Source organism: Persicobacter psychrovividus (assembly GCF_036492425.1).
Classification (GTDB): Bacteria; Bacteroidota; Bacteroidia; order Cytophagales; family Cyclobacteriaceae; genus Persicobacter; species Persicobacter psychrovividus.
Genome location: NZ_AP025292.1, coordinates 461,371 through 517,712 on the forward strand (window position 1 = coordinate 461,371; position 56,342 = coordinate 517,712).

Consider the following 56,342-nt stretch of genomic DNA (forward strand, 5'->3'; position numbering starts at 1 on the left):
CCTTGGGGTCGGTACGCTCGGAGTTACCAATGGCCAACGCTTTTTCAGAAAGCACAATGACATCGCCACCTTCAATACATGGTGTTTCAGGGCTGCCATCATGCTCATAAGCATTGACATAGTTGTTCTTGAACTGTGGGTGGTGAGCAAAAATCATTTGCATGATATCGGACTCCCGCTGGCGGCCAGGGTATTTCATATGGCTTGAGATGACCCCCGACTGAATTACTGCTGCAGGGTCCCGCATAAAATAACTGTTAGGACTTGGGGTAATCAAAAAGTCCAGGTCGCCTAAATCAGCCAATGCATCTGGGCGCCACTTTCTTCTCAGGTGCTTCATGCGAATGCCTGAAGTAAGTGCTGTGGTTGCCTCGGCAAGCGACAGGTGCGCCAGAAGGTCTTCAGCAACATGTGCGTAGCCCTTTACTGCCAAGGCAGATTTGTAGGCATTCAGGCGAAGCTTTTCATCTTTCATTACATCCTGAAGGAGCCCTTCCAGACGGAAAACTTTAGCGTTGGTGTTGAGTCTTACCAAAGCGCGGAACTCATCGTGTTCGCGTTGAATTTGCTCCAGGTAGGGAACGTCTTCAAAGAGGAATTCTTTGATATTATCAGGAGTAAGCATCTCCAGCTCAAAGCCAGGGCGGTGCATAATTACACCATTAAGTACTCCGAATTCAGACTGCAATTTCAGCTCCATAAAATTTTATGTTTATAAGTAAGCGTCCTGTATGAGCATGCCATACAGTGCACGTTTCGATAGATCTAATAAAAATACACTCTCAGGTTAAATTGGTGAGCATATTAAAAGTTCAATTTGATTCGAATTTAAAGTTTATTGGCTAAAATAGCCATTAATTTCTCCAAATACAGTTGGTCTGTCGGGTCAAAATCATTCAGCTGATCACTGTCTACATCAAGGATCATGGCAACGTTTTGGCCTTTAAATACAGGAACGACGATTTCAGATTTACTGTCTGATGAACAGGCAATATGCCCAGGAAATTGTTCTACATCAGGTACCAGAAGGGTTTGTGCTTCTGCCCATGCGCTTCCACATACGCCGCGGCCTTTCGGTATGCGGGTACAGGCGATAGGTCCCTGATATGGCCCAAGCACCAGCTGATCTTCTTTCACGATGTAAAAACCTACCCAAAAGAAATCGAAGGCTTGTTTGAGTGCCCCAGCGATATTGCTCAGGTTGGCAATCAGGTCGTCTTCATAACTGATCAGTGCCTCAATCTGAGGAAGCAATTGTTCGTACTGATCCGCTTTTGTACTGTTACGGTCAATCAATAAGCTTTCGGCCATAATATATTTTTTGTTCGTATAGTTATTTTTTATTGTACCAAATCGACAGTCTGTCGTTGAGGATGTATTTTTCTTCGGCAAGTTGCCCTTTTATCTTGGGGGCAAGAATGCCACTGCCGAAGGTGGCTGTTGCTGTAAAAATTCGCGCTTCATCCCAAAGGTCAGCTTGCATTATCTGATTGAGCAAACCAGCACCACCTTCGATAAATACCGAATGGATTTTTTGCTGATATAGGTCGCTCATGAGCTGTTCAAGAAAATGCTCCTTTTTCAATGCAATGAAAGTTGTATTCCCAACGACGCCATTTTTTGTGAAATTATAGCAACGGGTAGGTTGTGTTCCCTGAAAAAGGTGAAGGGTATTGGGGAGCACAAGGTTACGATCAATAACCACCCTGATCGGGTCTTGCCCTTTCCACAAGCGGGCATTGAGCACGGGATTGTCGTAAAGTGCGGTATTTCTGCCCACCATAATGGCCTGCTCTTCAGTGCGCCATTTATGTACCAAAGTACGCGAATGAATATTGCTGATCCATTTGGAATCGTAATTTTCTCTTGCCACAAAACCGTCCTGCGTCTGTGCCCATTTCAAAACGACATAAGGGCGCTTTTTCTCCATGAAGGTGAAAAAACGGCGGTTCATCTCCCGTGCTTCCTGTTCCATGACTCCCGTGACCACCTCAATGCCCGATTCAATCATACGATGGAGCCCACTGCCAGCTACTTCAGGGTTGGAGTCTGTGGCAGCCACCACCACCCGCTTTAATTGGTGCTTGATTAACAGATCGGCACAGGGAGGGGTTTTCCCGTGGTGAGCGCAGGGTTCGAGGGTTACGTAGGCAGTGGCTTCAGGGAGCAACTGTTTGTTTTTTACATCGGCAATAGCCCGTACTTCGGCATGTCCTTCTCCTGCCCGCTGATGCCACCCTTCGCCAATAATTTTCCCCTGATGCACAATAACGCACCCCACAATAGGATTGGGGTAGGTTGTGCCAAGCCCGAGTTTTGCCAACTCAATAGCACGGTTCATAAACTTTTGGTCTTCAGTCATCTTTTTATAAATCAAGCGGGCACAGGACAAGCCCAGGTTAGAATTATACCAATGGGGGCCAAAATAAGTTTTTTTTCGCCATTAGAAGCTAAAATTTTAGAGATTTTCCTTTCTGTCAATTTACTTTGCAGTTCTAAATCTTGAGATGACTCAAAAGAGATAACCTACAACGATGGAGCATAAATATAAAAGGATTGAAGATTCACGCATAGAAATCAAGCAGCTGATGTTGCCTTCAAACGCGAATTTTAGTGGGAAAATTCACGGGGGGCATATATTGTCGTTGATGGATCAGGTGGCTTTTGCCTGCGCATCCAAGCATTCAGAAACCTATTGTGTGACTGCTGCGGTAGAGCGCGTCGAGTTTCTGCACCCCATAGAGGTGGGGGAGTTGGTATCGATGAAAGCACAAATCAATTATGTTGGCAGAACGTCGATGATTGTGGGGATTCGTGTGGAGTCTGAGGATATTAAGACGGGCACTGTAAAGCATTGTAATTCGTCGTATTTTACAATGGTGGCCAAGGATGAGCAGGGGAAAACAACCGCTGTACCAGGGCTGGTCATCAATTCTGAGAATGCTATTCGACGATTTTTGCGGGCGGCACATAAGGTAAGCTACCTGAAGACGAAAATTGAGAAGTTTAATAGCCGAAAGGTGGAGGAGTTTATGGACGAGGTTTACCTGAGTCAGCTGAAACTCTTTAATGTGAAAATTGAGCTGGATCAGAAAGATTAAAAAAAAGCGGTAAGGACAGATTTTCCTTACCGCTTTTTTGATCTACAGGGGTAGGTATTTCCTCCTGCTGAAGCCTGATATTTATTGTTTGCTGCTTATCAGGACTCTCTTTTACTTAATTCAGCACCACCGTTGACTTCCACATCCACGGTCAGGTGGTCGTGCCCGTCAGCTTTATAGAACAAGTGCGCTCCCCCGTCGGCTTCTCCTTTAATCAGGCTTGAAGCATTCACCCATGCATTGGCGGCGTCGATCAATTTTACCTCGTATTTTTCTGCTTCAACAGGCACATTCAAACTCGCGCCTTCAACAGGTTCGTGGCAAAATTTTGAAGCGCCTTTGGCTTCCACCGAGATGGTATTGAAACTATTACCCGACAGGTTACATACCGCACGGTCAGCGAGTTTAATTTCCGCTTCCTGACCAATAACAGTCGGCAGGTTGATGATCGCATTGTTCTTCACATCAGTGTTTGAGGTTTGTGTACAGTCGATGATCAGCTTAGGGACTGCCACATTTTCAGCCGCAAAAACTTTTGCCGAGTCTTTGGCAGTGATGGTCATGGGCTCGAAGCTGAAATAGGTTTTTGAAAAATCTACCTTCGCCTCGTTGGTTACGATCAGTTCATGGATCATTTTGGCACTCAGGGTAATTTGCAACTGATCGATCGCAGCACCCTCGGCAAGATAAATACTCAGGTGATTGTCATTAATTTTGAAATGCAGATTGGAGAGCTCCCCAAATCCGCTGACCTGCGCTTTGCTTTCAGAAGCATTTTGGATGTTCAGGTGCAGGTGCTGTCCAATTTCTACGGAAGTAAAATTCCCCAATGGGACCTCAAGGCTCGATGGGCTTGGAGCAGGGCTGTCGGAGCAGCTGCTGAAGATGGCCGATAAAACGATCAGGCAGAGGAATAGAGGGTTACTTATTTTTTTCATGGTGTAAAGATCAATATGAAATAGCCGACAACAAGGGTTAATGGGGCTGTCGGATTAATTTGTAGGGCAAAGATATAAAAATTCAGGTATTTGAAGTATCCCGAATGATGATGATTAAAGCCAAAAAAAGCAATGCTAAAATAACATTGCTTTTGGGATTTTAAAGAAGGGTTCAGTCTACGCTAAAGCGAAAGGTCTTTGATGAATTTTTCAGCACCATTATGAAGTTCTACAGTGGGAGTATAGCCATGATTCACATAATAAATTTGCGCACCATTGTTGGCTGTTCCTTTGATGTCCTCTGTGGCATCCACCCAGAGTTTGGCACCAGTATCAATGTTCAGGTCGTAAAGGGGTGCTTTGAGTGGGGCCTTGCTGTCAGGAATGAAATCATCATTCGAGGTTTCATTGAACAGGGCACCGTTTCTTGCGCTGATGGTCACTGTGGAACTTGCATTCCCTTGAATATTGGTATGGGCTCCAGTATCCATGGTGAGTTGTGCGCTGTGGGTTTCAAGGTCAGCGATGAATAAACTTGCGCCATTTTTAGTGTTCAGCTTCAACTCGTCCTTGACCAGTAGTTGGTCTTCAAAATTAACAATACTGTGGGTATCGATGTCCAGGTTGGCTTGATCTTCTGTGGTAATTGCCCCTTTAAGCAGGACATCGGCTTGGTTATGGACATATAATCTTTTGAGATCATAACCGAGGTGGATGGTCGTTTTTCCTTCAATTTCTTCTCCTTGTCGGGGCTTGATCATCAGTACGCCATCTTTTACGGCATAGTCCAACTCATTAAAATCACCATTGCTGATATCCACCGAGTAGCTGCCGTCCTGAATAACCGTTACGGGGAAGTCTCGACCCGTGGCATCAATTTCCACACTGTGAAAAGGCGACATATGTTCTCCTGTGGGGTTGTCGTTGGTGGTACATGCTGAAAGGGCTACCACAGCGAGGGCAACAATCATCAGGCTTGAGAATATCTTTTTCATGTTCATTTTTTATGGTTAAGGGCATAAAAACAAACACTGTGCAAGTGTAAATTATTCCTTGAAAATAGGGGGAGAGTATGAATCAGAGGCATGATAATCAAAGCAATCGGCAAAAAAATAGCTGAAAGCAGTTTCATGAAAGCGTGGGCGCGGGAGTGTGCTACTTACGATAGGGGAAGTTTGATATTCTTTTTTCGGAGGGATACACTCTCCAATTATTCTTTTTCCTCTTCAGGCTTGCCACTCATGATATACCACAGAATAATCCCTCCTGCGGTGAAAGGAGTGATGAAGGCCAATGAAATGAGGAAAGCCAGCAGGCCGTCTTCGAGCATCATACTTAATAGGTTTCAGTTGGAAAAATAGGGCGTGCGCTTATGGGGCAATTCGCACTGCAGCCTTGTTCCAGCCAATAGTTTGTTGTTGGTAGTTTTGGCATGGTAATAATATGCAGGTGCGAGACCTTTTCCTCAATTTTCACTGCCTGGTCTGTAAGATAATTGTGTCTGGCAGTTGAAAATCCACTCACAAAAACACAGCGCATGCAAATATTGAGACTCTTAAACCCCTTTGCTAATGGGGTTAAATCACAAGGCGCACTATTCATTAATTTAGGGGAAATCTTCCGAAAGTCAAAGATTATTTTACAGCTTTGGTAACGCCGAAGCATGGGCTGAAGGGACGCTGCAATTTTGTTGATGGTGCTGTATTGGCAGCAGGCATGAAAGGTAATGGTGAAAATAGGATTTTTGTCTTCCGATAGGCATATGTCAAAATCGTTACCCTGAATTAAGTTGCTCATATTCAATTGTTTGTCAATTATCTTTATAGTTGGAACTTTATTTACGCTACTTGGGTTGGTTAAATGTACTTTTCAGTGGTTGGATTAATTTTGTACGATATTTGATGCAGGATAGGGGTAGTGCGAGCATCAATGCCTTATTTTGGGGTAAATCGCGTGCAGGATTGAGGGGATAATTTGTAAATTGCAGCATGGAAAAAGCATTCAATGGCGCGAAAGCGCTAAAAAATTATATAGCGGAGGCACTGACCCCCATTTTAGGGGATCGTGAAGCTGAAAGTGTTACCTTTGGATTACTCGAAGACCTTTTTGAAATTGATAAGATGAAGGTGATGACCAATGAGCGTTTGTCATTGCTTGAAGAGGAGTATGATGAATTGTGGGATGCTGTGGAGGAATTGAAGCAGGGGGTGCCCTTGCAGCATGTTACAGGAGTTGCGCCTTTTTATGGCCATAAGTTTATCGTCAATGAACATACCCTGGTGCCACGCCCCGAAACCGAAGAGTTGATCAAGTTGATCTTGGATGAGAATAAAGACAACGAGCTTTACAACATTCTTGATATTGGTACGGGTACAGGCTGTATTCCTATTTCCCTTGATTTGGAGATGCCACATTGCGATGCTTTTGCGGTGGATATTTCCGAGAAAGCCCTGTTTGTTGCCCGACGCAATGCAGTATATTTGGATGCAGCGGTGAGTTTTGAACAAATGGATGTACTGAAGGATGAGCTGCCTTTTGATCAGCAGTTTGAGATTATTGTCAGCAACCCACCTTATATCTGCGATAAGGAAAAAGCGGACATGGATGCCAATGTATTGGAATATGATCCACATTTGGCGCTGTTCGTTCCAGACAATGATCCGTTATTGTTTTATAAAAAAATTGCTGATTTGGCATTGACGAAATTGACTGCCAACGGGAAGTTATACTTTGAAATCAATGAGGCTTATGGTGCAGAAACCAAAACCATGTTGGAAGAGAAAGGCTATAAAAATGTGGAGGTGTTTAAAGACCTCAATGACAAAGACCGTATGGTTCGAGCTCAGCGTTAAAAAATGAATGGACGGGGAGTTTATTTGTCCGCAGATTATGCAGATTTCCACAGATTATTTTTGTGGGTAAGCATGGAAGGGCATATAAAGGATTAGCATGGTTTTTTGTATTTAGTTGGTCACAGGCAAGCGTCCGCAACCAATATGATTTAAAATCATGGTAATCCTTTTAATCAAGTTGCTTAAAATCCTCCAACATGATTAAGCGGTGTTTATTTCTTCCGCTGAATCAACTCCAACAAAATTTTAAACTCCAATCCAATCGTGCCCTTGTCCTCTACGGGAAGGGTACTGAAGGCAGGAGAAATCTCAAATCCTTTGATCAGGTATTGATAGAGTGGCAAATCAGGCAGGGCATTGATCATCTTTTGGGTAAGTTCTTTGTCCTGAATCATCGTCGGGTGGCTTTCCATATATTCGAGGAAGTCGAATTGCTCATCGCGCAGCTCTTGAAATTCCTTATAACCCAGTTTTGTGTTTTGGAAAAAAGGCTCGTCCCTGTAAAATAGGTAGATGGTGAAAACACCACGCATAATCACCCCTTGCAGGTAATTGTCATAGCCATCCATTTTATAGCCCAAAAAAAAGGAGATCAAAAGCGGCTGTTGCTCCTGAATTTCCTGATATAATTTTTTGTAGCCTTCAGGTCCAAGTTTATTGACCTGCTCTTCGATCTGCTCAATGCGCTCTATCATATTTTTATTTTGTGCTCGATGGCCAACGAATGAAGCGTATCTCCTTCAGTCATCAGCCACCGATCACCAGTCACTTTTTATAATTCAAATTGTGAAAGATCCACAAACTGTTGAATACGGGCATCCACTGTTGCCTGATCCAAATCCTGCAAACGCTCAGGGCCGAATTTCTCTACGGTGAAAGAAGCCATTGCCGAGCCATGAATGATCGCACGCTTCATATTATCGAAAGAGATATCGTCCGTTTTGGCCAGGTACCCCATCAATCCACCTGCGAAAGTGTCTCCAGCTCCTGTTGGATCGAAAACTTCCTCCAAAGGCAAGGCAGGCGCAAAGAAAGTACGGTTTTCACCGAACAACAAAGCACCGTGTTCCCCTTTCTTGATGATCAAATATTTTGGTCCCATCTCCTGAATTTTTTGAGCCGCACGTACCAGTGAGTAATCACCAGAAAGCTGACGGGCCTCTTCATCATTGATGATGAGCATGTCGATCATCGTCAAAGCCTTTTTCAAATCATCCATCGCAATGTCCATCCAAAGGTTCATCGTATCCATGGCGATGAATTTCGGGCGGTTTTTCATGCGCTCGATCGTCTGAATCTGAATGGCAGGGGTCAGGTTGCCCAACATCAGGTATTTCACATCCTGATAATTTTCAGGAATTACAGGATCGAAGTTTTCCAAAACGTTCAGTTCTGTGGCCAGCGTATCGCGGCTGTTCATGTCGTTGTGGTATTTGCCCGCCCAGAAGAAAGATTTTTCCCCTGCTTTGATCTGCAAACCTTCCGTATCGATACCGTGACGGTTCAAATCAGCAATGTTATCATCGCCAAAATCATCCCCAACAACGGCAACGATATTATTTTTCTCTTTCAAAAAATAAGAGGCCGCCAAGGCGATGTAAGTACATGAACCACCGACGATTTTGTCGGTTTTGCCAAAAGGCGTTTCGATTGCATCGAAGGCAACCGTACCAATAGATAATAAACTCATGGTATAATGTTTTAGCTTAATGTGGGTAACTGAGTAGCGGTGGACTTCCCCACAGATTACACAGATTTCCACAGATTATATTTTTTATTTTTTAATACGACTGATTTGTCAATAGCTGTATGCCCTGTTGATGGTTTTAAGAGCATGACTACCATGATTAAAAAGGATTTTAGGATGTTCTCCCGTTCAGAAACGATAAATCATGTAAACCCCTTTAATCAAGTAAATCATAGTCAAAAAAATATCGACATTATGCGTTTGACAAGACCCTACTCCGTTTTCTTCGGCTTTTTCTTAAAGCCTAATCGGGGGTGTTTTACCACCTCTTTGTTGCGGTCAAACATATAGCGGTAAGTGTGGTGGGTCTTTACAATGCGTGTCCCGAGGTTACGGGCGAGGTGCATCATGGCAGGGTTAAAGTCCCCAATCCAGTTCATCTCCAGCTCCGAATAATTGTGTACCTCAGGGTTAATCACATTCTTGCCCGCTTCAATGATCATGGCAGATTCAACGCCCTTGCCCTGATAAGCCGAAGCAACGCCAAAAACCATCCCCATCAGTCGGTTGGAAACACCTTTCATCTGAAAGTATTTGAAACGCAGCATTTGCCAAAGGTTCCATTTACCATTCATATACCTGAAAATTTTGTTCACTTCCGGTAAGTTGACATAAAAGCAGATGGGTTTATCGTGGTGGTAACCGAAAAAGATCAGTCGCTCATCCATGATCGGCTTCATCATTTGCATAATATCACGAGCCTGCTCGAGGCTCAGTTGTGCCACTCCCTCAAAGTCTTTCCAGGCATCATTATAAACCATCACGAAATCCTTGGTGTATTTCTCAAGCTGACTTTTCTTGATGGTTTCAAAGCGATATTCATCCGAGGTGAGGATCTTCTCTGCCCTTCGGTGGATAATATCCGGCAGGGGATCGAAAGTATCTCTGCCAAAAGTGTATTGCTTGAAGTAAACCTTGAAGCCGTAATTCTCAAACAGGGTCTGGTAATACTTCGGGTGGTAATTGTTTTCATAGTTGGCGGTGCGGTGATGCCCCTCAACCAACAATCCCCACCATTTATCGCGCTCACCAAAATTAATGGGGCCGTCCATCGCTTCAAGGCCTTTTCCTTTCAGCCATGTTTGTGCGGCATCAAAAAGGGTATTGGCAGCTTCCTGCTCATCAATACATTCAAAAAAGCCCAGTCCGCCTGTTGGCTGGTCATTGTCCTTGTTTTTGGTGGTGTTGCTGTAGAATGCCGCGACCCGACCAATAAACTTGCCTTGATCGTCTTTGAGCATCCATCGGATGGCTTCCCCATGGCTAAAAAAGGTGTTTTTCTGTGGGTTAAACACCACAGCGATGTCCTTGTCCAGCGGACGGATATATTCGGGGTAGTCTTTGTATAATGGATGTGGAAAGTCAATAAACGCTTTTTCCAGAGCAGGGCTATTTACTTCGATTAATTGCATAAATCTTTGATCCTATAATGGGGCTAAAGTGTTTTTGTTACACAATCGGTAAAGGTAAGGTTTTTACAAAGGTGAGAAAACGATCTGCCGAAATATCGATGGTATTTCATGGATAATTTATTGATTGACCACTTTTTATCAACATGAGTCCGCGGAACGCCGGTGGCAAAGTCATTGTCGAATATGATTTATATTATATAATTAATCATGACTTATCAGCAAATTGAGTAATGATATTGGTGAGCGTAAACCTTTGTTTATGCTTTCATGTCGGGTATCGATATCCTTGATGATGCATTGATCGAAGTGATTTGATAGGCAAAGCAAGCCTGCCTACCTTTGAACCATCGAAAAGAAATAATAAAAACATAAATACACAATAGCTATGAATTTCATTGGATTAGACGCACAGAAAGCAAATCAGTTAGCAGATCAGTTAAACGACCTGTTGGCCAACTTTCAAGTTTACTATCAAAATCTAAGAGGCTTTCATTGGAACATTAAGGGCCCTCAGTTTTTTGAGCTTCACGTAAAATTTGAAGAATTATACACTGAGGCACATACGCAGATTGATGAGGTGGCAGAACGTATCCTGACTTTGGATAAATCACCGCTGCATTCATTTGCAGACTATCTTCAGGCGGCAGAAATTACCCCTGCGGTAGATGTGAGCGATGCCGAAAATACGGTGGGAATCACCCTGTCGAACATTCAGGCACTGATCAAAAGAGAGCGTGAAATTCTTGAAATGGCAGGAGAGGCCAACGATGAAGGAACAGTCGCTTTGATGAGTGATTACATCGCCGGACAGGAAAAAACCGCCTGGATGCTGAAGTCCTATTTAGGATAAACTTCACCGCCCAATATTGTATCAACATAACTAATATTGTAATAAGCAAAAGCAATGTAAATTATAGAATGCTTTGTTGGTAAAACTGTAATAACCCTATACCTTTGAGCTATTAAGTTTGAAGAAAAATAAACCTTAAAATAATAATCAATATGTCATTAGTTGGAAAAAAAGCCCCATTGTTTGTTGCACCAGCAGTTGTTAACGGTTACGAGATCGTAGAAGACTTCTCTTTGGAGCAGTACATTGGTAAGCAAGAAGTAATTTTCTACTTCTATCCAAAAGATTTTACTTTTGTTTGTCCTACTGAAATCTTGGCTTTCCAGGAAAAATTGGCAGAATTTGAGAAGCGCAACGTTGCTGTTGTTGGTATTTCTTGTGATTCAGAAGAAACTCACTTGGCTTGGTTGACTACTCCTAAGAAACAAGGTGGTATCGAAGGCGTGAAATACCCATTGGTAGCTGACTTGTCGAAAACAATTGCAAACAACTACGGTGTATTGGCCGGTGACTGGGAGTACAATGACGAAGGAGAATTGGTATTCGCAGGTATTCCTGTAGCTTTCCGTGGTACTTTCTTGATTGACAAAAACGGTGTTGTACGCCACGAAACAATCAACGATTTGCCATTGGGTCGTAACATCGATGAGATGATCCGTTTGGTAGATGCTTTACACCACGTAGAAGAGCACGGCGAAGTTTGTCCTGCAAACTGGTCTGAAGGTGCTGACGCTATGAAAGCAACTAAAGAAGGTGTAGCAGAATACCTTTCAGCGCACTAATCAAGCGAGCAAATAAATATTGGCGATCCTAACAGATATGCCACTGAACCCTCTGATAATCTCAGAGGGTTTTTTTATTTTTGCGTAAAATTATAAACAACCACCACACAAGGAAGATTTATTTCTGAAGACCTTGTAGAGAGGTTGTCCTTTAACCACGCTCCAAAATAATCGCATGGGTCAATTTTTATACTCGTTTTTATTCCATCTGGCAGAATTACTGTTGCCGATTCCCGCACTTTTTAACAAGAAACTGCGCCTGTTTGTAAAAGGCCGAAAGCCAGTATTCAAACAACTGATGCACTTTCGGGCAACTTATAACGACCCTGTGGCTTGGTTTCACTGTGCATCTTTGGGAGAGTTTGAACAGGCACGACCAGTTTTGGAAGAATTTAAAAAGCGGTATCCTGATTATAAAATCGTCCTGACCTTCTTCTCCCCATCGGGTTATGAAGTGCGTAAAGATTACGATAAGGCAGATCTGATCACCTACCTGCCAATAGATACCTGGCAGAATGCCAAGAAATTTGTCGATTTGCTGAATCCTCAGGTGGTATTTTTTGTGAAGTATGAGTTTTGGTACAACTACCTCAAACGTGTGGCGCAGAAAAATATTCCCCTGTTTTCATTTTCAACCATTTTCAGAAAAGACCAAATCTACTTCAAGTGGTACGGCGCCTTCTTTTTCCGCACCCTGCATTGCTTCGATCATTTCTTTGTACAGAATCAGGAGTCTGTGGAGGTGCTTGAAGAGGCTAAAGTCTATAATTTCAGTAAAACGGGAGATACCCGATTCGATCGGGTAGAGGAAATCTGCCAGCAGGCCAAAAAACTTCCGCTTGTAGAGGCCTTCACGGAGGGGCACCGCACATTGGTGGTGGGCAGCAGTTGGCCGCAGGATATGGTGCATATTTTTCCGCTGATCAATGGTGGGAAAACAGACCTGAAATTTATTATTGCACCACATAACCTGAAAGCGTCAGAAATGAAGGAGATCGAAAACCAATGCGCAGGCAAGGTGATTCGCTACTCCAAAGCTTCAGAACAAAACGTTTCGGATGCACAAGTGTTGATCATAGACAACTTCGGCATGTTGTCGTCGGTCTATCGCTATGGCGACTTTGCCTATGTGGGAGGTGCTTTTGGTAGCGGCTTGCACAATATCCTGGAAGCGGCCACCTATGGTTTGCCGATCTTTTTTGGGCGTTCAGCTAAAAACAGAAAATTTCAGGAGGCTACGGATATGCTTGCACGGGAGGCGGCATTTGATTTTGAACGCAGTGAAGAGTTTGCAGAGAAATTTGCGGCCTTGTATAATGATGAGGATCAATACCAACAGGCCGCCGATCGGTCGAGAAGATATGTGGAAGAAAATTTGGGCGTTACGGCTCAAATTCTCGACTTTTGTGAAGCTTATATAAAATAATGAAAATCATTCGGAGGTGAAGAAAGAATGCTTTCAAAATTTACTTGTTAACAAGTGCTCGGAGATCAGTACCCAGTGATCGATAGGGTTTATATTTCCTGTCACAGGCACCTTTCTGAAATATAAAGGTGAGCTATTTCTGGAAAGCACTTGATAAGTTAAATCAGGGTAAAGTATTAGTTTAAACAGCCGACAAAAATAATATATGGAAGGATTAGTGATGCGCTCGACGGGCTCGTGGTATGAGGTGCGCGATTTGACCACCGATGAAGTTTACCAATGCCGTCTTCGGGGGAAATTCAAAATTAAAGGATTGAAGGTAACCAACCCTTTAGCGGTGGGGGATATCGTTACGTTTGAGCTTGAAGATACCGAAGAAGAAACAGGCGTGATCACGCATATTAAAAAGCGTGAGAATTATCTTATCCGTAAATCTACAAGGAAGGTGCGGCATGGGCACATCATTGGTGCCAACCTTGACCAGGCGATTTTGGTGTGTACTTTAGTGATGCCCCGCACGTCTCAGGGCTTTATTGACCGATTCCTCGTTTCCTGTGAATCCTATCATATTCCTGCCGTTTTGGTTTTCAACAAAGCGGATTTACTGGTGCCAGAGGCGCAGCAGATTCAGGAAGAACTCATGGAGCTTTATGAGTCGCTGGGTTATCAGTGTTTGTCACTTTCAGCGAAGAAAAAAGAAGGACTCGATGCTTTTATGGCGATGCTTGAAGGCAAGAAGTCAATCCTTTCGGGGCACTCAGGGGTGGGGAAATCTACCCTGATCAATGCCATTGCTCCAGATATTGACCAATGGACACAAGAGGTTTCCACTTATGCCAATAAGGGGGTTCATACCACCACCTTCGCAGAAATGTTTGAAATCGAAGAGGGAACATTTTTGATCGATACTCCAGGAATTAAAGAACTGGGTTTGATGGACATCAAAGAGGAAGAAATTGGAGGCTATTTCCCAGAGTTCAGGGCATTAATGAGCGAGTGTCGTTTTTATAACTGTTCGCATACCCATGAGCCTGGCTGTGTAGTTACCGAGGCCGTAAAGCGTGGCTACATTGATGAAGGTCGATATATGAGTTACCTCAGTATGATGGAAGGGGACGATAACCGCCGATAAAATTTGAATCGTTCAGCAGGTGTAGAAATATTACAACACCTGCTGAATTATAATACCAGTCTTCGGTTCAGAAACAGCAGAACAGCAAAATAGATCGCTGATTTTAACGCGTGGGCTTCCACGACTCCCAAAAGCCCATCTCTCGAACAAAAATAAAAAATGAATACGAGGTACAATACCGTCGCACCGAATTGCAGTGAAAGGTGAGCGATAGGTTTGGACTGTGCCGAAAGCATGAAAGCGAGCAGGTAAGCGATAATCAGGAAGAAATCGCCCGTTTGCTGATAAAGAAAAAACTTGCTGGCAGGCAGAAAATCTTCACTGTACAGCCCAACCAACAACCATTCTTTACCAAAAAAGATAAATAAGCTGCCTATCAGGGTGACAGGAACAACCAGTGCAATAACGCCACGGACATAAATTCTCAGTTCTTCAGGGAATAAAATCAGTTGATTAACCTTCGGAAAGAAAGCCAGGCCTACGGTGCCAGTGAAGAGTAAAAAGTAGTTTTCTGATATTTTAACCACCGATTGCCACTGCCCTGCCTGCTCAAGACCATAAGCATTGATCATCCATTCCCTGACGCCATATTCGAGCATCTTCCCAAACACAAAAGCACCGAAAGTTACCAGCATGAAATTCCATATCGCCTCCATGGAGCCTTTGCTCGTTTCAATTGGTTTTACCTTTCTCACCAACCGATGCCTAACGGAAAATACCAGCGCACAAACCAGTCCCAGGAGTTGCCCGAAAGTTACACTCAGTAATGCCAGTTGCTGATCGTTATACTGCACAAAATAAGCCACAAGGATCAATGAGCAAATCAGGCTGACCAAGCTGAAAGTGGTGTATATTTTGGCGTGCCCATGAGAGAGGATGACTGCCATCAGGAACAAATGCAAGAGCAGCAGGCTCATGATGGTGAAAAACAGCCCTTCAAAAGGCAGCTGCAGCAGGTCGTTCAGTTCAATAAATTCTTTCAGGAATATATGCTTCAAACCAAAGAACACCCCAAAGCCTAAAAACAGGACAATGAGGTTGTAAATAATCGCCGCATAGAATACCCGTCGGCGTGGGCCATCCTCCAGTGTTGGGTTGCCCCAAAAGTGAACCAATGCACGGTTGATCCCCTCATTGGGGATTTGGGTAATGAGCTCTACCAGGTTTTGAAAGTGCGCCACCAGTGCCACACCTGCAGGTCCAAAATACACGGCAAAGAGTTTCATGATGCCGATTTGAGTGAGAATCCTTAGCAGGAGCGTACTCAGGGTCAATTTCGATTTCCTGATCCAGCTTGAATTAAATATCTTTAGCGCTTCGATAATATTCGTCGGTTAATGTTAAGGGTTAAGCTTTACTTTAATGGGCATAAAGTCCTATTTATAGCAAAAAAATAGCCTTTTTGTTTGGGTATAATCGTTTAATTACTCATAATATACCAAATTATTAAATAGGTCTTGGCCTACATTTATTATAAATTGATGGCCCAAAGTAGACTAAGCGTTTAGAAAGATTATGCGGAGATTTTTGTTTTTAATGATGGCCATCGTGTTGCCATTGTACTCATATGCCATGCCCACCACCCAAATTCGAAATGATAAAAAAGCCATGCGCTTCATTGAAGAAGGACTGACGGCCACTTATAATTTTGAATTCAAAAAGGCTGAGGCCTATGCGGACTCCCTCGAAACTTATCTTCAACAAGACCCTACCATTTATTTGCTCAAGGCAAGGATTCTGTTCTGGCAACAAAAATTTGAGCATAAGAACGAGAAAATGGAGCAGGCCTACACGGCTAACCTTGATAAGGGCATTGCCCTGACTGCCGAACGGTTGAAAGCCGCACCAGATGATGCCGAACTGAAATTCGTGGCCCTGACCTTCAATGCCATGTATGCTGAATATTGGTTTGATGAAGGGAGCTCCATGAAAGCCATTAGTTATGGCAAAGTACTTTACAGTTACGTGAAGGAGGGCTTTAACTTAATCGATCAGTTCCCTGATTTTTACTTCACCACAGGGCTGTACAATTACTACCGCATTAAATTTCCGCAGAATAACCCCGTGTATCGTCCTTTTATGTTTTTCTTTAAAAGTGGCGATCTGGAACTTGGGCTCCACCAAATGGAGATTGCCACAGAAAAAGGAATTTTTACGGATGTAGAATCACGGCAGTATTTATACCATTTGCTGATGCATTACGGCGCCAAACCGCAGCAAGCATTCAAGCATTCCGAATACCTGCACAAGCATTATCCGAACAACCCTTACTTCACTTGTATGTACCTCGAAAACCTCGCTTACCTGCAACGGGTAAATAGCGAAGAGGTCGCACTGGCCCTTGACCTGAGCAAGCGCAGCAATCCCATGTTTAGTGCTCCAGGAAATTTGCTGATGGGGCGATTTTTAGCCTTGGATCAGCCTACCGATCCACAGGTAAAGGAGTATTTGCTCAAGGCTGAAAAGGCTTTCCAACAGCAAGAGCACCCGAGTGATCACGGCCTGTGTGTTACTTATATCAATTTGGCGAAGTATTGTGACGCTACCAATGACCAGACCGGAAAGGCCACTTATAAAAAACTGGCACAGAAGCATAACAAATATGATGTCGATAAGCAGCAAATTGGCGCCTTGTAGCGTTAAATTGGGTTTATTTTGATAAACATTCTATTTTTGTAGGGAAGTCAATGGATGCAGGAATGAAAGACACTTATCTCACCCTTGCCGAAGCCTCGGAAGGTTTTTATAAAGAAAAAGGCAGTAAATTTATTGGGCTTGCTTATCCCATTAAAAAAGAAGAGCAAGTGAAGGAAATTATTGATGGCCTGAAGAAGCAGTACTACGATGCCCGCCACCACTGTTATGCTTATGTTTTAGGCAATGACGGCGAACGGTTCCGCGCCAATGATGATGGCGAACCAGGGCACTCTGCCGGAGACCCTATCCTGGGGCAAATTCGCTCCCATAACCTGACTAACCTGCTGATCGTGGTGGTGCGTTATTTCGGCGGCACCAAATTGGGCGTTCCCGGCTTGGTACATGCCTATCGTACTGCGGCGGCAGATGCTATTGAAGAGGGAGAAATTGTCGAAAAGATCCTGATGATCGATATTCCTTTCAGGTTTGAATACCTCAGTATGAATGATGTGATGAAGCTGATCAAGGAATACGATTTACAGATTCTGAATCAGCATTTCGATAACCTTTGTGAAATGGAAATCTCGGTCAGGGAAAAACGCTTTGCCGAGGTGCTTGAGAAGCTGAAAAAAATCGATGGAGTAGATGTGCTGTTGGAAGAAGAGGATAAAAAATAGGTGAACATTAAAAAAGCCATGACGCTAATGTCATGGCTTTTTTAATGGCTTTTCTCAGGCCATTAATGCTTGATACTCCTGTATCTTTTTGTAAATCTCCAGGCAGATCCATGCATCCGTAGCGGCATAGTCGATCTGCTGTGGGCTGTACTCGGATTTCTCCCAATTGGAAGTTTGCTGATTCTTGGAAATTCGAATTTTCAAAAATATGGCGGAGAGGTTTCTTGCTCCCGTAACTTTCCATCCCATGGCTTTCACTTCAGTAGCCAGGTCAATGTAACCCTGAGGCAAAATGTCAGCAATCTCTTTCATCCCTCTGATATCATCCGTAAGGGCAATACCAATTTTGTGAATGTCAGGATTGCTCAGCAGATCCTCCAATGCAGGGGTAACGCCTGTTTCCTGAACCCGAATCAAATAGACTTTTTCTTCGGTGGCAATCTGAATCAGGGCGATATGGTTTTTGGCGCCTCTGCGGAAAGTAGGTTTGGTCTCTGTGTCGAAGCCTATCACCGAGTACTCCTCGATTTCTTTCAGGGCTTCATCCAAAGATTCCGAATCGGTGATCAGTTCAATCTCTCCCTCGTATTTTGTCAATGGTAATTCGTTGACCTCCTCTTTACTGATTTCTTTTTGATACATAAAATCATACTTAATCTACTGCTGCCGGTACCTCCTCGATTTCCGACTTGGGCAAATCAGCTTTAACGAATAAATAGCCAAAGATGATCGTAACAATCGGGCTGAGGATATTAAAGAAGCAGTAAGGTAAATAAGCAAAAGTAGCAACTGACAACACCGAGGCTTGGTAAGCACCGCAGGTATTCCATGGTATCAGTACCGAAGTAACAGTCCCTGAATCTTCCAGCGTTCTCGACAATACCTCAGGTCGGATGCCACGTTTGCGATATACGTCTGCAAACATCCTGCCAGGCACTACAATTGATAAATATTGGTCTGAAGCGGTGGTATTGAAGAAAATACACGAAACAGAGGTTGAGGCAATGAGTCCACCAATAGAGTTGACCTTGCCGATAACCGCCTGCGTAATACGTTGCAGTAAACCTGTAGACTCCATAATCCCACCAAAAATCATCGCACACATGATCAGCCAAATCGTGTTCAGCATCCCTGACATCCCTTTTGAGGTCAGCAATTCATTCACCTGTATGTTATTGGTATGAATAGAAATCTCGGTAAACATTGAACGGCTTAGCGCTGCATAACTTGCCGCCCAAAAGCTTTTGTCTTTACCCGCCACTTCATGCAGCAAATTAGGTTGAAAAATTAAGGCAAACAATGCGCCAAGCAATGTTCCGATCAATAATGCAGGAATTGCAGGAACTTTTTTCAGTACCAGCACCAATACTGCCAATGGAACCAGAAACAACCATGGGGTAACATCAAAAGTGGCTAAAATACTCTGGCGGATCCCTTCGATATTATCTGGGTTAGCGACCGAAGAATGCTGAAATCCCATGACCAAAAAGATGATCAGTGTAATGACGATCGACGGGATGGTGGTGTACATCATGCTTCGGATATGCGTAAACAGGTCGGTACCAGCCATGGCAGGGGCCAGGTTGGTGGTGTCCGACATCGGCGATACTTTATCTCCAAAATAAGCACCTGAAATAATGGCGCCAGCGATCATGGGTTTGTCAAAGCCAAGGGCGGTACCAATCCCCAGAAGGGCAATACCGATGGTGGCGATGGTGGTCCAGGAACTGCCAATGGCAACAGAAGCAATTGCACAGATGATCACGGTGGCAAAAAGGAAAATCTTTGGGGTCAGGATGCCAAGTCCGTAGTAAATCAACGAGGGCACAACACCACTGAGCAGCCAGGTTCCCGAAAGGGATCCGATCAGTAGGAGGATCAGAATGGCAGGTAAGGCGGATTTGATACTCAGGACAATCCCGTCCTCCATCTGTTCCCAGGTATAATTGAGTTTCATGCCTACAAGCCCAGCAAGTGCAGCAGCAAGAATAAGGGCGATTTGGTTCGGTCCGTAGGTAGCATTGTCGCTAAAGATCGCCACATTGGCCGAAAGCATCCCGATCAGTAACATTACAGGCAAGAGTGCTTGTATAAGTGACGGCTTTTTGTGCAACTTATTGTCCATCTATATTATTTTTGTAAAATGATTGCGTGATTTTATTGCGTGCAAATTTGGGTTCAAAAAATGTGCTTTGCTTGATCTTGACAGAGGAAATTTCAAGATTATGTATAAATATAACAAAACGTTATGAAAAAGTTTTATAATATAGCGCTAATTGGTACTGGTAATGTGGCGTGGCACCTCGGGCCCGCACTTGAAAACGCCGGCCATCACATCACGGCCCTTTATGGTCGGGACAAAAAGCGTGGAAAACAAATGCTCGATCGGTTGTTCAATGCGGAGTGGCACCATGATCTTGACTTTTCTTCCGCCGATCTGGATGTCATTCTGGTATGTGTCAGCGATCAGGCCATTGCTGAAATTGCCAAAGATATCATCCTTCCTGATGGTACCGTACTGGCCCACACTTCGGGTGCAATGCCCATGAATGAACTGGAGTATGCTGCTGCCGATGCACATGGAGTGTTCTACCCTTTGCAGACCTTTACAAAGGGGAAGGAAATCGATATTGAAGAAGTGCCTTTTTTAATTGAAACATCAGAAAAATGGGCGACAGCACGGCTGGTAAGACTGGCAGAAACCATTAGCCATACCGTGAAAGAAGTGGACTCCAAACAGCGAAAGCATATTCACCTTTCAGCGGTTTTTGCCTGTAATTTTACCAACTTTATGATGCTAAGGTCGGCACAGATCATGGAACAGCAAAACCTGTCCTTTGAACTGATGCACCCCCTGATTGCTGAAACAATTAACAAAACACTGGAGATTGGCCCTAAAGCGGCACAAACAGGCCCTGCTGTGCGGAAGGACATTAAAACCCTCGATGCGCACCTTGAACTGATGGATGAGCAGCAGGAGTGGGCAGAAATGTACCAGGAGATCAGTCAGCAGATTATTGACGAATATCATAAGAAGGAGGAAAGGTCTGGCTGGGATATTTGATCGGGAAGTAGAAAACGAAAAAATAATGATAGGAAATAACCAACAGCGGCCACTGGCCGAAAGGCTCCGCCCGACATCCATTGATGAGATGGTCGGGCAGCAGCACCTTGTCGGTTCGGCGGGAATTCTCAGAAGTGCGCTGAATACAGGCATGATTCCCTCCCTGATTTTATGGGGGCCTCCAGGTGTCGGGAAAACCACCCTTGCGCAGATTATGGCGGAAACGGTGAAAATGCCTTTTGCTACCCTGAGTGCGATCAGTTCTGGAGTAAAAGATGTTCGGGAGGTGATTGAACGTGCCAGGCGGCAGGCCAAAACCTTATTGTTTATTGATGAAATTCATCGCTTTAATAAAGGGCAGCAGGATGCCCTGTTGGGGGCTGTTGAGCGTGGAATCATTACTTTGATTGGAGCGACCACGGAGAATCCTTCCTTTGAGGTGAATGGCGCTTTGCTTTCTCGTTGTCAGGTATATACCTTAAAGTCGCTGACAGAGGAGGATCTTAAAAATCTTTTGGCGAGGGCATTGTCTGAAGATGAGGTGTTGAGCAAAAAGAAGCTCGAAATTAAAGAATATGAAGCCCTGTTTCAGGTTTCAGGAGGAGATGCCCGAAAGTTACTGAACTTGCTTGAAATTGTAGCTGATTCGCTGGGTGCTGAAGGAAGTATTGATAATGCCATTGTGAAGTCGGTGGCGCAACAGCGAATGGCCGTTTATGATAAAAATGCAGATCAGCATTATGATTTGGCCTCAGCGATGATCAAATCCATACGTGGTTCTGACCCCAATGCAGCGGTGTACTGGATGGCACGAATGATTCAGGGTGGGGAGGATGTGAAATTTATTGCCCGCCGATTACTGATTTCGGCTTCAGAGGATATCGGTATGGCCAATCCCACCGCTTTGGTGATTGCCAATAATGCATTTCAGGCAGTACAGACGATCGGGTACCCTGAGTCGAGGATTATCCTTTCGCAATGTGCAACCTACCTGGCGACAAGCCCCAAAAGTAATGCGAGCTATAATGCGATTAATCAGGCATTACGAACGATAGAGGCGACTGGCGATTTGCCCGTTCCGCTGCACTTGCGGAATGCCCCGACCAAATTCATGAAGCAACAGGGCTATGGCAAGGGGTACAATTACAGTCATGACAATCCTGGGAACTTTGCTCCCCAGGAATATATGCCCAAGGCACTTGAAGGGCATAAGTTTTATGAGCCAGGAGACAACCAGAAAGAAAGTCACCTTCGGGAGTGGTTGAAATATTGGTGGAAGGATAAATATGGGTATTAAAAAAAAGAGGCTGTCATGTTGAATATGACAGCCTCTTTTACAAAGTTATTTTGAATTATAAGCGGTAAGAAACACCGATGCGTCCTCCAGACAAACGGTTACCTCCATTAAGCTCCAGATTAATCGCCCAGTTTTGGTTGAAATAATAACGTGCTCCCACTTGCAGCCCCAAGCCTAAACCAGAATTTTCACTCCAGTCATAAGTAGGGTCGCCTGAGCCATTCCATCTATTGGATACATTTGAGTAGCCTACATTCAAACCTGCGTACACATCCCAGTTGTTCGGAATTTCAAGAATGCGGTTAAAGTGGTAATTGGCAATGGCAGCCATGGAGAATACGGTTGTTCGGTATCCCAATCCCTTATGCGTTCTGTTGTAGCTACGGTAGCCAATATCAAAACCTACGGTGATATCACTGCCTACGCCAAAGTCCATTCCACCATATACAGGAAGTCCGTTGTTTGAAAATCCAAAGCCTGCATTTACTTGCTTGGCGCCATTAGGCAATGGGCCGCCACCCTGAGGTAAGCCTTTGATTTGTGCGTTGGCAGAGAAAGCCAAAATGCTCATGAAGACCAATAGGTAGAGTGATTTTTTCATAATTGATAAGTATCTGTTGAGTTTGTAAAAGTCGATATCGAGCAAGTTAAAACGGTATTTGTGTAATTCAAAACTGCTTAATCGATATTTGTGCTCAAACACTGAACGTGGAGGCTACTCCCCAAAAATGAAGGCAAAAAGAAAGGCTGTCCTCAAGATGAAGACAGCCCTGCTGTATGGTAATGTACGTTATTAGAATTTATAAGAAACTCCTACACGTCCACCTGAAATGCGGTTTCCACCGTTAAATTCTAAGTTAATTCCCCAGTTGTTATTGAAATAATAACGGCCACCTACCTGAAGGCCTAATCCCAATCCTGAGTTGTAGTCATCTCCATCCCATTCATTATGGTGACCATCGTGATCCCAGCTATGTGACCATGAAATGTATCCAATACTCAAACCAGCATAGAAATCCCAGTTGTTAGGAATATTGAGAATGCGGTTGAAGTGGTAATTTCCGATAGCTGCTGCAGAGAATGCTCTGTGCTTCCAATAGTGTTCAGTATGTTGTTGATATCCAAGCTCAAAGCCTATAGTGATATCACTTCCAACACCAAAATCCATTCCACCATAAATAGGCATTCCATAATTAGAAAATCCTAATCCAAGGTTGATCTGTTTTGATCCCTGTGGCATTGGTCCCGCACCTTGTGCAGTGTGATGTTTTTGATTTTGAGCGTTTGCTGTGAATGCAAAGATGCTCATGAATGTCAATAAGTAGAGTGCTTTTTTCATTATCTGTAATTAAGTTTCCTGAATAATGGCAAAACTGATGCCACCACCCTTATAAGTTGGATAATCTTAACTAATAGTGTGTTTTTCTAAACCTAAAGGGGTTTTAGGTATAAATATCTATTCCTTAGTTGCGGTAAACCAATAGCGAGGTGTCCAGGTCTGTGAAATAATCTCCCCAAAACAGGGTATTTCCTTCCACTTCATCACGGATAACCGAGATGGCCTTGTTGGCACTTTTCCGAATCTGATAACTCAGGGCATCGTGGTGCTGATAAATATCTCGGATCGTAATTTTTCCCGCCAGTAAATAATCGAGCGTAGCTTCTTTAACAGGGAAAAAAACCATTCCATACCCTTCTTTCATTCTTACCCCAAGGTAAAGTCCTGCATTTTCAGGACGCATAAATGCTGTGTGTGGGACATACACCCCCACTGCGGTACCGTCAGTCCTGATCAGGTCACGCTTTTTCACCAATAGTCTGCAATCCATAGTTAGTCTCTTTTTGCGGTGAATTTAGCAGTTTTCAATCAATCCCACACGGTATGAACAAAAAAAAGCAGTACCCTAAAAGAGTACTGCCTTCCTTATATTTTCTGAAAAGGAAATTATCCTACAGTGAAGCGTTTGAACGCTGCTACAGTCATTCCTTTGTTCAAGCTGTTCAAGTATTTGTCAACAGACATAGAGCTGTCTTTTACGAAATCCTGTGCCAACAAAGTGTTGTCTTTGAAGAACTTGTTCAATTTACCGTTAGCGATTTTGTCAACGATTGCTTCTGGCTTACCTTCTTTCAATGCGATCTCACGACCGATTTCCAATTCTTTAGCCTTCACTTCTTCGCTTACGTCATCAGCACTCAATGCGATTGGGTTCATTGCAGCTACTTGCATACCTACATCTTTACCAGCAGTTTCGTAATCAGCATCACCTACGTTAGCCAAAGATACTACTACGCCCAATTTCTTGTTTGAGTGGATATAAGCAACAACTTTCTCACCAGTGATCACTTCGTAGTTTTTGATTACGATCTTCTCACCGAATTTACCGATAGTCTCAGTAATTTTTTCAGCGACAGTCATCTCGCCCAAAGACAATTCCATGATTCCTTCAACAGATGCTGGTTTAGCTGCAGCAGCCGCATCCAAAATTGAAGCACCCAATGCTTGGAAACCTTCGTTGATTGCTACGAAGTCAGTTTCACAAACCAAGCTCAATGTAACGATCTCAGTGTTGTCAGCATTTGCTTTCGCGAATACAGAACCTTCAGAAGTTTCGTTGTCAGCACGTTTCGCAGAAACCTTCTGACCTTTTTTACGAAGTACTTCGATTGCTTTATCGAAATCGCCGTCAGTTTCAACCAATGCTTTTTTGCAATCCATCATGCCCGCACCAGTTGCTTTTCTCAGCTCATTAACTTGTTTTGCTGAAATAGCCATGTTAATATTTTTTAGTGATCAATAAGAAATTCAATACGAAAGTAGGTGAAAATCAATAGATCTTCAATTACTTTTCAAATAAAAAAAATGAACACCTCCACTCACTCGAAGGCAGGGGGGTGTTCATATATTTTTATAAAATCCTAAGATTATTTTTCCTCAGCATTCTCAGTGTCAGCGGCTTTTTTAGCCTCTTCCTCTTTCTTGCGATCGTTCTCTTCTTTGTCTTTACGACGCTCGTTCAAACCATCTTCGATAGCTGAACCGATTGCCTTAGCAATGATAGAGATAGATTTGAAAGCATCATCGTTACCAGGGATAGCGAAATCGATAGAAGAAGGATCGGAGTTAGTATCCACCAAACCGAATACAGGAATATTCAATTTGTGTGCTTCTTTAACTGCGATGTGCTCACGCTTGATATCAATGATGAACAAAGCTGCAGGTAAACGAGTAAGGTCAGCGATACCGCCCAATACACGTTGCAACTTGTCTTTCTCACGAGATACCATCAAACGCTCACGCTTCGCCAAGTTCATGTACTCTTCAGACTTCATCAACTTGTCGATCGAAGACATTTTTTTCAATGACTTACGGATAGTCGCGAAGTTTGTCAACATACCACCTAACCAACGCTCAGTTACGAAAGGCATTTTAAGGCGTGCTGCTTCTTCAGCGATGATGTCCTTAGCTTGCTTTTTAGTAGCAACAAACATCACTTTACGACCAGAGCGAACGATGCCTTGAAGTGCATTAGATGCTTCGTCGAGAGCAACCAAGGTTTTGTTCAAATCAATAATATGGATGCCATTACGCTCCATGAAGATATACGGAGCCATTTTAGGATCCCACTTTCTCGTTAAGTGTCCGAAGTGAACACCAGCATCAAGTAAGTCTTTATAAGTTAGTTGAATAGCCATTACTAAATCTTATATAGAAAATTAAATTTTTTAAAAAACGTATAATAAAGCCGAAGCCAAATATTAACGTTTTGAGAATTGGAAAGAACGACGAGCTTTACGCTTACCATATTTCTTACGCTCAACCATACGAGGGTCACGAGTAAGGAATCCTTCTTTTTTCAATGCAGGACGGTTTTCAGCGTCCATTTCGCAAAGTGCACGAGAGATAGCCAAACGAACTGCTTCCGCTTGTCCTTTGATACCACCACCGTAAACATTCACGTTGATGTCTAAAGTACCATCAGCTTCAGAGATTACCAATGGTTGTTTTACGATCAATTGCAAGATCTCAGTTGGGAAATAAGTTTCCAACGGACGCTTGTTAACTGTGATAGCACCGCTACCAGATTTCACGTAAATTCTTGCGACTGAAGTCTTTCTTCTTCCTAATGTGTTTACAACTTCCATTTCTTAGAATTTAATTACTTTAGGTTGTTGTGCTTCGTGGTTGTGCTCAGCACCTTCGAAGACAAATAAATTGTGAAAAAGCTGACGTCCAAGACGGTTCTTTGGCAACATACCGCGAACAGCACGCTCTACCAAAATCGTCGAAGACTTCTTGTTTTTAACCTCTAATGGAGTCTGAACGCGTTGGCCACCTGGGTATCCAGTATGACGAACGTATTGTTTGTCAGTCCATTTTTTACCTGTCATACGAACTTTGTCAGCATTGATAACAATTACGTTATCTCCGCAATCCACGTGAGGAGTGAAAGATGGTTTGTGTTTTCCACGAATCACTTTGGCAACGTCAGAAGCCAAACGACCCAATACCATATCGGTAGCGTCAACAACAACCCACTCTTTTTCAACAGTCGCCTTGTTCGCTGATAGTGTTTTGTAACTTAAAGTATCCACTTTAGCTGAATTTAAATAATTAATAAATAATCTTAGAACCCACTCATTCACCCAAGAATCGGACACCAGTTTGGAAGCTCCAGCATCGTCCTTCGGGACAAAATCACGGGGTGAAACCCTTTATAATCAGCTTGGAAAGCCAATTTGTACGTGCTAAGGTACGAGGTTTCGAAACCTTGAGTCTCAGAAGGGTCTAAGGCGGTTGTGACCCATTCCGATTCAAAAGGAGTGCAAATATAGAAGGAATATCTTAATAATCCTACAATTGCAACTGATGTAATTCAATAAATTTCAGGTGTTTGTCCTTGAGATTCAGATGAATCAGTTTAGGTACAGGGCAAAAGTGGTGCTAAAAATTATTTTGCTGGGAGCAGGTGGACATAAAAACAAAAAAAGCCCTCCAGAGAGGGCTTAATTTTGGGGGAATTAAAGATGTTTGATATTTGTGCTGCAATCATTTCTGTGCCGTTACTCGCACTAAAGTGATTGGGGCGTTATTTTCTGAAATAAACATCGCCAGTAAATTTGTTACCCTCAATATCCAGGTCGGTAACGAACAGTTTTAATTGGCTGGTATTGGCTTCGCCATTATATTCTTTGCTGGAGAGGGAGTCAATTTTAAAAGTGAAATTGGCGTTGTCCTGCGACCAGGAGCCAACGGCGATCTGAATATCTTTACGGTATATTTTCTGATCCTCGCGTAACTCTACAGTTCGTGCCATTTCATTTCCAATCAAAGCATTCAGGGTATCTTCATCAAGTTCCACAGGAATGGCGAGCGGAAAACCAGGTGCCATGCCTGTTCCTTTAATTTTATTCAATGTCCAGTCGCCTTGAATCGAAGGGATGGCATCATTGTCATCATTACAGGCGAAAGCGAGCAAGATTAAGGACAGCAGGAAGAGCGGTTTCAGTTGTTTCATAGGTCAATCATTGAATAGGTATAATGTCAAACGATTATGGGTACAGTTTCTTTAACCTGTTTTTTAGGGGGAGGGTTATTTATTCGCGGGAAATTATGGCTCGAAAATCATGAGATTTAGTCAATTGATTATTAGAAACAGATAATAGTAGCCTGCGTTATTTCAGCTTGAAGCCAATTTGAGGGCGATTTGAGATCTTTTGTTCTCCCTTTTGCAAAATTTAACATCAACAACCGCATTTTTTGATGTAGTCTTCCTATTTTCAAGGCTGAAAAATAGCATGCAAATAATTCTTGTTATCAAGATAACCTTACATTAAATGTTTAATTACAAAAAGATTAACAATTATACAGGGTGGATAATCTTTGCGATTGCCGTCGTAGTATATTGGATGACTGTCGAACCGACAGCCAGCTTCTGGGATTGTGGAGAGTTTATCGCCACATCTTATAAGCTTGAAGTATCGCACCCTCCAGGGGCACCATTTTTTATGCTGATCAACAGAATGTTCTCATTCTTGTCGATGGGCAACCCACTGAAAATTGCTTACTGGATCAATATATCCTCCGTACTGGCTTCTGGATTTACCATCTTGTTCCTGTATTGGACATTGACCATGCTCGGGCTGAAGATTATGCGAATCAAAAGAGAGCTCGCAACCAAACAGCAGACCATCATGATTATGGGTGCTGCGGCTGTAGGAGCCTTGATCTATGCTTTTTCTGATTCTTTCTGGTTCTCTGCTGTTGAGGCGGAGGTTTATGCCATGTCGTCGATGTTTACCGCTTTGGTGGTCTGGATGATGTTCAAATGGGAGTTTATTGAAGGTGAAAGTGATTCAATGCGTTGGCTGATTATGATTGCCTATGTGATGGGGCTTTCTATCGGTGTTCACCTTTTGAACCTGCTGACCATCCCTGGGCTGGGCTTGATTTACTATTACAAGCATTATAAGCAACCAACAGCCAAAGGTGTTATTGGTACCTTGGCGATAAGTTCTGTGATTTTGTTGGTCATCAATGGTATCGTTATTCCTGGTTTGCCGACTTGGGCAGGGGACTTTGAGCTCTTCTTTGTCAATTCTGTAGGCATGCCTTTTGGCTCAGGAATTCTGATTTTCTGTTTTGCCTTTATCGGTGCGCTGACTTATGGCATCTACCTGACCCAAAAACGTCAGATGGTGGCCTTCAGTACCATATTACTGAGTTTATCCTTTATTCTGATTGGTTATTCATCGTTCCTGATTGTACCGATTCGTTCAGGCTACAACCCTCCGATTGATGAGAACAACCCTGATAATATTGTCTCCTTTGTATCCTACCTGAAGCGTGAACAGTACGGTACGCGTCCATTATTTTATGGGCAGTATTACGATGCGCAAATCACAGGAACGGAAACAGGTGCGCCTATTTATACCAAAGGAAAAGATAAGTATGAAATTGTAGACCATAAAATGGAATACAAATTCGACGATAAGCGTCAGACGATTTTCCCACGTATCTGGAGTAATTCTCCACGACACGTACAGGCCTATCAGGAGCAGTTGGGCTTACGGCCAGGTGAAGAGCCGAAATTTGGCGATAACCTCAAATTCTTCTTTACCCACCAGGTCGGGACGATGTTCATGCGTTACTTCATGTGGAACTTCTCAGGAAGGGAAAGTGATGTTCAGGGAGCTAATTGGGTAGGCATTACCGATGCTTTCCAGAAATTACCGCCATCACTTGAAAATAACAAAGGGCATAATGTGTATTTCATGTTGCCACTTATTCTCGGTTTGTTGGGGGTATTCTTTAACTTTAACAAGGATAAAAAATCATTCCTGATCCTGAGTATCCTGTTTCTTGCACTGGGGGCTGCCCTGGTATTATTCCTGAACTCTCCACCGATCGAACCTCGTGAGCGTGACTATATCTATGTGGGATCGTTTTACATTTTTGCCATGTGGTGTGGGATCGGTGTATTGGGACTTACGGAATTGCTGAGCAGTAAAATTGATGCTACACAGGCTGCAATCGTTGCGATTTTGGTCAGTATGGCAGCACCTGTCATTATGCTTCAGCAAAACTGGGACGATCACGACCGTTCAGGCCGTTATTTTTCAGTAGATTCAGCGCGCAACTTCCTTGCAGGCTTAGCGCCAAATGCAATTCTGTTTACAGGAGGAGATAATGATACCTTTCCATTGTGGTATGTGCAGGAAGTGGAGAATTTCCGAACGGACGTCCGTGTAATTGTACTGAGCTATTTTAATACTGACTGGTATATCGATCAGATGACGCGTCAGGCATACGATTCCAAACCATTGCCTTTCACTTTTGAAGAGCAAGACTATAAACAAGGTGGGCCGAATGACTATGCCATGTATCAGGAGTTGCCAGGACTGAAAGGTGCGATCGATGCCAAGCAATATATCTCATTACTGAAAAGAGGATCGAGTCAGTTGCAACTGCCTACCCGTTCAGGTGGAAAGATGAGTATTGTGCCATCGAAGCAAATGTATTTTGATGTGGACACTGCCGCTGTACTGAACAGCAATTTGGTGCCTGACCAGCTGAAAAAGTATGTAACCAACCAGTTGGTGTGGAACATCAAGAACAATGGTTTGGAGAAAAACACATTGATGCTCATTGACCTGATCACGAACAACAACTGGAAACGTCCGATCTATTTCAATAACACCTCGCTTTCTTCAATCGGTATCGACCTTTCGCCTTATGTGGTGCAGGAAGGGAATGTTTACCGCCTGTTGCCTGTGCGCAACCCGAATGCAGGGAACCGCGGCGAGTATTTGGTAGATACAGAAAAGATGTATGACAATGTGATGAACAAGTTTGCGTACCGTGGGCTGAATGATCCAAATGTGTACTATGATGAGAACTATCGCAATTTTGTTATGAACACCCGTTCAAACATCAATAGCCTGGTTTATGCCTTGCTGAAAGAAGGTGATATTGACAAAGCTAAAAATGTGATCAATGCCACATTGGAGCGCATTCCTGATGCGGCTGTACCATATGACTACACCGTAATTCAGACGGTCAGATTCTTGTTTGCCACAGGCGAAACAGATAAAGGTCTGGAAGTGCTGAAGACCGTTGCAGATCGTGCTATTGCTACTTTGCAGTATAATGAAGATCATAATGAACGCCTGACAAGGGATGTTCAGATGTCGATGATGATGCTTGGGGAGTTTATCACTACCCTGAAACATGAAAACGACGATGAACTTGCACAGCAATATGATACTATTCTGAAGCACCATTACGCACGTTTTGGTGGCTGATCCATCCATTAAACATTAAAAAAGGGCTTGCTGATTTTCGGCAAGCCCTTTTTTTTAGATGAATTTTTGGTAGTTGAGGATCGGTGCCTGAAAGTTTAGTCCACCGTCATTTTATGTAGTGCCATTGGTGCATTTAAAAGGGGATGGTTCTGCTGCCGAATGTGTTTGGACACGCTTCTTTTACAGCCCACAGATGAATGCAGGTCAAGCTTTCGAAGGTTTAGAACCACTGCACAATCTGAATATAGATCGGCATGCCAATCGTAATATTTATGGGGAAGGTAACCGCAAGGGCCATCGGGATGTAAAGACCAGGATTGGCGCGTGGCACGGCGATTTTCATGGCCGCGGGCACCGCTATATAAGAGGCACTTGCCGCAAGAATCGACAGTAGCAGTCGGTCGCCTACGCTCTCGGAAAAGAATCCGCTGAGGATGGCCACCACCACGCCATTAAACAGCGGTAACAACAGGGCGAAAAGCATCGTGAAGGAGCCGTTTTTATAAAATGCGGAAAGCTTACGGCCACTGACGATCCCCATATCCAGCAGGAAGATGGCCAGAAAGCCCTTAAAGAGATCAGTGGTGAAGGGAGCAATGCCTGCTGCCTGTTCTGCAGAGGCGAAATAGCCGATCACCAGACTTCCCAAAATCATGACTACCGACCCGTTGGTTAGTGCATGCTTGAACACAGAGCGGTAGTCGACTTTTTTGTTTTTCTGAAACAGATTGATCAGAAATACACCTACAATAATGGCTGGTGCTTCCATCAGGGCCATAGTGGCGATCATATACCCACCAAACTGAATGGATTGCAACTCAAGGAAAGCGATACAGGTGATGAAGGTTACCGCACTTATGGAGCCATAGGCCGCTGCAATGGCACCCGCATTTTCCACCCCAAGCTTCCGTTTGAGAATAAAGAAGGAGTAGATCGGGACCAAAATTGCGGTACTGACCCCGAATAAGATCATGAAAAACATTTCAGAGGTAAAAGCGGCATGGGAGAGCTCTTGCCCACCTTTAAAGCCGATGGAAAACAACAGGTAAAGCGATATGAACTTGGAGCTACTTTCGGGGATTTGCAGGTCGCTTTTTAATTGAACGGATAATATTCCCAGGGCAAAGAACAGCAATGCTGGATTGGTCAGGTTTTCAATAATTAGTTGAAGATCCATTATTCGAAAGATTGAAGGTGTTTTGCAGAAGAAAGGAGGAGGGGAATTCCCCTCCAATGTGATTTGATTAAGGGAATTTGATTTGTACTTCGCAGTTTAAGCTCAGTACCTGATCTTTGTTTTTGACGGACCGCAGCAAGGCGTGAAGCCTTTCGAGCTCATGCTCAAGGGCGGTGATACGTTGATTGGTGTGCTCGGAATGAATACCAAATCGTTCATAGGAAGAGAAGCGCTGGTGTTTCAAAAATTTGATCTTTGACCGAAGCAGATGAGTAAGTAACTCATTGGCCTCCTCGGTGGTAAAGTCATTGTCAATCAGTTCGATGGTGTGTGTTTTTTCGAAGCTGACTTTGCTTTGGTTTGATGTTTCAGAATTCATTTTCGGTTTTAGTTTAATTACTATGCAAAGGAAAGAAAATCATTGCATATATTTTTATATATTGATTTTATCATAATCATAAGATAATTTTATGAACTACACACTGCATCAATTACAGGTGTTTTTAGAGGTGGTAAAGCAACAAAGTATAACCAAGGCTGCTGAGCAAATGTTCATGACTCAGCCCGCGCTTTCTATTCAGCTAAAAAACTTTCAGCAACAGTTTGATCAGCCCCTGACCGAAGTGGTAGGCAGGAAGCTCTACATTACCGACTTTGGACGGGAAATTGCCGAACTGGCAGAAGGTATTCAGCAACAGTCAGAAATGCTGAAGTACAAAACAAAAGCATATGCTGGCGGACTTTCTGGACGTCTGAAAATTTCAGTGGTTTCTACAGGAAAGTATGTATTACCTTATTATCTGACGGATTTTTTGAAAGAACATACAGGTATTGACCTTTCGCTGGATGTTACCAATAAAATGATGGACGTGGATGCGCTGAAAAAAAATGAGGTAGATTTTGCGTTGGTTTCTGTGTTGCCAGAAAAAATGGACCTCGAACATATCGACCTGCTCGAGAATAAGCTGTACATGATGAGTAATGTGAAGGACGTTCAGGAGGATTATCCCCTGATCTATCGGGAAAAAGGTTCAGCAACAAGGCAGGGGATGGACGATTTTGTGGGGAGGCAAAAGGATCGTAAGCCTTTGGAGCTGACGAGTAATGAGGCCGTGAAACAGGCTGTGATCGCTGGTTTGGGGCGGTCAATTATTCCACTGATCGGGACGAAGCATGAATTGGAAAGTGGGGAACTGCATATTCTACCGATGCCAGGCCTGCCCATCACCACGACCTGGCAGTTGGTTTGGCTCAAAGGGAAGCGGTTTGCTCCTGCGGCACAGGCTTATTTGAATTTTATTGAATGCAATAAGGAGGAGATCAGTAGAAAATATTTCGGCTGGTACTTGAAATTTGAGGGGTAAGCTATTGAACGGAATAAGGCTAAAATTGCCTTTAAGCTGACTTAAAGCTGAGGTAAGTAAGGGAGCCGAAAAACAGAAAACCCCTAAAAAAGATAAATGGGCCTTAACGTGGTGTTAAGGCCCAATCAAAAACAGGTGTATAAATTTTGTGCTACTTAAATTGCTTATGCATTAGTATATGCAGATACTCAATGCAAGGTAACCCGCCAAATCGTAAAAAAAATTATTTTTTTTTACCGTAGCGAAGGGCTGTAGCTTTTCACCGTTTCAATAAAGCATTTTACCTTGTCAGGCTTAATATCTGGATAAACACCATGGCCCAGGTTAGCGATATGTTTTTCGCCACCAAAGGTATCGAGCATGGCTTTGGTTTTTTCTTCAATGGTTTTAAAATCGGCATACAAGACCGCTGGGTCAAGATTTCCCTGCAAAGTTTTTTCTGCACCAATAATGGAACGGGCATTTTTGATATCCATGTTCCAGTCCAGTCCAATGGTGCGGCAAGGTAAATTCCCCATCGATTCAAGGCTGCCATAAGCACCTTTGGCAAATACCGTTACGGGTACATCTTCAATAGCCTCACAGATTTGTCTGATGTAAGAGAGTGCAAAGATTTCATAATGATCGTCAGGTAAGATTCCTGCCCAAGAGTCAAAAACCTGTACCATATCCGCACCTGCCTCAATCTGAGCTTTCAGGTAGGTGATCGTCGTGTCGGTAATCATCTGTAATAATTGATGCGCCAAAGCAGGTTCCGTATAAAGGAATCGGCGGGCTTTAGAGAAGGTTTTTGATCCTTGCCCTTCAATCATATAACAGAAGATTGTCCATGGTGCACCCGCAAAGCCAATCAATGGCACGCGGCCATTAAGTTCTTTTTTGGTGATCTTGATGGCCTCAAGCACATAGCCCAAATCGGAAGCCACATCCGCAGGTCTGATTTTCTTTAAATCAGCGGCTGAATCAATCGTATTTGGGAACCATGGGCCCTTTTTTTCCACCATTTCATAGGGTAAACCCATTGCTTCAGGAACGACCAGGATGTCCGAAAAAATAATGGCAGCATCCACTCCCAACAGGTCAACAGGCTGAATAGTGACTTCAGCAGCCAATTCAGGGGTTTGCGCCAACTCAATAAATCCACTCACACTGCTGCGTACTGCGCGGTACTCAGGAAGAATTCGCCCAGCCTGACGCATAAGCCATACGGGTGTTCTTTCTGTCTGCTCTCCTCTTGCAGCGCGAAGGATAAGGTCGTTTTTTAATTCCATAATGGTAATATGATATTGTATGAGCGCAAATTTACGGTTTATCGGTGTTTTTTAAGCGAAATGTAAATTTATTTTTATTGCTTCAATTCCAACTTTTGTTTTGGACTCATATTTGAATGTAACCCACCGAAGATGGTTTCTGTAATAAAAATGAGGTTATGAGTAATTGGGTAGAAGTGATGGGATATTTCGCAATGGGGCTGGCGGCCTTTTCTTTTACATTCCGAAATTTGGTAAGCCTGCGGAAAGTCAATATTTTTGCAGCAGTGATATTTATTATTTATGGTATTTTAATCCATGCTTGGCCTATCGTTGGACTGAATATGTTTATCTTGTGTCTTAATGCCTATGAGTTGTATAGGTATTTTCATAAGGAAAAGATCAGTTCAATAGCTACCTCATGAGTTTAAACTACACAGAAATAATAGGTTACCTGGCTATGGCTTTTGTTGCCATTTCATTTACTTTCAAAAATGTGCGCTCTTTAAGGTTCTTCAACTTTATCGGTGCCTCCTTTTTTGTGATCTATGGAATACTGATTTCTGCCTGGCCAGTAGCGATTGTGAATGGCTTTATCGCCATAATTAATGTTTATCACCTGTTTATTGGGTCGTCGCGTTCCTAAAAAGAATGCAAAACCCCTATCGTTCAATAAAAAAGCGATAATATTTTTCTATTTTTGCGGAAACTGAAGGAATGCCATGTTCGATAATTTAAGTACGAAATTAGATAAGGCCTTTAAGAACCTTAAAGGTCAGGGTAGCATCACAGAAATCAACGTTGCCACGACAGTGAAGGAAATCCGTCGTGCATTGATTGATGCCGATGTTAACTTCAAAGTTGCCAAAGAGGTAACGGATGAAATTAAAAATAAGTCATTGGGTCAGGATATCCTGATCTCTGTTTCACCTGGTCAAATGTTGGTGAAGATCACTCAGGATGAGTTGACTTCATTGATGGGGGGAACGCAAGAAAATATCGTGATCGAGGGAAACCCTGCGGTAATTTTGATTGCGGGTCTTCAAGGTTCAGGTAAAACAACTTTTACAGGTAAATTAGCCGCTCGCCTTAAGAAAGAAGGCAAGAGTGTGATGATGGCTGCCTGTGATATCTACCGCCCTGCGGCAATCGACCAGCTGAAAGTATTGGGAGAGCAGGTAGGTGTAGAAGTTTATGCAGAGCCTGAAAATAAAAATGCGGTAGAGATCGCTAAAAACGCTATTGCGGCCGCAAAGCAGCAAAATAAAAAGGTGGTGATCGTCGATACGGCGGGTCGTTTGGCTGTTGATGAGCAAATGATGGCCGAGATTGCCGATGTTAAAGAAGCTATTCAGCCTTCGGAAACATTGTTTGTTGTAGATTCGATGACGGGTCAGGATGCTGTAAATACAGCCAAGACTTTCAACGACCGCCTTGATTTCAATGGGGTAGTGCTGACCAAATTGGATGGTGATACCCGTGGTGGTGCCGCAATCTCTATTCGTAAAGTGGTAGAGAAGCCGATCAAATTTATCTCCTACGGAGAGAAAATGGAAGCTTTGGATGTTTTCTATCCTGAGCGTATGGCGCAGCGTGTGTTGGGTATGGGTGATGTGGTTTCATTGGTAGAGCGTGCGCAAGAGGCCTTTGATGAGGACGAGGCTAAGCGTATCAACCAGAAGATCCGTAAAAACCAGTTTAACTTCGATGACTTCTTGTCGCAGTTGAATCAAATCAAGAAGATGGGTAATCTGAAAGATTTGGTAGGGATGTTGCCAGGTGTTGGTAAAATGATGAAAGACATTGACATTGACGACAATGCTTTCAAACCTATCGAAGCAATCATTTTGTCGATGACATTGGAAGAGCGCGAAAACCCAGAATTGTTGGACGGTAGCCGTCGTCGTCGTATTGCGAATGGTTCAGGAACCACTGTTCAGGATGTCAACAAATTATTGAAGCAATTCAATGAGATGCGCAAGATGATGAAAACGATGAACAAGCTTTCGGGTAGCCGTCGCGGATTCGGAATGAATAATCTATTGAAGAAATAATTCCTGTTTTAGAGCATTTGTTCTCTGGAATTCAAAGCCTTACTCTCAGGAGTGAGGCTTTTTTTTCGCTGATGTAATTCTTGCATTCTATCAAGGTCGAGGTTTCTGGTGAGTTGGAAAAGAACATCCTCAGTGCCTTTGTAGCCGATTTCATAAAGTTCATCAGCCCTGTTGAAATCAAAAGTGCCGTATTTTCGCGCATCGACAGGATCAATGATTAAATCGCAGGCTTGCATCCTCGGGTTGACCGTCTGGTACACCGCAAGCTGATAAACACGCTCGGCAATGGCTTTAAGGCCACTGATTTTAGGCAGAACCATATTGTGATTGACGTGTACGCCGATTGTGCGGGCAGAATGCGCCAATAGTGGCTCTACGGGCAGGTTGTTGGTCAGGCCTCCGTCAACATACTGCTGATCGTTGATCATGATCGGGGGGAAGAGCACGGGGATTGTCGCCGAAGCCTTGATCCACAGGTGTAGTGGCCCATGGTCGATAATTTGTGAGCTGCCTGTGGTGAGGTTGCTCACACAAACATGCAATGGCAGTTTGAGGCCTTCGAAAGAATTGTGAGGAATCACCTCCTGAAGGCGTTGTTCGAGATAGTCGAGTGGAAGCAGCCCTGTTTTCAATAATCGCCACCTGAACATATTTACAAATTTACGTTCTGTAACGATGTCCATGATCTCAGAAGGGCGTAACCCTTGCGCGTAAAATGCACCAATAATCGCCCCCATGCTGGTACCGGAAATCCTGTTGACGGTAATGCCATAATCCTCCAATGCCTGAAGGACACCAATATGTACAATTCCTCTTGCGCCACCACCACTGAGAGCAATTCCTATTTCCATATTCTGATAATGAAACATTTTTGAGCTGTTTGGTTGAAAATGGGGTATTTCAAAAGTGCTTCAGCGATGTTCAGGAATATAGGAGCAAAAAAAAAGCGCAACCCGAAGCTGCGCTTTTTTTTAATAATCTATTCTTAGCGATAAAGCACTTCTTTAATGCGTTTAACGGTTTTTTCAACATTTGGTACAGTTGCTTGCAATAAAGTTTTTGCATAAGCTACAGGAACATCCTCAGAGACAACACGCGTTACTGGTGCGTCAAGGTAATCGAATGCGTTTTTAGATACATAGAAGGCGATCTCGGCAGAGATAGACGCCAAAGGCCATGCTTCTTCTAAAACCACCAAGCGGTTTGTTTTCTTAACAGAAGTGATGATGGTTGCCCAGTCGATAGGACGAACAGTGCGCAAGTCAATCAATTCTACACTGATGCCATCTTTCTCCAATTCAGCAACAGCATCCTGCGCTACTTTTACCATCTTACCGAAAGATAACAAAGTAACGTCAGTACCTTCTTTTACCACATTGGCAGTACCGATAGGAATAAGGTATTCGCTCTCTGGAACTTCTCCTTTATCACCATACATTAACTCAGACTCCATGAAAATAACAGGGTCATTGTCACGGATTGAGGATTTCAACAAACCTTTAGCATCCTTTGGATTAGAAGGGATAACTACCTTAAGGCCTGGTGTGTTAGCATACCAATTTTCAAAGTTCTGTGAGTGCTGAGCAGCCAACTGGCCAGCGTTACCTGTAGCACCACGGAATACGATCGGTACATCCACTTGGCCACCAGACATCGATTTTAGTTTTGCTGCAGAGTTGATGATTTGGTCAATAGCAACAAGGGAAAAGTTAAAGGTCATGAACTCGATGATTGGTCGTGTGCCGTTCATCGCTGCTCCTACGCCTAACCCTGTGAAACCCGCTTCGGTAATAGGAGTGTCAATAACACGCTTAGGTCCAAACTCATCAAGCATGCCTTGACTTACTTTATAAGCACCGTTGTATTCAGCAACTTCCTCACCCATAAGGAAAATTGACTCGTCGCGGCGCATTTCTTCACTCATCGCTTCACGAAGAGCTTCTCGAAACTGGATTTGTCTCATGGTTAAATATTTTTTTGAATTAGGTTATTTCGATTTGATTGTTTTGGTCCGTCTAAGGACTGCTGCGTAAAAATAAGCGAATTGTAAGGAAAAAAAAACCTTGGATAAAATAAAAAACCCTCAGCTGAAAAGCTGAGGGTTGGTCTATGTGCGCCGTGCATGGCGATTAACTAATCGGTGCAAGTCCGTAGTGGGGGTTAGTAGTGCCAACCACATAGCAGAAGGCAAGGGTGTATACCGTGAGGTATAATCTGAAGGAAGCCGTATGCAAATCTCTGGCCTGAGGGACACGAACATCATGAGGCAGTATTGTTTGGATAAGCTTGCATAACAAAGTAAAGTCCAAAACTACTCGGAAGGCAATGCTGTAAATGGTGCAGGTAGATGGGGAGAAAGTTAATCGTCTTACCGCGGGAGATCTCGCAGGGGTGTCTACTAATAGTAAAGGACACGTTCGAAAAAGGTTTACTGCGAGAAGTCAGCCGAAGTCATAGTAGCCGAGACCGACGGCGAAGGACTGAACTTTAATTAGAAATCATTACAGAAAGTTACCGAATGAAAGGTAGAAAGCAGAAAGTACAAAGAAATAGTAGCTTGTTCGGAAAAGCACCTGCGGAACAGGGGAAAGCCGAACGAGTGCCGACTTTTGTTTGGATAACTGAAGCGGATGATTTCACAGTTACACAGAGAAAGGAAGGATTGTTAGACAAAATCCTGTGCCCTTATAACTTGAACCGAGCTTATCAGCGAGTAGTAAAGAACAAAGGGAGCCATGGAATTGATGGAATGAAGGTCGGCGCTTTGGCGTCATATCTGCAAATTCATGGAAGGGAAATAGTACAATCCATACGTCAAGGGAACTACCGCCCGAACCCTGTCCGACGTGTAGAAATACCGAAGGACAATGGGAAGACACGCCCTTTGGGGATACCAACGGTAGTGGATCGTTGGGTACAACAGGCGATCAGCCAAGTTTTAGTTCCGATTTACGAGAAGGAATTTTCACCTCATAGCTATGGGTTTCGTCCTGGTCGCAGTCAGCATCAGGCGTTACTTCAAAGCCAAGAGATTTTATCAGAAGGCTATCGCTATGCGGTGGACTTAGATATGGAGAAGTTCTTTGACACGGTAAATCATAGTTATCTTATCACTTTACTGTCAGAACAAATCAAGGAAGGATCGGTGATTTCACTCATTCACAAATATTTGAATGCAGGTGTTGTGATCGGTCATAAATTTGAGGCAAGCACCGACGGCGTACCGCAGGGAGGACCATTGAGCCCATTATTGAGCAATGTAATGCTTAATGTGTTGGATCAAGAACTGACCAAGCGGGGACACCGATTCGTGCGCTATGCTGATGATATGATTATCTTTAGTAAAGGTAGAAAAGGAGCGGAACGACTCAAAAGAACAGTTACCCGATTTATTGAAGGTAGGCTGTATTTGAGGGTAAACAAGGAGAAAACGCAAGTAGTACCAAGACGGCAAATCAAATTTTTGGGATACTCCTTCTACATGTGGAAGGGAAAAGCACGTTTTCGAGTTCAAGCCAAAAGTATCAATCGGCTAAAGGATAAAATGCGTGCTATCACCAATAAAAGTAATGGTCTGGGCTATCAAAGGCGGAAAACCCTGCTATCTCAAACGATAAAAGGGTGGATCAATTACTACAAATTTGCCGAGATGAAAACCATCATGCAACGACTCGACGAGTGGTTACGCCGACGAATTCGGGCATTTACTTGGAAGAATTGGAAGCGGGTAAGAACACGGTTCAAGGAACTAAAGCGACTGGGTGCCGATACATCGAAAGCCTGGGAACACGCCAACACAAGAAAAGGACATTGGCGGATCGCAAAGAGCCCTGTATTACACAAAACCCTGACTGATGAAGTGCTTCGAGAACAAGGCTACGTCTCTCTAAAGACATACTATCTCTCTGTACACTGAATTAAAGAACCGCCCTGTACGGATCCGTACGCAGGGTGGTGTGGGAGGTGCACTGGTGAAAGAGGAAATTTTCTTTCACCAGCCATCTACCCTATTTCAAAAAGGGGTTAACCTTATTTCAAAGCGTTACGGAAAGCCTCAGAAGAAGCGAACTTAACGAACTCCAAGTCATTCAATGCTTTCTTAGCCAACTCAGGGTTAGCAGCTACAGCCTTTTTCAAAGCATCGATAGAAGCATCTTGCTTACCAGAGCGAGCGTTAGCAACTGCCTCACCATAGAATGCTTCAGACATGTTACTGTCTTTTTCAGTAGCTTCTTGGAAAGATACTACAGCAGCATCAAATTGTTTGTTAAGCAATTGTGCCAAACCTTTGTTGAAAAGGTTCTGAGCAGTTTCTTCAGCATTAGCCAAAGAAGCGATTGCTTCAGCATATTTAGCACGCTTGATCTCCAAAGATGCTTTCACACCTGCCAATGCTTTCGCGTTGTCAGATTCCAAACCAGCAGCATAAGCTTTTTCAATCAAGTTGTAAGCTTTTACATCGTCGCCAGACAAGTAAGCTGCAACAGCCATGTTTGCCGTTGCTTCAGCAGTTTCTTGCTTACGGTTAGAAAGCTCGAATTGCGTCATCGCTTTTTCTACCAATTCTGAACGAGAAGAACCGTCAGCTTCGATTGCTTCAGCCAAGAATGCAGCACCCAAGTTGTTGTGTGCGATATGGTCGTCAGCTTTTTTCGTTGCCGCAGCGTAAATCGCTTCTTTTTCGCTGTTTGAAGGCGTCAAAGTAGCAGCATACATCAACTCTTGAAGGCTCAAAGTGTCAGCAGATACTGAGTTGTCAGTGATTTGCTTCGCTAAAGTAGAGATTTCAGCATCTGATTTCTTTTCTTTTACAGTTAAGATTTCAGTTTTAGCAGTACGCAATTTAGGGTAAACATCACGGAATACTTTAGAGTAACCGTTCACTTTAGCCAATTGCTTTGCTTTTTCCTGGAAGTCACCAGAACCATTAACGATGTCTGTCATCTCTGATTTTACAGAGGCGTCAACACCATCATATGCTTCCAATTCTTTTTTGAATCCAGCCCAATCGTCAGAGATTGGCTTCAATACAAATTTAATTGAATCAGCAGCGCCTTTATAATCGTAACGCTTCATCAATTTACGGTATTCTTTCTCGATGATCGAAGCACGATTCTCCGCCAAGCGAGAGTTATTCGACTCCAAACCTTCAGGAGAGTGTGTACCAGTAATGATTACTGTACGGGTAACGTTTTTGTCTGCAACGAATGCTTTCAAGAACTTACCACGCTCAGAGTTACGCTCAGACCAACGCAAAGTTGATGATCCTTGTGTAAAGAAGAAGTCTACGTTTGTAGGAACCAACTCTTCTTGGTTGTTGTAACCATGGAACAAATACGCTGGTGCGTATACCGCATCTACCAAGCGAGAAGTAGTAATTACTCCTTTAGCTACAGGCAAAACTGGACCAACTTTTTCTTTGTTCTTTTTAGGATCAACGGCCTTACCAGTAATTACCAATTCACCATTGGACATTTCCTCGTTGTAGGCAAAAGACCAGTTTTTGTTCAAGCGTGGTGCCTGACCTTCTTTGTCTGCCCAGTTGTCTCCTTTAAGAGTTGCAGCATCTAATGTTTTAGCCTTCTCACCGTATTTGTAAGCAGGCTCCATTTGATACTCTAAACCAGGTTTTAACATTTTTACTGGCAAAACAGCAGACATCTCGAATGATACAGAATCCGCGTGAACCTCCAATGGGTTTGGCGTTACTGTCAATTCTTGGTCTTTAGCCATTTTGGCCATCTTGTTCAGGGAACAACCTGACATCATCATGGCGCCGAGTATGGCGGCAGGAAAAACAAGCTTTCTCATTTCTATCTTCGTTTAATTATAAAGGTTGCATTTATGCGAAATTATCGGGATAAGCTTACTATTGCAATAATAGTAAAAAAAAATCACGTTGATTGTAACTTTTATCTCTCCTGATCGCTTCTAATATTTAAAATACATCAATTATTTATGAAAAAAGTTCAATTTGCATTTCAGCGTTACGCTTTTGGTGTGTGTGAATCGGTTGCGCAAAGGTTGGGAATTTCAACTTTTAGTGTTAGGCTGACCTTCATTTACCTGAGTTGTTTGACCGTTGGATCACCAATCGCTCTTTACTTATTCTTAGCTTTTTGGAAAAATATCCGCAAAAACCTACGAAGGAGTAATAACCCTATAATTTATGCTTGAATTTTCATTATTCCCATAAATCGTTAAATTTTTTTTTGCCTTTAAGGTAATGTAGCAGGACAATGGACTTCGGAAGAATCAATTCCTTATGATCGAACCCTTTATCAAAAATTTTTCTGCGCTTTTTCTCCCATTTGGGTAGTTTTGTCCAAAAATCCAGCTGCGCTCGACAAACTGCCCAAGCATCTGCTTTTGAATCGAAAACAAGAAACTTTGCAGAGGCTATAATATCCAAGAAACATCTTACGAACAATTTTGTAGGAAGATGCCTTTTTGGGGTATTTTTAAATAAAGTTATTAAGGAATTCCTGAAATTAAGATAGGTTTTACGTGGATTGGATTTTGGTAATGTGCCTCCTCCAACATGATAAACGTTTGATTTACCATTGTAGAACACTTGCCAGCCCGCATTGTTCATTCTCCAACATAAATCGATTTCCTCCATGTGGGCAAAGTAGTCCTCATCGAAGCCTCCCATCTGCCAATAGGCTTCCGCCCTGACAAACATACAGCAACCTGTGGCCCAAAACACCTGACGTATATCGTCGTACTGGTTTTGGTCTTCTTCGAGGACATCAAAAATGCGGCCTCTACAAAAAGGAAATCCAAAATGGTCGATGTATCCGCCTGCAGCTCCCGCGTATTCAAAGGTCATGCGGTTGTGGTAGGCCTTGATCTTCGGTTGGCATGCGCCGATTTTAGGGTTAGCCTCCATCAGTTCGATGATAGGGGCGAGCCATCCTTGCGTAACTTCGGCATCGGAGTTGAGCAGGACATAGTATTTGGCCGTTACATATTTGAGTGCATCATTATATCCTTTAGCAAATCCCCCGTTATCCTGATTGATAATCAGCCTGACTTCAGGGAAGTCGGTTTTCATTACAGCCACAGAATCATCAGAAGATTGGTTGTCGGCGACAATGACTTCTGCGTTTTCGGCATATTGAAGAACAACAGGGAGGAATTTTTTTAGAAAGGTTCTACCGTTATAATTAAGAATAACGATCGCTACGGATGCAGACATGTAAAGGTAATCATCTTAAAAAATGAAGAACGGCAAATTTGCCGCTCTACATAGGAATATTTTATTGTCCGAAAAGGTTGCCCAGGTCCATTCCTGGGATGTTAGGCATCATGCCTTCTGTGCTTTTCTTGATTTCTTCTTTGGAACGTTCGTCGGCTTTGTCCATGGCGTTATTTACCGCAGCGACAATCAAATCTGAAAGAATGGTTTTACTTTCGGCATTTACCAGCGAATCGTCAATATCCAAGCTTACCAATTGCTTTTTGCAGTTGGCCACCACTTTGACCATTCCTGCGGCAGCTTCGCCTTCAACAGTGATATTTTCTAATCGGCCTTGAGCTTCGCGAACGCGGTCTTGAACCTCCTTCACTTTGCCCATCATTTTCATCATGTCGAACATAGTATCTATATTTTATTGATCTTCAAATATTGTATTCAATAGCAAGTGCGGTTCATATAGCGGTTAAATCACTAAATATTAGTGCAATTGCTTTTCAAACTGTAAAGCTAACAAATTTCATGCTTAAAAGATTGATAAATGCAGAATTATCGTATCAGGATAATTATCCCATTGAAAGTGAGTTGGTTGTTTCGGGCGGTGGTAATTTCGGCGTGGTAGGTGTAATGGCCAGCGGGTACTTTAGTCCCATTGAAGGTGCCGTCCCATCCTTTTTTTGCTCCTGAGCTGAGTTCCTGAGCGTTGGCTTTGGTTTGGTGGATAATTTCTCCCCACCGATTGTAGATCAGCAGTTCAAAAGCATTTACCGCCGTACTGCCTACATAAGTGAAGATATCATTGATCCCATCTCCGTTCGGTGAAAAAGCATTGGGGAACTCAAGCACCTCCCTGGTTTCGAGATTGATGATGTTTGAGAGCGCCTCCTCATTGGTGTTCTGGCCGACCGCCCTTATCCTGAGCTTTGAAATAGCGGGGTCCATATTTTTGGTGTTGATCCTGAAGGCAGGAAAAGGGCCTGCGTCTTCTTCCTCAACGATGGCATTGTTTTCATTCAGCAGAAGGACCTCGTACTTACTGACTTTGAAGCCTGCATAATTACTCCACTGCAATTGGGTCTCGGTCGCCGATTTACCTTCTGAGGACAAGAATATGGTGCAGGAGCGAATGCTGTTCGACAGGTTGTTACATTCATCCGTCAGGGAGGAGCGAAAGCAGTAGGCCTGTTGCTGCGGGTTTAACTGATCGTAAGTGAAGTAATGTTCTTCTGCTGAGATTGTGCTGGAGCCATTCGTGATGGTGTAAATTGCCCGCTGCGTGGGTTCGTCACCATCTATTTCAATCAGGTTGTCTTCGGTAACGTTGGCATTTACAAATGCGATATTGGCGGCCTTGTCGGTGTTTCCTGAAATTTTTTCCGTCGTGACCGAATGACTGGAAAGGTCGCCGGCTTCCGAATAGCTGGCTGAATACTCATAATTTGTGCCACAGGTAATGTCCCTGTCGTCGATCGAATTCTTGACTCCCTTCACCCAGGGGGTGCTGTTTTTTTGCAGATCGACACTTTTATTCAATGCATTGATCTCAATTTTATTAAAGCCTTTTTCTGAAGTCGCATCTATAATAATACTGTGGAGCGATCGGGATTGGCCAATGGATTTTTCCTCGCAAAGGTCATAAGGGCTTGCGGTGAAGGAGTAAATATCTTCCTGTGTGTTGAGGTCCGTGAAGGTGATATTGTTCAATGGGACGATCTGTATCTCCCCGTTCCAGTTTGAAATGTAAGGGTGACTGCCCAGTGCCGCTGGAAAGCTCAGGCGGATGGCGCCATCTTGCGTCTCCTGCCTGGTAACGGTCAGGCTCATGCCATTTACTGCAGGGATCTGGTAATTGTTGTCAACCTCAATAACTTGTTTGTTGGGCGGGATAATTCCAGGGCAGCTGATGGCTTGAAATTCATAAGTGCCCGTGGTTTGCGCCGTAACGATCAAACTTTCTTTATTGAGGTCGAAATCGGCACTTCCATTGTCTGAATTGTCTTCATTCTGGTATTTGAAGTTTACCTGATGGTAAAGCGCTCGTTCCTGCTCCTCCATATACACCACAACTTTGTCTGGTTGGCTTGGGCATTGATATAAGGCATACTCGGGTGCGCTTTTGGTTACCGCAATCCACAGTCGGTCATCAATCTTGTCGGTGCCTTCCTGTCCTTGCAGGATTCTCAACAAAAAGAATGAGGAGTCAGCGTCATATTCGGGAATGGGTTCACCAACCTGGAAGGTCTGATTCCCGAAAAGGTTTTGGAAGTTTTCGATAATTTCCTTGTCGGTACCTGTGCCGGCATTGGGGGCGGTGCCGTAAAGCACAATCAGGTCTGGGTCAAGGTTTCCGCCAGTGCCGTCCGTGATTTGTAGTTGCTCCGTCTGGCAAAGTTTATCCTTAGCCACTTGAAAATGCCCGTTCTCTGACGACGTCTGTGCCTGAGCGGAAAAACACCGTATCAGCATAAAAAAAAGGGCAATATATATGAATGGGTGTTTCAAGTTGTGGCTGATCGGTGATGAGGAAAAGTTAGTCAGGATTAAATATTGCGAAAAAAAGGGGAAATGTAAAAAAAGCCGTTAATATCTCGCTGAATTGCGCTGATAAAGGTCGAAAATACAAAAAGCACCGCTTCAGAAACGGTGCTTTAAATATTGAATCAGGGAATTTGATTATTTCATTTGCTCAATAACCTGATCGATCGTCAGCTTAAGCTGTTCTCCTGTTTCCATGTTTTTCAGGCTGTAAATGCCGCTGCTGATTTCCTCAGAACCCACCATCAGTACAAATGGAATGGCCTTTTTATTGGCATAGTTCATCTGCTTTTTCAGCTTGGCGCTGTTAGGGTAAATTTCAGACTTGATGCCAGCATTACGCAGCTGTGCCAAAAGCCCAAGCCCGTGAGTTTCCGAGGCTTCGTCAAAATTAACGATCATCAGCTGGGTGGTGACTAAATTGTCTTTAGGGAAAAGGTCAAGCTCTTCCAGTACATCGTAAATACGATCCACGCCAAAGGAGAAACCAACTCCAGGAACATCAGGCAAGCCGAACACACCTGTAAGGTTGTCGTAACGGCCTCCGCCACTTACCGAACCTATAGATACATTATTTACCTTGACCTCGAAAATGGCGCCTGTATAATAAGAGAGGCCACGTGCCAGGGTAATGTCGAAATCTACATGGTGGTCTTGCGCACCAAACTTGTCAAGGTAAGTGAAGATTTCTTCCAATTCTTCCACACCCTTTGAGCCGTCTGCCGATAAAGCCAAAATTTCTTTGGACTGCGCCAGTAACGATTGATTGTCCCCTGCCAGTTTAAGAATAGGCTTGGCTTGCTCGATGGCATCTTCAGAGAAACCTTTGCCCGCCAATTCTTCCAGCACTTTATCGAAGCCAATTTTATCCAGCTTGTCAATGGCTACACAGAAATCCGTTTCTTTGCCTGGGGCACCGATCGTTTCTACAATACCACTTAAAATCTTTCGGTTGTTCATCTTGATGGAGTAATCCGTGATGTTCAACCCTTTGAATACCTTATTGATCATCTGAATGATTTCAGCCTCACAAATCAGGGAGTCAGTGCCTACCACGTCGGCATCGCACTGGTAAAATTCTCTATAACGGCCTTTCTGTGGGCGATCCGCACGCCATACTGGCTGAATCTGGTAACGCTTGAAAGGGAAGGTAATCTCATTTCTGTTCATCACCACAAAACGCGCAAAAGGAACCGTTAGGTCATAACGCAAGCCTTTCTCTGCAATTTTAGGGAGTAGATGCTTGGCGCCCGCCTGAAAATCCTCTGCGGTGGTTTTGCTGAGGTAATTGCCCGAGTTGAGCATTTTGAAAATCAGTTGATCACCCTCATCGCCGTATTTGCCTGTCAGCACCGATAAATTTTCCATTGTCGGTGTCTCAAGTGGCATATAGCCAAATTGTTCGAACACGGATCTGATGACGGAAAAGATGTAGTTTCTTCGGACCATTTTCTCTGGGCCGAAATCTCTGGTCCCTTTCGGGATGGATGGTTTCTGTACTGCCATTGAAGGTAACTGCTAATCTGATATGTATTTTTGAAGGGGCAAAAATACGAAAAGGGAAGGGAAATTTTAGTGATTTAAGGCATTTTTACACCTTAGTGTTGATTGATTTTCAAACTTTTGTGAAATTTTTTAGGGGTGGAGTTAGTTTTTTTCTGACAATACACTAAATTTGCAGTCCGTTTGTGAGAAACAATATAAAATCGAAATAAATAAAGATATGGCTGTTACAAGATTAGTCCGTAAAGGAAAAAGAAACAAAGCTGTTGCTAAAAATGCATTGAAAGCTATCTCAAGAGCAACTGCTCAACCAGTGATCAAAAAAGTAGAAATCGAAGAGTTGAAAAAACAATTCGAAGCATAAGATCAATCTGATCTAAAGAAAAAGGAAAAGCAAAGAGAGGATCTTTGCTTTTTTTTTGTGCTAATCAATTTTAGCCCTCGGGCCCAGTTCAATGACTTCAAGGTTTTCGGCTCTGCCGTTGTTGAGGTCGAAGCGGAGTAAAGTTCTTACTTTATGGAAACCATGTTTTCCTGCCGCCCCAGGATTCATGCATAGCATTTTATCGTGCTGCTGGTCCACCATAACTTTCAAAATATGCGAATGCCCACAAATGAAGAGGTCAGGCGCTCCTTTCTCCTGCAGTATTTTCTTGATCCGTGCGGGGAACCTTCCAGGGTATCCGCCGATGTGCGTCATCCATACCTTCACCCCTTCCACTTCAAAGAATAAGTCTTCCTCTAAATCCTGACGGAGCAAGCCGCCGTCAATATTTCCATAGACTGCCCTTGTCTTCTTGAAAGATTCAAGTGTTTTTAATACTTCCATCGTTCCGATGTCTCCGGCATGCCAAATCTCGTTACAATTTTTGAAGTGATGTTGAACTCGTGTATCTAAGTGTCCATGAGTGTCTGATAAAAGTCCTATTTTAATCATTTGGATAAATTAATTGGCTGTATCGAAAAAGTACAATTTAAGTATTTCGTATTTATTTTGCCTTTTTTCGGTTTCAAATTATAAATATTGTTACAATACCCACTTATTGAAGCGATGTTAGAATCTAATTAAAGCTATTATTGATAATTATTATCTAATTCACGAATTTGACTATCTAAGTGATTGATACATGTATTAGTTTTATTGATCTAAAATATCATGCGGTATTATAGTAGGTATTCTCAATATATTCTGATTTTTGCGTAATAAATATTTCCTATAATATGTTTAAAGCACCCAAGAAAAATACAGCCCAGCTGATTTACCTATTTGTGATGATCATTTTCGTTGCATTTTATGTGTTTCTTAAAATACCAGGTATGCCAGACCATCTGGGGCTGCTGACCTGGAAAAAAGTCCTGCGGCTGATCTTCGGTGTCGCTTTTTGCGTGGGGGCATTCCTGATCTATTATCGGGATGAGATTTTTAGAAAACAAGACAAACAATAAACAAATAAATAAATTATGGACGTTGCTCTGCTGTCACGGATACAGTTTGCCTTCACGGCATCTTTCCATTACATCTTCCCTCCTTTCAGTATAGGGATGGGGTTGTTATTGGTGATTTTTGAAACACTTTACATTACCACCAACAAGAAAGTATGGGAAACCATTACAAGATTCTGGATTAAGGTTTTTGCCGCTAACTTTTCCGTTGGGGTGGCCACAGGAATTGTGCTTGAATTTGAGTTTGGAACAAACTGGTCGACTTATGCCCGCTTTGTAGGGGATGTTTTTGGCTCGCCATTGGCCGCCGAAGGTATTTTTGCCTTCTTCCTGGAGTCGGGCTTTTTGGCCATCCTGCTTTTTGGCTGGAATCGGGTAGGAAAGAAAACGCATTTATTCTCTACCATCATGGTGGCTTTCGGCTCTATGATGTCGGCATTCTGGATTGTGGTCGCCAACTCCTGGCAGCAAACTCCAGTGGCTTATAAGCTGGAGACCGTCAATGGCATAAGTCGTGCGGTGATTACAGATTTCTGGGGAATGGTTTTCAATCCATCAGCAATGGTGCGTTTTGAGCACGTGGTTTTTGGCGCCTTCCTGCAAGGGGCATTCTTGGTATTGTCTGTTTCTGCCTACTTCATTATCAAGAAACAACATTTGGATTTTGCTAAAAAGTCCTTTAAAGTGGCGTTGATCGTCGCTACGGTGGTTTCGGTAGGGCAGTTGGCCATTGGGCACAAACATGCCGAAGTGGTTGCTGAAACGCAGCCTGCAAAATTGGCTGCTTTTGAAGGGTTGTACCAAACAACTAAAGAGGCGCCATTGTACATTATGGGTTGGACAGACACAGAAACCCAGAAGACCACAGGTATTGCCATTCCAGGCATGTTGAGCTTCCTGACGCATGGCGACACGCAGGCGGAAGTGAAGGGCTTGAATGAATTCCCTAAATCTGAATGGCCAAAGGCTGGCGCGGTATTCCAGACTTACCACATTATGGTGGGGATCGGGATGTTGCTGATCGGCTTGACGCTCCTGTCGTGCTTCTTGCTTTACCGAGGGAAATTGTTCAGTAATAAATGGCTGATGAAAGGCTATGTGGCTGCTGTTATTTTGCCTATTATCGCCAATCAGTTTGGGTGGTTCTCTGCAGAAATGGGCCGTCAGCCGTGGGTAGTTTATGGTTTGCTGAAAACCAAAGACGCCGTTTCTAAAAGTGTTACAAGCCCCGAGGTGATTACCTCTCTGATCATGTTCTTTATCGTGTATGCCTTGTTGTTCTTTGTATGGCTATATGTTTTGGATCGTGAGATTAAGCACGGGCCTGGCCATGACGACAACGGTGTTGAGGCAGGCTACTCGCATAAGGGTAAAAAAATAGAAGGACTAAAAGGGCTATAATCTGCCTGTTCAAAATTTATAAATAACAAAATTGACTGAATTATGGACTTTCATGTAGTATGGTACCTTTTGGTTGGAGTGCTGTTGATCGGTTATGCGATCCTGGACGGCTTCGATCTGGGCGTAGGTGCTTTGCATCTTTTCACAAAATCAGACTATGATCGCCGCATCATGCTGAACTCTATCGGCCCTGTATGGGATGGTAACGAGGTGTGGCTGATTACCGCAGGTGGCGCGTTGTTCGCCGCTTTTCCAGAAGTATATGCCACGGCATTTTCGAGTTTTTACCTGGCACTGATGCTGGTACTTTGTGCGCTAATTTTCCGAGCGGTTTCTATTGAATTCAGAAGTAAGGAGGAAAATAAAACCTGGCGAAAAACCTGGGATATTGGTTTTTCTGTAGGCTCTATTGTTGCTGCTATTGTTTTTGGTGTAGCGATTGGAAATGTGATTATGGGGATTAATTTAGGGGCCGATAAAGAATACGCCGGCACCTTCCTTGACCTGTTCACACCTTTTACTTTAATGACGGGGGTGTTCAACCTGGTGATGTTTACCATGCACGGCGCCATTTACCTTTTGATTAAAACGGAAGGCGAGTTGCAGCAACAGATCAAAGGTTATGCGATGAAGGCATTTTACGCTTTCGCTACTATCTTTTTGATCATTACCGCCATGACCCTGTACCTGAAGCCAGAAATGCTGGCCAACTTCTCCTTTGGAACCGTTGCCGCACAGCACCCATTAATTGCAAACTATGAAACCGCCGTTTCTGTATTTGCCTGGATGGTGATTGTGTTGAATATTCTGTCGATCATGAATATCCCAAGAACGATCACAAAAGGAAAGTATATGCAGGCCTTCATCTCTTCGGCTTGTACGATTGCCGCTTTGGTAATGCTTTTTGCCTTGGGGATTTTCCCTAACTTGCTGGTAGCGCACGATGCCGCCAATAGTATCAATATTTACAATGGTTCTTCATCAGAGTACACTTTGGAAACAATGTTTAAAGTGGCAATCATCGGGATGCCGCTGGTATTGGTGTATACCTCATTGATCTATTGGACTTATAAAGGAAAAACAAGATTAGACGAACACAGCTATTAATTCAGCTGACAATAATATATTAAAGCCGTGGCATTTGCTTCGGCTTTTTTGTGTTCATACTCCTTATTAATCCAGCGTTAAAAGGGCAGTTGGGCCAATTATTTTTTAAATTGCAAACAGACTATGATTATTCACTATGGATTTATTACGCAGACCAAGAAGAAATAGAAAGTCGGAGACTGTACGCCAAATGGTGCAGGAAACGCAAATCAGTACTTCAAACCTTATTTTTCCGATCTTTTTGATTGAAGGAAACAACAAGAAGGAAGAAGTGCCTTCAATGCCAGGTATCTATCGTTATTCGCAAGATCTTTTGTATAAGGAGATTGAAGAATGTATGGAGTTGGGGGTGAAATCTTTCGATGTTTTCCCGTCTTTGTCTGAAGATAAAAAAGATAAAATGGCCACTGAAGGGGCTAACCCCGAAGGGATTTATATCAAGACGTTGGCGGGGATCAAGGAACGTTTTCCGGAATCCTGCTTGATGACCGACGTGGCGATGGATCCCTACAGCTCGGATGGCCACGACGGGATTGTGGAGAATGGCGAAATCCTGAATGATGAAACGCTTGAGGTATTGGGTAAGATGGCCGTTGTGCAAGCACAGGCTGGTGCTGATATCATTGGGCCTTCGGATATGATGGACGGTCGTGTGGAGTTTATCCGCCAGTCGTTGGACGACGCAGGATTCACTAAAACAAGCATCATGTCGTATACCGCCAAATACGCCTCGGCTTATTATGGACCTTTCCGTGACGCCCTGGATTCTGCCCCTAAATTTGGGGACAAGAAAACCTACCAGATGGATCCTGCCAACCGCAAGGAAGCTTTGTTGGAAGCAGAATTGGACTTTGCCGAAGGTGCAGACTTCCTGATGGTCAAGCCCGCTTTGGCTTATTTGGATATTATCCGTGATCTGAAAAATAATTTTGAAATTCCGATTTCGGCCTACAATGTGAGCGGTGAATATGCGATGGTGAAAGCAGCGGCTGAAAAAGGCTGGTTGGACGGCGAGAAGATTATGCTGGAAACACTGATGTCAATGCGCCGTGCCGGAGCAGACGTTATCTTGACTTACCATGCGAAGGAATTTGCGCAGTGGGTGAAGAAGCATAGATAATTTTGGATGAATGTAGGGTCAGGCCGATGTGCCTGACCTAAATCCCAAATAATCATGGTAATCCTTTGAATCAAGGTAATGATTGTTCAGGTCAGGGACACAGGCCAGACCTTACGATTAAGGAAATATTACATGTTATTTCAACGGTCATTTTTTAATCATTCCTCCCTTAGCGTCCTTCACAGCCTGCATAATCACAAATGCTTTAGGATCGGTCAGGTTCGATCTGTTTTATAAGGCAATCAATTTCAGGCTTGTAACCAAGGTGAAAACAATGGTGGTTAGGGCATGGGATTCCCCTCTTTTTGAAAAGCCTTTTTAGCAATTATTTTTCGTGGGTATTACTGACAGCGTATTCGAGAGTAGGCTTCATTGAGTGCTGTTAAAGGTAAAAGGACTGATTGAAAGCTAATATCGGTATTCGCCTAAATTGTTTGATTTAAACCATTCATTATAAGGGGGATATAGGTGTTAAGTGTATTAATTTTCAATTATAATTTTTCAAGTTTTTGCTTTGTTTTTTGTGTTATTTTGATTGATGAAAATATGCAGTACCGCATGAAGAGCGTTAAAAGGAGGTCAGGTTAAATCGTAATTAAATTACCTGCTCAATAGTGCGTGTAGTCCAATGGTTATTCAAAAAATCAATTTTATTTAATCATTATTTAGTGTTTAATTTGTGTTAAACGATTTAAGAGGGGTGATCCTTCTCTCAAATTCAAGAATTTATTATTGATTTTTTTTCACTGTCTTACCCCCAACCAAGATGTACAAAATCAAATTTCAATCCCCAAAAGGGTTCACCGAAACCTTAAAACTTGAAGCAAAATCTGTATCTGATGCTATGCGCGAAGTGTTCCGCCTTCACCGAGTGGAACTGCACAGGATTCTTGAGGTAGTAGAATTTGCCTAAAATCAAAAAGCCCCACCTTGATAGAAAAAGGTGGGGCTTTTGCTTATTTAAAAGCAAACCATTTCTTTAATAACTGATCCCAAAGAAACAAAAGGTAAACCGTTACGGAGCCGATCATCAGTGCATAATAAAAGGGTTGAAGCTCCTGATAACTCGGGATGTATTGGTAGAATCCTGACAGGGAGCTGCTGCTATTATCGGCAGACCAACCCAATGCCACGACGAGGATACAGACAAATGCGCCTAAAATCAGCTTCAGGATTCTGTTGGATATAATCGGTTGATAAGCGATACGTTTTTGTGCTTGCGCTTTGAGCATCAGCTTTTCGGTAAAATCCTTCGACAGCAAAGGCTTTTCGTTTTTTATCTCCCCCAGGCTGTCCTTCCAAAATTTTTCTTCCTCTCTCATACTGCTAAACGATTTTCGGGTTCCTTCAAATAAGTTGCCATTTTCTTTCGGCTGCGGTGTAATCGTACTTTGACCAGATTGGGGCTCAGATCCACAATCTCTGCGATTTCTTTTACCGCAATTTCCTCCAGATAATATAAGGTAACAATGGCGCGATCTTTTTCATTGAGTTGATGTAAGGCATGGCTGATGATTTCCGATTGTTCTTCCAATTCAAAATGATCAGTTTCTTGGGTGTGAGCAAAATCAGGCAGCTTATCTGTGATCCATTCCCAAGCCGACCGACGGTGATTTTTTCGGTACCTGCCCAATGCCATATTATAGGCAATACGAAACAGCCAAGTGGAAAATTTGGCATCGCCACGAAACTGATCGATCGCCTCAAATGCTTTCAGAAAGCTGTCCTGTGTCGCCTCCTCGGCCTCTTCATCATTCAGTAAAATCCGATAACAAACCTGATGCACCATCTCCTTATAATGATCCACAATTAAATGGGCACGGCTCAGGTCTCCTTTTCTGATCCCTTCAATGACGATATGTTCGGTTTCTTTTAGTAGCATTTGCCTATTGGATGCACCCTTTCGGTGATCGGTTACAAAAGGTAAGGACTTTATTTTTATTAAAAAAAAATCGAACGATTGTAACCGATCGATATTGGGTGGCATCTAATGAGTGAAAGAAACAGAAACTAAACTTTATAAAGATGAATCATATTGTAGAAATGGTGGTGCCGTTGGGTGCCTTTATCATGATTTTCAGTGTTATTTATGTGGTGGTCACCGCCCGTAACCGTGAGCGTTTGGCCATGATTGAAAAGGGCATGCGACCGGGGAATGATCTTGGATCCGAAAATGTAGTCGGCACTTCTATGAAGTCGAGCGGTACCAAAAGTTTACGCTTTGGTCTTTTGGCGATGGGTGCGGGTATTGGTTTGTTGTTGGGCATTCTGTTTCAGAATTGGTTGGAAGTAGCGATGAATATCCGAAATGGTGCGGCAGGCGTTTTTATCATGCTTTTTATCTTCGTAGGATTGAGTCAGGTGCTGTATTATTTTATTGAGCGCAAACTGATCGAGAAAGAGGAGGAGAAGCAGAAAGACCGTGCGGTAGAGGTGTTGGATTAAGGAAAAAAGGGTTTATATATTCTACGGGTAAAATACCACAACTATTGCGAGAGGCTGTCTCGTGATAGTTGATTACGGGTTATCACGAGAGGGACTCTTGCGATAGTTTAAGTCATGGTCAAAACACCCTCCAACAACAAAAAAGCCACTTCGAATAAACGAAGTGGCTTTTTTGTTGCCCGACTAGGGCTCGAACCTAGACTCTTCTGTACCAAAAACAGACGTGTTGCCAGTTACACCATCAGGCAATGAGAAATGAAATTGTAGCTTATTCAGCTAATAAAATCAACTCAAAGTATTTTAAAATTGAGTTGCCCGACTAGGGCTCGAACCTAGACTCTTCTGTACCAAAAACAGACGTGTTGCCAGTTACACCATCAGGCAATGAGAAATGAAATTGTAGCTTATTCAGCTAATAAATCAACTCAAAGTATTTTAAAATTGAGTTGCCCGACTAGGGCTCGAACCTAGACTCTTCTGTACCAAAAACAGACGTGTTGCCAGTTACACCATCAGGCAATGAGAAATGAAGTTTTAGCTTATTCAGCTAATAAATCAACTCAAAGTATTTTAAAATTGAGTTGCCCGACTAGGGCTCGAACCTAGACTCTTCTGTACCAAAAACAGACGTGTTGCCAGTTACACCATCAGGCAATGAGAAATGAAGTTTTAGCTTATTCAGCTAATAAATCAACTCAAAGTATTTTTAAAAATTGAGTTGCCCGACTAGGGCTCGAACCTAGACTCTTCTGTACCAAAAACAGACGTGTTGCCAGTTACACCATCAGGCAATGAGAAATGAAGTTTTAGCTTATTCAGCTAATAAATCAACTCAAAGTATTTTAAAATTGAGTTGCCCGACTAGGGCTCGAACCTAGACTCTTCTGTACCAAAAACAGACGTGTTGCCAGTTACACCATCAGGCAATGAGAAATGAAGTTTTAGCTTATTCAGCTAATAAAATCAACTCAAAGTATTTTAAAATTGAGTTGCCCGACTAGGGCTCGAACCTAGACTCTTCTGTA

The 56,342-nt window shown here is 43.2% G+C and carries 56 protein-coding genes, 7 tRNA genes and 1 pseudogene (2 of these 64 only partly in view); 23 read left to right on the forward strand and 41 right to left on the reverse strand.

Annotated features, from left to right (window positions below; translation table 11 throughout):
- From AABK40_RS01975 to ribD, 3 genes are all read right to left on the reverse strand, one after another.
- Positions 1-700, reverse strand: partial view of an arginine deiminase gene (locus AABK40_RS01975; RefSeq protein WP_332919680.1) — the 5' portion only. It extends 521 nt beyond the left edge of the window; only the first 700 of its 1,221 coding nucleotides appear in the window; its start codon is at positions 698-700; its stop codon lies beyond the left edge, outside the window.
- Positions 701-828: 128 nt separating this feature from the next.
- On the reverse strand, positions 829-1,311 hold the full coding sequence (locus tag AABK40_RS01980) for a GAF domain-containing protein (protein ID WP_338397506.1): 483 nt from the start codon (positions 1,309-1,311) through the stop codon (positions 829-831).
- Positions 1,312-1,333: 22 nt separating this feature from the next.
- Entirely contained in the window at positions 1,334-2,362 is a 1,029-nt protein-coding gene (gene ribD / locus AABK40_RS01985; protein ID WP_338397507.1) for a bifunctional diaminohydroxyphosphoribosylaminopyrimidine deaminase/5-amino-6-(5-phosphoribosylamino)uracil reductase RibD, read from the reverse strand.
- 172 nt (positions 2,363-2,534) lie between these two features.
- Between ribD and AABK40_RS01990 the strand changes: the two genes are divergently transcribed.
- Positions 2,535-3,101 carry an acyl-CoA thioesterase gene (locus AABK40_RS01990; protein ID WP_338397508.1) on the forward strand — a complete coding sequence of 189 codons (567 nt, stop codon included), beginning with the start codon at positions 2,535-2,537 and terminating at the stop codon, positions 3,099-3,101.
- A 98-nt stretch (positions 3,102-3,199) separates the two neighbouring features.
- On the opposite strand, the gene AABK40_RS01995 is transcribed toward AABK40_RS01990, so the two are convergent.
- The 4 genes from AABK40_RS01995 to AABK40_RS02010 all read right to left on the reverse strand — a co-directional run bounded on the left by AABK40_RS01995 (position 3,200) and on the right by AABK40_RS02010 (position 5,836).
- A complete protein-coding gene (locus AABK40_RS01995) occupies positions 3,200-4,039 on the reverse strand; it encodes a GIN domain-containing protein (RefSeq protein WP_332919676.1) in 840 nt (279 codons plus the stop codon).
- A 182-nt stretch (positions 4,040-4,221) separates the two neighbouring features.
- Positions 4,222-5,034 carry a GIN domain-containing protein gene (locus AABK40_RS02000; protein WP_332919675.1) on the reverse strand — a complete coding sequence of 271 codons (813 nt, stop codon included), beginning with the start codon at positions 5,032-5,034 and terminating at the stop codon, positions 4,222-4,224.
- Positions 5,035-5,249: 215 nt separating this feature from the next.
- Complete coding sequence (locus AABK40_RS02005) at positions 5,250-5,372, reverse strand: hypothetical protein (protein ID WP_332919674.1); 123 nt, start codon at positions 5,370-5,372, stop codon at positions 5,250-5,252.
- 2 nt (positions 5,373-5,374) lie between these two features.
- Positions 5,375-5,836 (reverse strand): hypothetical protein, encoded by a 462-nt coding sequence (locus tag AABK40_RS02010; RefSeq protein WP_338397509.1) that lies wholly within the window; start codon positions 5,834-5,836, stop codon positions 5,375-5,377.
- Positions 5,837-6,027: 191 nt separating this feature from the next.
- Here AABK40_RS02010 and prmC point away from each other — a divergent pair, with 191 nt between their 5' ends.
- Positions 6,028-6,891: a peptide chain release factor N(5)-glutamine methyltransferase gene (gene prmC, locus AABK40_RS02015; RefSeq protein WP_338397510.1), complete on the forward strand. Its 864-nt coding sequence runs from the start codon at positions 6,028-6,030 to the stop codon at positions 6,889-6,891.
- A 212-nt stretch (positions 6,892-7,103) separates the two neighbouring features.
- Here the strand turns inward: prmC and AABK40_RS02020 are convergent, their stop codons facing one another.
- From AABK40_RS02020 to AABK40_RS02030, 3 genes are all read right to left on the reverse strand, one after another.
- Positions 7,104-7,586 carry a hypothetical protein gene (locus AABK40_RS02020; RefSeq protein WP_338397511.1) on the reverse strand — a complete coding sequence of 161 codons (483 nt, stop codon included), beginning with the start codon at positions 7,584-7,586 and terminating at the stop codon, positions 7,104-7,106.
- A 77-nt stretch (positions 7,587-7,663) separates the two neighbouring features.
- Entirely contained in the window at positions 7,664-8,581 is a 918-nt protein-coding gene (locus AABK40_RS02025) for a PfkB family carbohydrate kinase (protein WP_332919670.1), read from the reverse strand.
- Between the two features lie 269 nt (positions 8,582-8,850).
- Positions 8,851-10,050, reverse strand: coding sequence for a GNAT family N-acetyltransferase (locus AABK40_RS02030; protein ID WP_338397512.1), 1,200 nt, complete (start codon positions 10,048-10,050; stop codon positions 8,851-8,853).
- A gap of 385 nt (positions 10,051-10,435) precedes the next feature.
- On the opposite strand from AABK40_RS02030, the gene AABK40_RS02035 reads away from it, so the two are divergent.
- The 4 genes from AABK40_RS02035 to rsgA all read left to right on the forward strand — a co-directional run bounded on the left by AABK40_RS02035 (position 10,436) and on the right by rsgA (position 14,240).
- Complete coding sequence (locus AABK40_RS02035) at positions 10,436-10,900, forward strand: Dps family protein (RefSeq protein WP_332919668.1); 465 nt, start codon at positions 10,436-10,438, stop codon at positions 10,898-10,900.
- Between the two features lie 152 nt (positions 10,901-11,052).
- Positions 11,053-11,682: a peroxiredoxin gene (locus AABK40_RS02040; protein WP_332919667.1), complete on the forward strand. Its 630-nt coding sequence runs from the start codon at positions 11,053-11,055 to the stop codon at positions 11,680-11,682.
- A 175-nt stretch (positions 11,683-11,857) separates the two neighbouring features.
- Entirely contained in the window at positions 11,858-13,108 is a 1,251-nt protein-coding gene (locus AABK40_RS02045) for a 3-deoxy-D-manno-octulosonic acid transferase (RefSeq protein ID WP_338397513.1), read from the forward strand.
- A 205-nt stretch (positions 13,109-13,313) separates the two neighbouring features.
- On the forward strand, positions 13,314-14,240 hold the full coding sequence (gene rsgA / locus AABK40_RS02050; RefSeq protein ID WP_332919665.1) for a ribosome small subunit-dependent GTPase A: 927 nt from the start codon (positions 13,314-13,316) through the stop codon (positions 14,238-14,240).
- A 47-nt stretch (positions 14,241-14,287) separates the two neighbouring features.
- On the opposite strand, the gene AABK40_RS02055 is transcribed toward rsgA, so the two are convergent.
- Positions 14,288-15,466, reverse strand: a complete 1,179-nt coding sequence (locus AABK40_RS02055; RefSeq protein ID WP_338397514.1) for an MATE family efflux transporter — start codon at positions 15,464-15,466, stop codon at positions 14,288-14,290.
- A gap of 289 nt (positions 15,467-15,755) precedes the next feature.
- On the opposite strand from AABK40_RS02055, the gene AABK40_RS02060 reads away from it, so the two are divergent.
- Together AABK40_RS02060 and AABK40_RS02065 are read left to right on the forward strand one after the other, a co-directional pair.
- Complete coding sequence (locus AABK40_RS02060; protein WP_332919663.1) at positions 15,756-16,877, forward strand: hypothetical protein; 1,122 nt, start codon at positions 15,756-15,758, stop codon at positions 16,875-16,877.
- 62 nt (positions 16,878-16,939) lie between these two features.
- The gene (locus AABK40_RS02065) at positions 16,940-17,554 is read left to right on the forward strand and encodes a YigZ family protein (protein ID WP_338397515.1); all 615 of its coding nucleotides are present in this window, start codon (positions 16,940-16,942) and stop codon (positions 17,552-17,554) included.
- 54 nt (positions 17,555-17,608) lie between these two features.
- Here the strand turns inward: AABK40_RS02065 and AABK40_RS02070 are convergent, their stop codons facing one another.
- Positions 17,609-18,196 (reverse strand): 3'-5' exonuclease, encoded by a 588-nt coding sequence (locus tag AABK40_RS02070; protein ID WP_332919661.1) that lies wholly within the window; start codon positions 18,194-18,196, stop codon positions 17,609-17,611.
- A 10-nt stretch (positions 18,197-18,206) separates the two neighbouring features.
- Positions 18,207-19,679 carry a Na+/H+ antiporter NhaC gene (gene nhaC / locus AABK40_RS02075; RefSeq protein ID WP_338397516.1) on the reverse strand — a complete coding sequence of 491 codons (1,473 nt, stop codon included), beginning with the start codon at positions 19,677-19,679 and terminating at the stop codon, positions 18,207-18,209.
- A gap of 123 nt (positions 19,680-19,802) precedes the next feature.
- Between nhaC and AABK40_RS02080 the strand changes: the two genes are divergently transcribed.
- Positions 19,803-20,618 carry a Rossmann-like and DUF2520 domain-containing protein gene (locus AABK40_RS02080; RefSeq protein ID WP_338397517.1) on the forward strand — a complete coding sequence of 272 codons (816 nt, stop codon included), beginning with the start codon at positions 19,803-19,805 and terminating at the stop codon, positions 20,616-20,618.
- A gap of 25 nt (positions 20,619-20,643) precedes the next feature.
- Positions 20,644-21,915 (forward strand): replication-associated recombination protein A, encoded by a 1,272-nt coding sequence (locus tag AABK40_RS02085; protein WP_332919658.1) that lies wholly within the window; start codon positions 20,644-20,646, stop codon positions 21,913-21,915.
- Between the two features lie 55 nt (positions 21,916-21,970).
- On the opposite strand, the gene AABK40_RS02090 is transcribed toward AABK40_RS02085, so the two are convergent.
- From AABK40_RS02090 to AABK40_RS02125, 8 genes are all read right to left on the reverse strand, one after another.
- Positions 21,971-22,516, reverse strand: a complete 546-nt coding sequence (locus AABK40_RS02090; protein WP_332919657.1) for an outer membrane beta-barrel protein — start codon at positions 22,514-22,516, stop codon at positions 21,971-21,973.
- 192 nt (positions 22,517-22,708) lie between these two features.
- Positions 22,709-23,254: a hypothetical protein gene (locus tag AABK40_RS02095; protein WP_338397518.1), complete on the reverse strand. Its 546-nt coding sequence runs from the start codon at positions 23,252-23,254 to the stop codon at positions 22,709-22,711.
- Positions 23,255-23,378: 124 nt separating this feature from the next.
- Entirely contained in the window at positions 23,379-23,744 is a 366-nt protein-coding gene (locus tag AABK40_RS02100) for a hypothetical protein (RefSeq protein WP_332919655.1), read from the reverse strand.
- Positions 23,745-23,860: 116 nt separating this feature from the next.
- Positions 23,861-24,691, reverse strand: a complete 831-nt coding sequence (gene tsf, locus AABK40_RS02105; RefSeq protein WP_332919654.1) for a translation elongation factor Ts — start codon at positions 24,689-24,691, stop codon at positions 23,861-23,863.
- A 149-nt stretch (positions 24,692-24,840) separates the two neighbouring features.
- Entirely contained in the window at positions 24,841-25,611 is a 771-nt protein-coding gene (rpsB, locus tag AABK40_RS02110; protein WP_332919653.1) for a 30S ribosomal protein S2, read from the reverse strand.
- Positions 25,612-25,674: 63 nt separating this feature from the next.
- Positions 25,675-26,061 carry a 30S ribosomal protein S9 gene (gene rpsI / locus AABK40_RS02115; protein ID WP_332919652.1) on the reverse strand — a complete coding sequence of 129 codons (387 nt, stop codon included), beginning with the start codon at positions 26,059-26,061 and terminating at the stop codon, positions 25,675-25,677.
- 3 nt (positions 26,062-26,064) lie between these two features.
- The gene (gene rplM, locus AABK40_RS02120) at positions 26,065-26,511 is read right to left on the reverse strand and encodes a 50S ribosomal protein L13 (RefSeq protein WP_332919885.1); all 447 of its coding nucleotides are present in this window, start codon (positions 26,509-26,511) and stop codon (positions 26,065-26,067) included.
- Between the two features lie 494 nt (positions 26,512-27,005).
- A complete protein-coding gene (locus tag AABK40_RS02125) occupies positions 27,006-27,434 on the reverse strand; it encodes a hypothetical protein (protein ID WP_332919651.1) in 429 nt (142 codons plus the stop codon).
- 319 nt (positions 27,435-27,753) lie between these two features.
- Between AABK40_RS02125 and AABK40_RS02130 the strand changes: the two genes are divergently transcribed.
- The gene (locus AABK40_RS02130) at positions 27,754-30,720 is read left to right on the forward strand and encodes a glycosyltransferase family 117 protein (protein WP_338397519.1); all 2,967 of its coding nucleotides are present in this window, start codon (positions 27,754-27,756) and stop codon (positions 30,718-30,720) included.
- A gap of 220 nt (positions 30,721-30,940) precedes the next feature.
- Here the strand turns inward: AABK40_RS02130 and AABK40_RS02135 are convergent, their stop codons facing one another.
- Positions 30,941-31,897: a sodium-dependent bicarbonate transport family permease gene (locus AABK40_RS02135; protein ID WP_332919649.1), complete on the reverse strand. Its 957-nt coding sequence runs from the start codon at positions 31,895-31,897 to the stop codon at positions 30,941-30,943.
- 67 nt (positions 31,898-31,964) lie between these two features.
- Entirely contained in the window at positions 31,965-32,276 is a 312-nt protein-coding gene (locus AABK40_RS02140; protein ID WP_338397520.1) for a hypothetical protein, read from the reverse strand.
- Between the two features lie 91 nt (positions 32,277-32,367).
- Between AABK40_RS02140 and AABK40_RS02145 the strand changes: the two genes are divergently transcribed.
- A complete protein-coding gene (locus AABK40_RS02145) occupies positions 32,368-33,261 on the forward strand; it encodes a LysR family transcriptional regulator (protein WP_338397521.1) in 894 nt (297 codons plus the stop codon).
- 233 nt (positions 33,262-33,494) lie between these two features.
- Here the strand turns inward: AABK40_RS02145 and hemE are convergent, their stop codons facing one another.
- Positions 33,495-34,532 carry a uroporphyrinogen decarboxylase gene (gene hemE / locus AABK40_RS02150; RefSeq protein WP_332919646.1) on the reverse strand — a complete coding sequence of 346 codons (1,038 nt, stop codon included), beginning with the start codon at positions 34,530-34,532 and terminating at the stop codon, positions 33,495-33,497.
- Between the two features lie 158 nt (positions 34,533-34,690).
- Between hemE and AABK40_RS02155 the strand changes: the two genes are divergently transcribed.
- From AABK40_RS02155 to ffh, 3 genes are all read left to right on the forward strand, one after another.
- Positions 34,691-34,936 (forward strand): hypothetical protein, encoded by a 246-nt coding sequence (locus AABK40_RS02155; protein ID WP_338397522.1) that lies wholly within the window; start codon positions 34,691-34,693, stop codon positions 34,934-34,936.
- A complete protein-coding gene (locus tag AABK40_RS02160; RefSeq protein ID WP_338397523.1) occupies positions 34,933-35,157 on the forward strand; it encodes a hypothetical protein in 225 nt (74 codons plus the stop codon). The genes AABK40_RS02155 and AABK40_RS02160 overlap by 4 nt, the downstream gene beginning before the upstream one ends.
- A 76-nt stretch (positions 35,158-35,233) precedes the next feature.
- Entirely contained in the window at positions 35,234-36,565 is a 1,332-nt protein-coding gene (gene ffh, locus AABK40_RS02165) for a signal recognition particle protein (protein WP_332919643.1), read from the forward strand.
- Between the two features lie 8 nt (positions 36,566-36,573).
- Here the strand turns inward: ffh and AABK40_RS02170 are convergent, their stop codons facing one another.
- Together AABK40_RS02170 and AABK40_RS02175 are read right to left on the reverse strand one after the other, a co-directional pair.
- Entirely contained in the window at positions 36,574-37,416 is an 843-nt protein-coding gene (locus AABK40_RS02170; protein WP_332919642.1) for a patatin-like phospholipase family protein, read from the reverse strand.
- 134 nt (positions 37,417-37,550) lie between these two features.
- Positions 37,551-38,531 (reverse strand): annotated as a pseudogene (locus tag AABK40_RS02175) (pyruvate dehydrogenase complex E1 component subunit beta); the annotation flags it as partial.
- Between the two features lie 552 nt (positions 38,532-39,083).
- On the opposite strand from AABK40_RS02175, the gene ltrA reads away from it, so the two are divergent.
- Complete coding sequence (gene ltrA, locus AABK40_RS02180) at positions 39,084-40,481, forward strand: group II intron reverse transcriptase/maturase (RefSeq protein WP_338397021.1); 1,398 nt, start codon at positions 39,084-39,086, stop codon at positions 40,479-40,481.
- A gap of 113 nt (positions 40,482-40,594) precedes the next feature.
- On the opposite strand, the gene AABK40_RS02185 is transcribed toward ltrA, so the two are convergent.
- Entirely contained in the window at positions 40,595-42,376 is a 1,782-nt protein-coding gene (locus tag AABK40_RS02185; protein ID WP_332919641.1) for a tetratricopeptide repeat protein, read from the reverse strand.
- A 147-nt stretch (positions 42,377-42,523) separates the two neighbouring features.
- On the opposite strand from AABK40_RS02185, the gene AABK40_RS02190 reads away from it, so the two are divergent.
- Complete coding sequence (locus tag AABK40_RS02190; RefSeq protein WP_338397524.1) at positions 42,524-42,742, forward strand: PspC domain-containing protein; 219 nt, start codon at positions 42,524-42,526, stop codon at positions 42,740-42,742.
- A 7-nt stretch (positions 42,743-42,749) separates the two neighbouring features.
- Here the strand turns inward: AABK40_RS02190 and AABK40_RS02195 are convergent, their stop codons facing one another.
- The 4 genes from AABK40_RS02195 to hisS all read right to left on the reverse strand — a co-directional run bounded on the left by AABK40_RS02195 (position 42,750) and on the right by hisS (position 47,804).
- Positions 42,750-43,766 (reverse strand): glycosyltransferase family 2 protein, encoded by a 1,017-nt coding sequence (locus AABK40_RS02195; RefSeq protein WP_332919639.1) that lies wholly within the window; start codon positions 43,764-43,766, stop codon positions 42,750-42,752.
- A 61-nt stretch (positions 43,767-43,827) separates the two neighbouring features.
- A complete protein-coding gene (locus tag AABK40_RS02200; RefSeq protein ID WP_332919638.1) occupies positions 43,828-44,166 on the reverse strand; it encodes a YbaB/EbfC family nucleoid-associated protein in 339 nt (112 codons plus the stop codon).
- 146 nt (positions 44,167-44,312) lie between these two features.
- A complete protein-coding gene (locus tag AABK40_RS02205; RefSeq protein WP_338397525.1) occupies positions 44,313-46,229 on the reverse strand; it encodes a T9SS type B sorting domain-containing protein in 1,917 nt (638 codons plus the stop codon).
- Between the two features lie 207 nt (positions 46,230-46,436).
- The gene (hisS, locus tag AABK40_RS02210) at positions 46,437-47,804 is read right to left on the reverse strand and encodes a histidine--tRNA ligase (RefSeq protein ID WP_332919636.1); all 1,368 of its coding nucleotides are present in this window, start codon (positions 47,802-47,804) and stop codon (positions 46,437-46,439) included.
- A 217-nt stretch (positions 47,805-48,021) separates the two neighbouring features.
- On the opposite strand from hisS, the gene AABK40_RS02215 reads away from it, so the two are divergent.
- Positions 48,022-48,165: a hypothetical protein gene (locus tag AABK40_RS02215; RefSeq protein ID WP_332919635.1), complete on the forward strand. Its 144-nt coding sequence runs from the start codon at positions 48,022-48,024 to the stop codon at positions 48,163-48,165.
- A gap of 60 nt (positions 48,166-48,225) precedes the next feature.
- On the opposite strand, the gene AABK40_RS02220 is transcribed toward AABK40_RS02215, so the two are convergent.
- Entirely contained in the window at positions 48,226-48,738 is a 513-nt protein-coding gene (locus tag AABK40_RS02220; protein ID WP_338397526.1) for a metallophosphoesterase family protein, read from the reverse strand.
- Positions 48,739-49,118: 380 nt separating this feature from the next.
- On the opposite strand from AABK40_RS02220, the gene AABK40_RS02225 reads away from it, so the two are divergent.
- From AABK40_RS02225 to hemB, 4 genes are all read left to right on the forward strand, one after another.
- Entirely contained in the window at positions 49,119-49,247 is a 129-nt protein-coding gene (locus AABK40_RS02225; protein ID WP_332919633.1) for a hypothetical protein, read from the forward strand.
- Positions 49,248-49,262: 15 nt separating this feature from the next.
- Positions 49,263-50,645 (forward strand): cytochrome ubiquinol oxidase subunit I, encoded by a 1,383-nt coding sequence (locus AABK40_RS02230; protein ID WP_332919632.1) that lies wholly within the window; start codon positions 49,263-49,265, stop codon positions 50,643-50,645.
- Between the two features lie 42 nt (positions 50,646-50,687).
- Complete coding sequence (gene cydB / locus AABK40_RS02235; RefSeq protein ID WP_332919631.1) at positions 50,688-51,752, forward strand: cytochrome d ubiquinol oxidase subunit II; 1,065 nt, start codon at positions 50,688-50,690, stop codon at positions 51,750-51,752.
- A 136-nt stretch (positions 51,753-51,888) separates the two neighbouring features.
- Positions 51,889-52,872, forward strand: a complete 984-nt coding sequence (hemB, locus tag AABK40_RS02240; RefSeq protein WP_338397527.1) for a porphobilinogen synthase — start codon at positions 51,889-51,891, stop codon at positions 52,870-52,872.
- A 956-nt stretch (positions 52,873-53,828) separates the two neighbouring features.
- On the opposite strand, the gene AABK40_RS02245 is transcribed toward hemB, so the two are convergent.
- Together AABK40_RS02245 and AABK40_RS02250 are read right to left on the reverse strand one after the other, a co-directional pair.
- Positions 53,829-54,194: a hypothetical protein gene (locus AABK40_RS02245; protein ID WP_338397528.1), complete on the reverse strand. Its 366-nt coding sequence runs from the start codon at positions 54,192-54,194 to the stop codon at positions 53,829-53,831.
- On the reverse strand, positions 54,191-54,754 hold the full coding sequence (locus AABK40_RS02250; protein WP_338397529.1) for an RNA polymerase sigma factor: 564 nt from the start codon (positions 54,752-54,754) through the stop codon (positions 54,191-54,193). Before AABK40_RS02250 ends, AABK40_RS02245 begins: the two co-directional genes overlap by 4 nt.
- Before the next feature lie 143 nt (positions 54,755-54,897).
- Between AABK40_RS02250 and AABK40_RS02255 the strand changes: the two genes are divergently transcribed.
- On the forward strand, positions 54,898-55,317 hold the full coding sequence (locus tag AABK40_RS02255) for a DUF6249 domain-containing protein (protein ID WP_332919627.1): 420 nt from the start codon (positions 54,898-54,900) through the stop codon (positions 55,315-55,317).
- 175 nt (positions 55,318-55,492) lie between these two features.
- On the opposite strand, the gene AABK40_RS02260 is transcribed toward AABK40_RS02255, so the two are convergent.
- The 7 genes from AABK40_RS02260 to AABK40_RS02290 all read right to left on the reverse strand — a co-directional run.
- Positions 55,493-55,565, reverse strand: a tRNA-Gln gene (locus AABK40_RS02260).
- A 63-nt stretch (positions 55,566-55,628) separates the two neighbouring features.
- Positions 55,629-55,701 (reverse strand) — tRNA-Gln (locus tag AABK40_RS02265).
- Positions 55,702-55,763: 62 nt separating this feature from the next.
- Positions 55,764-55,836 (reverse strand) — tRNA-Gln (locus tag AABK40_RS02270).
- Positions 55,837-55,898: 62 nt separating this feature from the next.
- Positions 55,899-55,971: transfer RNA gene (locus AABK40_RS02275), tRNA-Gln, on the reverse strand.
- Between the two features lie 64 nt (positions 55,972-56,035).
- A tRNA-Gln gene (locus tag AABK40_RS02280) sits at positions 56,036-56,108 on the reverse strand.
- A gap of 62 nt (positions 56,109-56,170) precedes the next feature.
- Positions 56,171-56,243, reverse strand: a tRNA-Gln gene (locus tag AABK40_RS02285).
- 63 nt (positions 56,244-56,306) lie between these two features.
- A tRNA-Gln gene (locus AABK40_RS02290) sits at positions 56,307-56,342 on the reverse strand (it continues 37 nt past the right edge of the window).

Bases quoted from the DNA above. Each gene is read 5' to 3' on its own strand.
- AABK40_RS01980 (WP_338397506.1), bottom strand. From the start codon at position 1,311: ATGGCCGAAAGCTTATTGATTGACCGTAACAGTACAAAAGCGGATCAG.
- ribD (WP_338397507.1), bottom strand. From the start codon at position 2,362: ATGACTGAAGACCAAAAGTTTATGAACCGTGCTATTGAGTTGGCAAAA.
- AABK40_RS01990 (WP_338397508.1), top strand. From the start codon at position 2,535: ATGGAGCATAAATATAAAAGGATTGAAGATTCACGCATAGAAATCAAG.
- AABK40_RS01995 (WP_332919676.1), bottom strand. From the start codon at position 4,039: ATGAAAAAAATAAGTAACCCTCTATTCCTCTGCCTGATCGTTTTATCG.
- AABK40_RS02000 (WP_332919675.1), bottom strand. From the start codon at position 5,034: ATGAAAAAGATATTCTCAAGCCTGATGATTGTTGCCCTCGCTGTGGTA.
- AABK40_RS02005 (WP_332919674.1), bottom strand. From the start codon at position 5,372: ATGATGCTCGAAGACGGCCTGCTGGCTTTCCTCATTTCATTGGCCTTC.
- AABK40_RS02010 (WP_338397509.1), bottom strand. From the start codon at position 5,836: ATGAGCAACTTAATTCAGGGTAACGATTTTGACATATGCCTATCGGAA.
- prmC (WP_338397510.1), top strand. From the start codon at position 6,028: ATGGAAAAAGCATTCAATGGCGCGAAAGCGCTAAAAAATTATATAGCG.
- AABK40_RS02020 (WP_338397511.1), bottom strand. From the start codon at position 7,586: ATGATAGAGCGCATTGAGCAGATCGAAGAGCAGGTCAATAAACTTGGA.
- AABK40_RS02025 (WP_332919670.1), bottom strand. From the start codon at position 8,581: ATGAGTTTATTATCTATTGGTACGGTTGCCTTCGATGCAATCGAAACG.
- AABK40_RS02030 (WP_338397512.1), bottom strand. From the start codon at position 10,050: ATGCAATTAATCGAAGTAAATAGCCCTGCTCTGGAAAAAGCGTTTATT.
- AABK40_RS02035 (WP_332919668.1), top strand. From the start codon at position 10,436: ATGAATTTCATTGGATTAGACGCACAGAAAGCAAATCAGTTAGCAGAT.
- AABK40_RS02040 (WP_332919667.1), top strand. From the start codon at position 11,053: ATGTCATTAGTTGGAAAAAAAGCCCCATTGTTTGTTGCACCAGCAGTT.
- AABK40_RS02045 (WP_338397513.1), top strand. From the start codon at position 11,858: ATGGGTCAATTTTTATACTCGTTTTTATTCCATCTGGCAGAATTACTG.
- rsgA (WP_332919665.1), top strand. From the start codon at position 13,314: ATGGAAGGATTAGTGATGCGCTCGACGGGCTCGTGGTATGAGGTGCGC.
- AABK40_RS02055 (WP_338397514.1), bottom strand. From the start codon at position 15,466: ATGAAACTCTTTGCCGTGTATTTTGGACCTGCAGGTGTGGCACTGGTG.
- AABK40_RS02060 (WP_332919663.1), top strand. From the start codon at position 15,756: ATGCGGAGATTTTTGTTTTTAATGATGGCCATCGTGTTGCCATTGTAC.
- AABK40_RS02065 (WP_338397515.1), top strand. From the start codon at position 16,940: ATGAAAGACACTTATCTCACCCTTGCCGAAGCCTCGGAAGGTTTTTAT.
- AABK40_RS02070 (WP_332919661.1), bottom strand. From the start codon at position 18,196: ATGTATCAAAAAGAAATCAGTAAAGAGGAGGTCAACGAATTACCATTG.
- nhaC (WP_338397516.1), bottom strand. From the start codon at position 19,679: ATGGACAATAAGTTGCACAAAAAGCCGTCACTTATACAAGCACTCTTG.
- AABK40_RS02080 (WP_338397517.1), top strand. From the start codon at position 19,803: ATGAAAAAGTTTTATAATATAGCGCTAATTGGTACTGGTAATGTGGCG.
- AABK40_RS02085 (WP_332919658.1), top strand. From the start codon at position 20,644: ATGATAGGAAATAACCAACAGCGGCCACTGGCCGAAAGGCTCCGCCCG.
- AABK40_RS02090 (WP_332919657.1), bottom strand. From the start codon at position 22,516: ATGAAAAAATCACTCTACCTATTGGTCTTCATGAGCATTTTGGCTTTC.
- AABK40_RS02095 (WP_338397518.1), bottom strand. From the start codon at position 23,254: ATGAAAAAAGCACTCTACTTATTGACATTCATGAGCATCTTTGCATTC.
- AABK40_RS02100 (WP_332919655.1), bottom strand. From the start codon at position 23,744: ATGGATTGCAGACTATTGGTGAAAAAGCGTGACCTGATCAGGACTGAC.
- tsf (WP_332919654.1), bottom strand. From the start codon at position 24,691: ATGGCTATTTCAGCAAAACAAGTTAATGAGCTGAGAAAAGCAACTGGT.
- rpsB (WP_332919653.1), bottom strand. From the start codon at position 25,611: ATGGCTATTCAACTAACTTATAAAGACTTACTTGATGCTGGTGTTCAC.
- rpsI (WP_332919652.1), bottom strand. From the start codon at position 26,061: ATGGAAGTTGTAAACACATTAGGAAGAAGAAAGACTTCAGTCGCAAGA.
- AABK40_RS02125 (WP_332919651.1), bottom strand. From the start codon at position 27,434: ATGAAACAACTGAAACCGCTCTTCCTGCTGTCCTTAATCTTGCTCGCT.
- AABK40_RS02130 (WP_338397519.1), top strand. From the start codon at position 27,754: ATGTTTAATTACAAAAAGATTAACAATTATACAGGGTGGATAATCTTT.
- AABK40_RS02135 (WP_332919649.1), bottom strand. From the start codon at position 31,897: ATGGATCTTCAACTAATTATTGAAAACCTGACCAATCCAGCATTGCTG.
- AABK40_RS02140 (WP_338397520.1), bottom strand. From the start codon at position 32,276: ATGAATTCTGAAACATCAAACCAAAGCAAAGTCAGCTTCGAAAAAACA.
- AABK40_RS02145 (WP_338397521.1), top strand. From the start codon at position 32,368: ATGAACTACACACTGCATCAATTACAGGTGTTTTTAGAGGTGGTAAAG.
- hemE (WP_332919646.1), bottom strand. From the start codon at position 34,532: ATGGAATTAAAAAACGACCTTATCCTTCGCGCTGCAAGAGGAGAGCAG.
- AABK40_RS02155 (WP_338397522.1), top strand. From the start codon at position 34,691: ATGAGTAATTGGGTAGAAGTGATGGGATATTTCGCAATGGGGCTGGCG.
- AABK40_RS02160 (WP_338397523.1), top strand. From the start codon at position 34,933: ATGAGTTTAAACTACACAGAAATAATAGGTTACCTGGCTATGGCTTTT.
- ffh (WP_332919643.1), top strand. From the start codon at position 35,234: ATGTTCGATAATTTAAGTACGAAATTAGATAAGGCCTTTAAGAACCTT.
- AABK40_RS02170 (WP_332919642.1), bottom strand. From the start codon at position 37,416: ATGGAAATAGGAATTGCTCTCAGTGGTGGTGGCGCAAGAGGAATTGTA.
- ltrA (WP_338397021.1), top strand. From the start codon at position 39,084: ATGAAAGGTAGAAAGCAGAAAGTACAAAGAAATAGTAGCTTGTTCGGA.
- AABK40_RS02185 (WP_332919641.1), bottom strand. From the start codon at position 42,376: ATGAGAAAGCTTGTTTTTCCTGCCGCCATACTCGGCGCCATGATGATG.
- AABK40_RS02190 (WP_338397524.1), top strand. From the start codon at position 42,524: ATGAAAAAAGTTCAATTTGCATTTCAGCGTTACGCTTTTGGTGTGTGT.
- AABK40_RS02195 (WP_332919639.1), bottom strand. From the start codon at position 43,766: ATGTCTGCATCCGTAGCGATCGTTATTCTTAATTATAACGGTAGAACC.
- AABK40_RS02200 (WP_332919638.1), bottom strand. From the start codon at position 44,166: ATGTTCGACATGATGAAAATGATGGGCAAAGTGAAGGAGGTTCAAGAC.
- AABK40_RS02205 (WP_338397525.1), bottom strand. From the start codon at position 46,229: ATGCTGATACGGTGTTTTTCCGCTCAGGCACAGACGTCGTCAGAGAAC.
- hisS (WP_332919636.1), bottom strand. From the start codon at position 47,804: ATGGCAGTACAGAAACCATCCATCCCGAAAGGGACCAGAGATTTCGGC.
- AABK40_RS02215 (WP_332919635.1), top strand. From the start codon at position 48,022: ATGGCTGTTACAAGATTAGTCCGTAAAGGAAAAAGAAACAAAGCTGTT.
- AABK40_RS02220 (WP_338397526.1), bottom strand. From the start codon at position 48,738: ATGATTAAAATAGGACTTTTATCAGACACTCATGGACACTTAGATACA.
- AABK40_RS02225 (WP_332919633.1), top strand. From the start codon at position 49,119: ATGCCAGACCATCTGGGGCTGCTGACCTGGAAAAAAGTCCTGCGGCTG.
- AABK40_RS02230 (WP_332919632.1), top strand. From the start codon at position 49,263: ATGGACGTTGCTCTGCTGTCACGGATACAGTTTGCCTTCACGGCATCT.
- cydB (WP_332919631.1), top strand. From the start codon at position 50,688: ATGGACTTTCATGTAGTATGGTACCTTTTGGTTGGAGTGCTGTTGATC.
- hemB (WP_338397527.1), top strand. From the start codon at position 51,889: ATGGATTTATTACGCAGACCAAGAAGAAATAGAAAGTCGGAGACTGTA.
- AABK40_RS02245 (WP_338397528.1), bottom strand. From the start codon at position 54,194: ATGAGAGAGGAAGAAAAATTTTGGAAGGACAGCCTGGGGGAGATAAAA.
- AABK40_RS02250 (WP_338397529.1), bottom strand. From the start codon at position 54,754: ATGCTACTAAAAGAAACCGAACATATCGTCATTGAAGGGATCAGAAAA.
- AABK40_RS02255 (WP_332919627.1), top strand. From the start codon at position 54,898: ATGAATCATATTGTAGAAATGGTGGTGCCGTTGGGTGCCTTTATCATG.